The 57,242-nt window shown below is 63.4% G+C and carries 52 protein-coding genes, 1 tRNA gene and 1 pseudogene (1 of these 54 only partly in view); 35 read left to right on the top strand and 19 right to left on the bottom strand.

Going from position 1 to position 57,242, the window contains the following annotated elements; genetic code table 11:
* On the top strand, positions 1 to 771 hold the 3' portion of the coding sequence (locus FQ664_RS04800) for a LysR family transcriptional regulator (protein WP_144170626.1). Its footprint begins 135 nt before the window's first position; only the last 771 of its 906 coding nucleotides appear in the window; its start codon lies off the left edge, out of view; its stop codon occupies positions 769 to 771.
* A 47-nt stretch (positions 772 to 818) separates the two neighbouring features.
* Positions 819 to 1,089, top strand: a pseudogene (locus tag FQ664_RS04805) (VOC family protein); the annotation flags it as partial.
* 276 nt (positions 1,090 to 1,365) lie between these two features.
* Here the strand turns inward: FQ664_RS04805 and FQ664_RS04810 are convergent.
* A tRNA-Leu gene (locus FQ664_RS04810) sits at positions 1,366 to 1,450 on the bottom strand.
* Positions 1,451 to 1,557: 107 nt separating this feature from the next.
* On the opposite strand from FQ664_RS04810, the gene queA reads away from it, so the two are divergent.
* From queA to FQ664_RS04840, 6 genes are all read left to right on the top strand, one after another.
* The gene (gene queA / locus FQ664_RS04815) at positions 1,558 to 2,607 is read left to right on the top strand and encodes a tRNA preQ1(34) S-adenosylmethionine ribosyltransferase-isomerase QueA (protein WP_144170627.1); all 1,050 of its coding nucleotides are present in this window, start codon (positions 1,558 to 1,560) and stop codon (positions 2,605 to 2,607) included.
* A 14-nt stretch (positions 2,608 to 2,621) separates the two neighbouring features.
* Positions 2,622 to 3,737 carry a tRNA guanosine(34) transglycosylase Tgt gene (tgt, locus tag FQ664_RS04820; protein WP_161959640.1) on the top strand — a complete coding sequence of 372 codons (1,116 nt, stop codon included), beginning with the start codon at positions 2,622 to 2,624 and terminating at the stop codon, positions 3,735 to 3,737.
* Between the two features lie 42 nt (positions 3,738 to 3,779).
* On the top strand, positions 3,780 to 4,115 hold the full coding sequence (gene yajC, locus FQ664_RS04825; RefSeq protein WP_085623861.1) for a preprotein translocase subunit YajC: 336 nt from the start codon (positions 3,780 to 3,782) through the stop codon (positions 4,113 to 4,115).
* A gap of 63 nt (positions 4,116 to 4,178) precedes the next feature.
* Positions 4,179 to 6,041, top strand: a complete 1,863-nt coding sequence (gene secD, locus FQ664_RS04830) for a protein translocase subunit SecD (protein ID WP_144170628.1) — start codon at positions 4,179 to 4,181, stop codon at positions 6,039 to 6,041.
* Between the two features lie 10 nt (positions 6,042 to 6,051).
* A complete protein-coding gene (secF, locus tag FQ664_RS04835; RefSeq protein WP_144170629.1) occupies positions 6,052 to 6,960 on the top strand; it encodes a protein translocase subunit SecF in 909 nt (302 codons plus the stop codon).
* Between the two features lie 119 nt (positions 6,961 to 7,079).
* The gene (locus FQ664_RS04840; RefSeq protein ID WP_144170630.1) at positions 7,080 to 7,622 is read left to right on the top strand and encodes a glycine zipper 2TM domain-containing protein; all 543 of its coding nucleotides are present in this window, start codon (positions 7,080 to 7,082) and stop codon (positions 7,620 to 7,622) included.
* 183 nt (positions 7,623 to 7,805) lie between these two features.
* Here the strand turns inward: FQ664_RS04840 and suhB are convergent, their stop codons facing one another.
* Positions 7,806 to 8,624 carry a type III secretion system regulator SuhB gene (gene suhB / locus FQ664_RS04845; RefSeq protein ID WP_003257850.1) on the bottom strand — a complete coding sequence of 273 codons (819 nt, stop codon included), beginning with the start codon at positions 8,622 to 8,624 and terminating at the stop codon, positions 7,806 to 7,808.
* 151 nt (positions 8,625 to 8,775) lie between these two features.
* Here suhB and trmJ point away from each other — a divergent pair, with 151 nt between their 5' ends.
* The 21 genes from trmJ to FQ664_RS04950 all read left to right on the top strand — a co-directional run bounded on the left by trmJ (position 8,776) and on the right by FQ664_RS04950 (position 27,505).
* Entirely contained in the window at positions 8,776 to 9,531 is a 756-nt protein-coding gene (gene trmJ, locus FQ664_RS04850; RefSeq protein WP_144170631.1) for a tRNA (cytosine(32)/uridine(32)-2'-O)-methyltransferase TrmJ, read from the top strand.
* A 3-nt stretch (positions 9,532 to 9,534) separates the two neighbouring features.
* Positions 9,535 to 10,320, top strand: coding sequence for a serine O-acetyltransferase (cysE, locus tag FQ664_RS04855; protein WP_144170632.1), 786 nt, complete (start codon positions 9,535 to 9,537; stop codon positions 10,318 to 10,320).
* A gap of 179 nt (positions 10,321 to 10,499) precedes the next feature.
* Entirely contained in the window at positions 10,500 to 10,991 is a 492-nt protein-coding gene (gene iscR / locus FQ664_RS04860; protein ID WP_144170633.1) for a Fe-S cluster assembly transcriptional regulator IscR, read from the top strand.
* Positions 10,992 to 11,037: 46 nt separating this feature from the next.
* Complete coding sequence (locus FQ664_RS04865) at positions 11,038 to 12,252, top strand: IscS subfamily cysteine desulfurase (protein ID WP_144170634.1); 1,215 nt, start codon at positions 11,038 to 11,040, stop codon at positions 12,250 to 12,252.
* 46 nt (positions 12,253 to 12,298) lie between these two features.
* The gene (gene iscU, locus FQ664_RS04870; protein ID WP_003248539.1) at positions 12,299 to 12,685 is read left to right on the top strand and encodes a Fe-S cluster assembly scaffold IscU; all 387 of its coding nucleotides are present in this window, start codon (positions 12,299 to 12,301) and stop codon (positions 12,683 to 12,685) included.
* 28 nt (positions 12,686 to 12,713) lie between these two features.
* Entirely contained in the window at positions 12,714 to 13,037 is a 324-nt protein-coding gene (iscA, locus tag FQ664_RS04875) for an iron-sulfur cluster assembly protein IscA (RefSeq protein ID WP_003257854.1), read from the top strand.
* A gap of 8 nt (positions 13,038 to 13,045) precedes the next feature.
* Positions 13,046 to 13,567: a co-chaperone HscB gene (gene hscB / locus FQ664_RS04880; RefSeq protein WP_144170635.1), complete on the top strand. Its 522-nt coding sequence runs from the start codon at positions 13,046 to 13,048 to the stop codon at positions 13,565 to 13,567.
* 42 nt (positions 13,568 to 13,609) lie between these two features.
* Complete coding sequence (hscA, locus tag FQ664_RS04885; RefSeq protein WP_144170636.1) at positions 13,610 to 15,472, top strand: Fe-S protein assembly chaperone HscA; 1,863 nt, start codon at positions 13,610 to 13,612, stop codon at positions 15,470 to 15,472.
* Between the two features lie 3 nt (positions 15,473 to 15,475).
* Positions 15,476 to 15,817, top strand: coding sequence for an ISC system 2Fe-2S type ferredoxin (fdx, locus tag FQ664_RS04890; RefSeq protein WP_144170637.1), 342 nt, complete (start codon positions 15,476 to 15,478; stop codon positions 15,815 to 15,817).
* Positions 15,818 to 15,827: 10 nt separating this feature from the next.
* Positions 15,828 to 16,028, top strand: coding sequence for a Fe-S cluster assembly protein IscX (gene iscX / locus FQ664_RS04895; RefSeq protein WP_144170638.1), 201 nt, complete (start codon positions 15,828 to 15,830; stop codon positions 16,026 to 16,028).
* 89 nt (positions 16,029 to 16,117) lie between these two features.
* Positions 16,118 to 16,549, top strand: coding sequence for a nucleoside-diphosphate kinase (gene ndk, locus FQ664_RS04900; RefSeq protein WP_023382208.1), 432 nt, complete (start codon positions 16,118 to 16,120; stop codon positions 16,547 to 16,549).
* A gap of 24 nt (positions 16,550 to 16,573) precedes the next feature.
* Complete coding sequence (gene rlmN / locus FQ664_RS04905) at positions 16,574 to 17,719, top strand: dual-specificity RNA methyltransferase RlmN (protein WP_144170639.1); 1,146 nt, start codon at positions 16,574 to 16,576, stop codon at positions 17,717 to 17,719.
* A 14-nt stretch (positions 17,720 to 17,733) separates the two neighbouring features.
* Entirely contained in the window at positions 17,734 to 18,495 is a 762-nt protein-coding gene (gene pilW, locus FQ664_RS04910; protein WP_144170640.1) for a type IV pilus biogenesis/stability protein PilW, read from the top strand.
* Entirely contained in the window at positions 18,492 to 19,535 is a 1,044-nt protein-coding gene (locus FQ664_RS04915) for a RodZ domain-containing protein (protein WP_144170641.1), read from the top strand. Before pilW ends, FQ664_RS04915 begins: the two co-directional genes overlap by 4 nt.
* 3 nt (positions 19,536 to 19,538) lie before the next feature.
* Positions 19,539 to 20,648, top strand: coding sequence for a flavodoxin-dependent (E)-4-hydroxy-3-methylbut-2-enyl-diphosphate synthase (ispG, locus tag FQ664_RS04920; RefSeq protein WP_144170642.1), 1,110 nt, complete (start codon positions 19,539 to 19,541; stop codon positions 20,646 to 20,648).
* A gap of 25 nt (positions 20,649 to 20,673) precedes the next feature.
* A complete protein-coding gene (gene hisS, locus FQ664_RS04925) occupies positions 20,674 to 21,963 on the top strand; it encodes a histidine--tRNA ligase (protein ID WP_144170643.1) in 1,290 nt (429 codons plus the stop codon).
* A gap of 39 nt (positions 21,964 to 22,002) precedes the next feature.
* Positions 22,003 to 22,641 (top strand): tetratricopeptide repeat protein, encoded by a 639-nt coding sequence (locus tag FQ664_RS04930; protein ID WP_085623884.1) that lies wholly within the window; start codon positions 22,003 to 22,005, stop codon positions 22,639 to 22,641.
* The gene (gene bamB / locus FQ664_RS04935; protein WP_144170644.1) at positions 22,642 to 23,784 is read left to right on the top strand and encodes an outer membrane protein assembly factor BamB; all 1,143 of its coding nucleotides are present in this window, start codon (positions 22,642 to 22,644) and stop codon (positions 23,782 to 23,784) included.
* 117 nt (positions 23,785 to 23,901) lie between these two features.
* Positions 23,902 to 25,365: a ribosome biogenesis GTPase Der gene (gene der / locus FQ664_RS04940; protein WP_144170645.1), complete on the top strand. Its 1,464-nt coding sequence runs from the start codon at positions 23,902 to 23,904 to the stop codon at positions 25,363 to 25,365.
* Positions 25,366 to 25,577: 212 nt separating this feature from the next.
* Positions 25,578 to 26,726 (top strand): pyridoxal phosphate-dependent aminotransferase, encoded by a 1,149-nt coding sequence (locus tag FQ664_RS04945; RefSeq protein ID WP_144170646.1) that lies wholly within the window; start codon positions 25,578 to 25,580, stop codon positions 26,724 to 26,726.
* Positions 26,714 to 27,505, top strand: a complete 792-nt coding sequence (locus FQ664_RS04950; RefSeq protein WP_144170647.1) for an amidohydrolase — start codon at positions 26,714 to 26,716, stop codon at positions 27,503 to 27,505. The genes FQ664_RS04945 and FQ664_RS04950 overlap by 13 nt, the downstream gene beginning before the upstream one ends.
* 128 nt (positions 27,506 to 27,633) lie before the next feature.
* Here FQ664_RS04950 and FQ664_RS04955 read toward each other — a convergent pair whose 3' ends face one another.
* On the bottom strand, positions 27,634 to 30,189 hold the full coding sequence (locus FQ664_RS04955; RefSeq protein ID WP_144170648.1) for a PepSY domain-containing protein: 2,556 nt from the start codon (positions 30,187 to 30,189) through the stop codon (positions 27,634 to 27,636).
* 262 nt (positions 30,190 to 30,451) lie between these two features.
* On the bottom strand, positions 30,452 to 32,725 hold the full coding sequence (locus FQ664_RS04960) for a TonB-dependent receptor (RefSeq protein WP_144170649.1): 2,274 nt from the start codon (positions 32,723 to 32,725) through the stop codon (positions 30,452 to 30,454).
* Between the two features lie 221 nt (positions 32,726 to 32,946).
* On the opposite strand from FQ664_RS04960, the gene FQ664_RS04965 reads away from it, so the two are divergent.
* Together FQ664_RS04965 and FQ664_RS04970 are read left to right on the top strand one after the other, a co-directional pair.
* Positions 32,947 to 33,627, top strand: a complete 681-nt coding sequence (locus FQ664_RS04965; protein WP_144170650.1) for a Fe2+-dependent dioxygenase — start codon at positions 32,947 to 32,949, stop codon at positions 33,625 to 33,627.
* Positions 33,628 to 33,630: 3 nt separating this feature from the next.
* Positions 33,631 to 34,380, top strand: a complete 750-nt coding sequence (locus FQ664_RS04970) for a tetratricopeptide repeat protein (protein WP_144170651.1) — start codon at positions 33,631 to 33,633, stop codon at positions 34,378 to 34,380.
* Positions 34,381 to 34,535: 155 nt separating this feature from the next.
* Here the strand turns inward: FQ664_RS04970 and FQ664_RS04975 are convergent, their stop codons facing one another.
* Positions 34,536 to 35,699, bottom strand: coding sequence for a type III PLP-dependent enzyme (locus FQ664_RS04975; RefSeq protein WP_144170652.1), 1,164 nt, complete (start codon positions 35,697 to 35,699; stop codon positions 34,536 to 34,538).
* A 494-nt stretch (positions 35,700 to 36,193) separates the two neighbouring features.
* Between FQ664_RS04975 and FQ664_RS04985 the strand changes: the two genes are divergently transcribed.
* The 3 genes from FQ664_RS04985 (at position 36,194) to FQ664_RS04995 (ending at position 40,212) form a co-directional block, all read left to right on the top strand.
* Positions 36,194 to 36,691, top strand: a complete 498-nt coding sequence (locus tag FQ664_RS04985; RefSeq protein ID WP_144170653.1) for a sigma-70 family RNA polymerase sigma factor — start codon at positions 36,194 to 36,196, stop codon at positions 36,689 to 36,691.
* Between the two features lie 20 nt (positions 36,692 to 36,711).
* Positions 36,712 to 37,674, top strand: a complete 963-nt coding sequence (locus FQ664_RS04990) for a FecR family protein (RefSeq protein ID WP_144170654.1) — start codon at positions 36,712 to 36,714, stop codon at positions 37,672 to 37,674.
* A 108-nt stretch (positions 37,675 to 37,782) separates the two neighbouring features.
* Positions 37,783 to 40,212: a TonB-dependent siderophore receptor gene (locus FQ664_RS04995; RefSeq protein WP_144170655.1), complete on the top strand. Its 2,430-nt coding sequence runs from the start codon at positions 37,783 to 37,785 to the stop codon at positions 40,210 to 40,212.
* A 106-nt stretch (positions 40,213 to 40,318) separates the two neighbouring features.
* On the opposite strand, the gene FQ664_RS05000 is transcribed toward FQ664_RS04995, so the two are convergent.
* Genes FQ664_RS05000 through FQ664_RS05015 form a run of 4 tightly spaced genes read right to left on the bottom strand, consistent with a single transcriptional unit; the run spans position 40,319 to position 43,764 of the window.
* Positions 40,319 to 41,476, bottom strand: a complete 1,158-nt coding sequence (locus FQ664_RS05000; protein ID WP_144170656.1) for an osmoprotectant ABC transporter ATP-binding protein OsmV — start codon at positions 41,474 to 41,476, stop codon at positions 40,319 to 40,321.
* Positions 41,473 to 42,126: an ABC transporter permease gene (locus tag FQ664_RS05005; RefSeq protein ID WP_063911331.1), complete on the bottom strand. Its 654-nt coding sequence runs from the start codon at positions 42,124 to 42,126 to the stop codon at positions 41,473 to 41,475. Before FQ664_RS05005 ends, FQ664_RS05000 begins: the two co-directional genes overlap by 4 nt.
* Complete coding sequence (locus FQ664_RS05010) at positions 42,123 to 43,037, bottom strand: glycine betaine ABC transporter substrate-binding protein (protein WP_144170657.1); 915 nt, start codon at positions 43,035 to 43,037, stop codon at positions 42,123 to 42,125. Before FQ664_RS05010 ends, FQ664_RS05005 begins: the two co-directional genes overlap by 4 nt.
* 13 nt (positions 43,038 to 43,050) lie before the next feature.
* Positions 43,051 to 43,764, bottom strand: coding sequence for an ABC transporter permease (locus FQ664_RS05015; RefSeq protein ID WP_144170658.1), 714 nt, complete (start codon positions 43,762 to 43,764; stop codon positions 43,051 to 43,053).
* 557 nt (positions 43,765 to 44,321) lie between these two features.
* On the opposite strand from FQ664_RS05015, the gene FQ664_RS05025 reads away from it, so the two are divergent.
* A complete protein-coding gene (locus FQ664_RS05025; protein WP_003257876.1) occupies positions 44,322 to 45,905 on the top strand; it encodes a peptide chain release factor 3 in 1,584 nt (527 codons plus the stop codon).
* Between the two features lie 118 nt (positions 45,906 to 46,023).
* Here the strand turns inward: FQ664_RS05025 and FQ664_RS05030 are convergent, their stop codons facing one another.
* The 10 genes from FQ664_RS05030 to FQ664_RS05075 all read right to left on the bottom strand — a co-directional run bounded on the left by FQ664_RS05030 (position 46,024) and on the right by FQ664_RS05075 (position 57,235).
* Complete coding sequence (locus tag FQ664_RS05030; protein WP_144170659.1) at positions 46,024 to 47,103, bottom strand: polyamine ABC transporter substrate-binding protein; 1,080 nt, start codon at positions 47,101 to 47,103, stop codon at positions 46,024 to 46,026.
* A 52-nt stretch (positions 47,104 to 47,155) separates the two neighbouring features.
* Positions 47,156 to 47,497, bottom strand: a complete 342-nt coding sequence (locus FQ664_RS05035; RefSeq protein WP_063911335.1) for a cupin domain-containing protein — start codon at positions 47,495 to 47,497, stop codon at positions 47,156 to 47,158.
* Positions 47,498 to 47,529: 32 nt separating this feature from the next.
* The gene (locus tag FQ664_RS05040; protein WP_144170660.1) at positions 47,530 to 48,936 is read right to left on the bottom strand and encodes an NAD(P)/FAD-dependent oxidoreductase; all 1,407 of its coding nucleotides are present in this window, start codon (positions 48,934 to 48,936) and stop codon (positions 47,530 to 47,532) included.
* 63 nt (positions 48,937 to 48,999) lie between these two features.
* The gene (locus FQ664_RS05045) at positions 49,000 to 49,809 is read right to left on the bottom strand and encodes an AraC family transcriptional regulator (protein WP_144170661.1); all 810 of its coding nucleotides are present in this window, start codon (positions 49,807 to 49,809) and stop codon (positions 49,000 to 49,002) included.
* Positions 49,810 to 50,180: 371 nt separating this feature from the next.
* Positions 50,181 to 51,149, bottom strand: coding sequence for a peptide ABC transporter ATP-binding protein (locus FQ664_RS05050; RefSeq protein WP_024086321.1), 969 nt, complete (start codon positions 51,147 to 51,149; stop codon positions 50,181 to 50,183).
* Positions 51,149 to 52,117: an ABC transporter ATP-binding protein gene (locus FQ664_RS05055; RefSeq protein WP_144170662.1), complete on the bottom strand. Its 969-nt coding sequence runs from the start codon at positions 52,115 to 52,117 to the stop codon at positions 51,149 to 51,151. The genes FQ664_RS05050 and FQ664_RS05055 overlap by 1 nt, the downstream gene beginning before the upstream one ends.
* A 10-nt stretch (positions 52,118 to 52,127) precedes the next feature.
* The gene (locus tag FQ664_RS05060; RefSeq protein ID WP_087502522.1) at positions 52,128 to 53,054 is read right to left on the bottom strand and encodes an ABC transporter permease subunit; all 927 of its coding nucleotides are present in this window, start codon (positions 53,052 to 53,054) and stop codon (positions 52,128 to 52,130) included.
* A 10-nt stretch (positions 53,055 to 53,064) separates the two neighbouring features.
* Positions 53,065 to 54,075, bottom strand: a complete 1,011-nt coding sequence (locus FQ664_RS05065; RefSeq protein WP_144170663.1) for an ABC transporter permease subunit — start codon at positions 54,073 to 54,075, stop codon at positions 53,065 to 53,067.
* A 91-nt stretch (positions 54,076 to 54,166) separates the two neighbouring features.
* Complete coding sequence (locus FQ664_RS05070; RefSeq protein WP_178090948.1) at positions 54,167 to 55,777, bottom strand: ABC transporter substrate-binding protein; 1,611 nt, start codon at positions 55,775 to 55,777, stop codon at positions 54,167 to 54,169.
* 78 nt (positions 55,778 to 55,855) lie between these two features.
* Entirely contained in the window at positions 55,856 to 57,235 is a 1,380-nt protein-coding gene (locus FQ664_RS05075; protein WP_144170664.1) for an OprD family porin, read from the bottom strand.
* Positions 57,236 to 57,242: the final 7 nt, after the last annotated feature.

A 57,242-nucleotide genomic window follows, 5' to 3' on the forward strand; every position in this document is an offset into this window, starting at 1 on the left:
CCGTTGTTCCTGCGGGTGCGTGGCAAACTGCAGCCCACGCCTGAAGCGCTGGAGCTGGAGCGTGAGGTCGACAAGGTCACGGAGAGCCTGCAAGGGGTGCGCCGCCTGGCGCAAAGCCTGCGTCGCGCGCCGGGCCACAGCCTGCGGATCGGTGCGACCCCGGCGCTGGCCCTGTCGCTGCTGCCGCCGGCCATTCATGAGTGGGTGCAGCGTTATCCGGACATCGCCTGCGAGCTGTCCAGCGCCCACAGTCGCGAACTGGTGCAGAACCTGCTGATGCGGGAGATCGATGTCGCCCTGACCCTGCAACAGCCAGATCACCCTGCGCTCAAGGCTCAGGCGCTGGCCAGCGGGGTGTTGGTGGCATTGGCACCAGCAGGTTATTGGCCGCTGGAAGATGAAGGCAAGCCGCTGCCGTTGACGGCATTGGCAGGTGCGCCGTTGATCGGGCTGTCCAGCGCCGACCCGCTGTCGGTCCGCCTCGACAGCTACCTCAAGGCGGTCGAACCAGCGCCACAGGTGAGCATTGCGGTGCAGACCTATTCACTGGCCAGGGCGATGGTCGAATCCGGTGCAGGGCTGGCGGTAATCGACCCCTTCACCGCCCTTGGCGCGGCGCCTGGGGCGACCGCGATTCGGCCCTTGGCCCCGGCGCTGCCGATCACCCTATATGCGGTGACCCGCACTGCCGAACCGCCACCGCATACCCTGAGCGAGCTGCTGATGATTTTCAGTAGCCGCGCCCAGGGGCAACTGGATCGTTGGCGCTGATCGCAAATAAGCCCGGAAACGTTATTGCTATTCATGGAGGATTTTGGCTGGAGCAGGACTGGCAGAGTGAGTCACCCTGGCGGGTCGGCCCGTTGGAGGCGCCCTACGGTCGGGGGGATCAACCTGTCGATCGAATGCGCTGATGCAAGCGCAATGGTGGCGGCGCTGGAGGATGCGCGGCATACCATCAGAGACCCGATTGAGGAGCGTTGGTACCGCAAGGGGGGCATGCTGGTAGGGCAGCGTAATTTCCTGGTGCAGGACCCGGACGGGTACCTGCTTCGGTTTGCTGAAGATCTCGGCATGAAGAACGCCTGAGCGCTGAGCGGCAGTGCGGCGCCGGGCGGACTCTCATGGAGCTGTACATAACTGATTGAATTAGCGGGGGCACTGTGGGAGCGGCTTTAGCCGCGAACACCGGCGCAGCCGGTGCCATGCGCCGCATTGGATTCTTCGCGGCTAAACCCGCTCTTACAGGGTATGCGGACCGCTTGCGAACTCGGTTCTCTACGCGACAGCGCAGCTCAAAGGGCTGGGCGCGTGCAAATCGCAGGCGAAAAAAAACCGACCGTAAGGTCGGTTTTTTCCGGATTTTGGTGCCCCGAGGGAGACTCGAACTCCCACTCCTTTCGAAAACGGATTTTGAATCCGCCGCGTCTACCAATTCCGCCATCAGGGCATGTGGCGCGCAGTATAGAGAGGCTCCGCTGGTCGGTCAATCGGCTTTCATGGTCAATTTTCACACATTGGGCTAAACTTCCCGGCCCTGCCGAACCGAACATCATCATGCGCGTCGCCGATTTTTCCTTCGAACTCCCTGATTCCCTGATCGCCCGCCACCCGTTGGCTGAGCGCCATGGCAGCCGTCTGCTGGTGCTCGATGGGCCAACCGGCGCGCTGGCGCACCGGCAATTCCCCGACCTGCTCGAGTACCTGCGCCCCGGCGACCTGATGGTGTTCAACAACACCCGGGTCATCCCGGCGCGGCTGTTCGGCCAGAAAGCCTCCGGCGGCAAGCTGGAAGTACTGGTCGAGCGTGTGCTCGACAGCCACCGCGTGCTGGCGCATGTCCGTGCCAGCAAGGCGCCGAAAGAAGGCGCGGTGATCCTCATCGATGGCGGCGGCGAGGCTGAAATGGTTGCGCGCCATGACACGCTGTTCGAGCTGCGCTTCACCGAAGAGGTGCTGCCACTGCTCGACCGCGTCGGCCACATGCCGCTGCCACCCTATATCGACCGCCCGGATGAGGGCGCCGACCGTGAGCGCTACCAGACCGTGTACGCCGAACGTGCCGGTGCGGTCGCCGCGCCCACTGCTGGCCTGCACTTCGACGAGGCGCTGCTGGAGAAGATCGCAGCCAAGGGCGTTGAACGGGCGTTCGTCACCCTGCACGTGGGCGCCGGCACCTTCCAGCCGGTGCGGGTCGACAAGATCGAAGACCACCACATGCATAAAGAGTGGCTCGAAGTGGGCCAGGATGTGGTCGATGCCATCGAGGCCTGCCGTGCCCGTGGCGGCCGGGTGATCGCGGTCGGTACCACCAGCGTGCGTTCGCTGGAGAGCGCGGCGCGCGATGGCGTGCTCAAGGCCTTCAGCGGCGACACCGACATCTTCATCTACCCGGGCCGGCCGTTCCATGTGGTCGACGCCCTGGTCACCAACTTCCACCTGCCGGAGTCCACGCTGCTGATGCTGGTCTCGGCCTTCGCCGGCTACCCCGAGACCATGGCCGCCTATGCGGCGGCGGTCGAGCAGGGGTACCGCTTCTTCAGTTACGGTGATGCCATGTTCATCACCCGCAATCCGGCGCCACGCGGGCCCGAGGATCAAGCATGAGTCGCACCTGTCGAATGTCCTTCGAACTGCTGGCCACCGACGGCAAGGCCCGTCGTGGTCGCATCACCTTCCCACGTGGCACCGTGGAAACCCCGGCGTTCATGCCGGTGGGCACCTATGGCACGGTCAAGGGCATGCTGCCGCGCGATATCGAGGCCATCGGCGCCGAGATGATCCTCGGCAACACCTTCCACCTGTGGCTGCGCCCGGGTACCGAGGTGATCAAGAAGCACAACGGCCTGCACGACTTCATGCAGTGGAAAGGCCCGATCCTCACCGATTCCGGTGGTTTCCAGGTGTTCAGCCTGGGCGCCATGCGCAAGATCAAGGAAGAGGGCGTGACCTTCGCCTCGCCGGTTGACGGCGCCAAGGTGTTCATGGGGCCGGAAGAGTCGATGCAGGTGCAGCGTGACCTGGGCTCGGACGTGGTGATGATCTTCGACGAGTGCACCCCGTACCCGGCCGAGCACGATGTGGCGCGCGCGTCCATGGAGCTGTCGCTGCGCTGGGCCCAACGTTCGAAGAACGCCCACGCCGACAACACCGCGGCGCTGTTCGGTATCGTCCAGGGCGGCATGTACCAGGACCTGCGCATGCGCTCGCTGGAAGGCCTGGAAAACATCGGCTTCGACGGGCTGGCCATTGGTGGCCTGTCGGTGGGCGAGCCCAAGCACGAAATGATCAAGGTGCTGGATTACCTGCCGGGCCAGATGCCTGCTGACAAACCTCGTTACCTTATGGGGGTAGGCAAACCGGAAGATCTCGTTGAGGGTGTGCGCCGCGGCGTCGACATGTTCGACTGCGTGATGCCGACGCGTAACGCGCGCAACGGTCATCTGTTCGTCGATACAGGGGTGATCAAGATCCGCAATGCGTTCCATCGCCACGATGATTCGCCGCTGGATCCGACCTGTGACTGCTATACCTGCAGCAACTTCTCCCGCGCCTATCTCCATCACCTGGACAAGTGCGGCGAAATGCTGAGCAGCATGCTGAATACCATCCACAACTTGCGCCATTACCAGCGCTTGATGGCCGGTTTACGCGAGGCTATTCAACAGGGTAAATTGGCCGCCTTTGTCGACGCCTTCTACGCCAAGCGCGGGCTTCCAGTGCCGCCTTTGGACTGACTGTCCGCATCCATTATTAGAAAATTACATTAGGAGTGCCCAATGAGCTTCTTGATCCCCGCCGCATACGCGGACGCTGCAGCACCCGCCGCTGGCCCAGCCGGCACCGGCTTCGAGTGGATTTTCCTGGTCGGTTTCCTGGTCATCTTCTACCTGATGATCTGGCGCCCGCAGGCCAAGCGTGCAAAAGAGCAGAAGAACCTGCTGAGCAACTTGCAGAAGGGTGACGAAGTTGTCACCAACGGCGGCATCGCCGGCAAGATCGTCAAGGTTTCCGATGATTTCGTGGTACTGGAAGTTTCCGACAGCGTCGAGCTGAAGTTCCAGAAGGGTGCCATCGCGGCCACCCTGCCAAAAGGTACGCTCAAGGCTATCTGAGTTACCGGTTTTTCTTTCCAGTCGGGGCGCGCAACGCGCCCCGCGTCTTGAACGGGCGGCGTGATGCTGAACAAATACCCTCTGTGGAAATATGCACTGATCGTGCTGGTACTGGTGGTCGGTTTCATTTATTCCGCTCCCAACCTCTACCCGGATGATCCGGCGGTACAGATCAGTGGTGCCAGCTCGGCGCTGCAGGTGAACCAGGCCGACCTCGATCGCGTCAGCAAGGCGCTGGGCGATGCCAAGATCGCCATCAAGGGCGCGAGCCTGGGTGAGAAGGGCAGCGGGCTGATCCGCCTGACCAATCAGGAAGACCAACTGCCAGCCAAGGATGTAGTGCGCAAGGCACTGGGCGATGATTACGTCGTGGCCCTGAACCTGGCCCAGACTACCCCGCAATGGCTGCGCAGCCTGGGTGCAAGCCCGATGAAGCTGGGCCTGGACCTGTCCGGTGGTGTGCACTTCCTGCTGGAAGTGGACATGGACAAGGCCATGAACGCCCGCATGAAAGTCTACGAAGGCGAGGTCAAGACCTTGCTGCGCAAAGAGCGCGTCCGCTACCGCAGCCTGCCTCAGCAGGATGGCGGCATCATGCTGGGCTTCGCTGACGATGCCACCCGCGAACAGGCTCGTGCCCTGATCCGCAAGAATTTCAATGACTTCGACCTGACCACTACCGAGCGCAACGAGCTCGCCGTGCTGCGTCTGGCGCTGACCCAGGCGAAAGTCGCCGAGATCCGCGAATACTCGATCAAGCAGAACCTCACCACCGTCCGCAACCGGGTCAACGAGCTGGGCGTGGCCGAGCCGCTGGTACAGCGCCAGGGCGCCAACCGCATCGTGGTCGAGCTGCCAGGCGTGCAGGACACTGCCGAAGCCAAGCGCATCCTTGGCAAAACCGCCAACCTGGAGTTCCGCTTCGGTGCCGAGCCGGGTGCGTCCAAGGCCACCACCGAAGTGTTCGAGTTCCGGGAAGGCGGCCGTTCCGCTGCGGTGGAGCGCGGCCTGATCATCACCGGTGACCAGGTGACCGACGCCCAGGCCAGCTTCGACGAGCAAGGTCGCCCGCAGGTGAACATCCGCCTGGATGGCCACGGTGGCGAGCTGATGAGCCGCGCTACCCGCAGCAACGTCGGCCGCAGCATGGCGGTGATCTTCATCGAGCAGAAGCCGGTCACTCGCTACGTCAAGCAGATCGTCGACGGCGTCGAGAAGGACGTTGCCGTACAGAGCTTCCAGGAAGAGAAAAAGATCATCAGCCTGGCGACCATCCAGTCGCCGCTGGGCAGCCAGTTCCGCATCACCGGCCTGAACGGCCAGGGTGAATCGTCCGAACTGGCCCTGCTGCTGCGCGCCGGTGGCCTGGCCGCGCCGATGTACTTCGCTGAAGAACGTACCATCGGCCCAAGCCTGGGTGCCGACAACATCACCAAGGGGATCGATGCATCGCTGTGGGGCATGCTGTTCGTTTCGCTGTTCATCATCGCCATCTACCGTGGCTTCGGCGTGCTGGCCACCATCGCCCTGGCCGGCAACATGGTGTTGCTGCTGGCGCTGATGTCTCTGCTTGGGGCAACCCTGACCCTGCCGGGTATCGCCGGTATCGTGTTGACCATGGGTATGGCGGTGGACGCCAACGTGCTGATCTTCTCGCGTATCCGTGAAGAGTTGGCGGCAGGCATGTCCGTGCAGCGGGCCATCCATGAAGGCTTCAATCGGGCCTATTCGGCAATCGTCGATGCCAACCTGACCACCTTGCTTGTAGGCGGCATCCTGTTCGCCATGGGTACCGGTCCGGTCAAGGGCTTTGCGGTCACCATGTCCCTCGGGATTTTCACATCGATGTTCACCGCCGTGATGGTGACCCGTGCGTTGGTCAACCTGACCTGTGGCGGGCGTGACATCAAGAAGCTGTGGGTTTGAGGGAGCTGCGATGAAAACCATCAATTTCATGGGCGTGCGCAAGGTTGCGTTCGCCGTTACCGTGCTCCTCACCGTGCTGGCGCTGTTCAGCTGGTGGCAGAAGGGCCTGAACTTCGGCCTGGACTTCACCGGCGGTACGCTGATCGAGCTGACCTACGAGCGCCCGGCCGACCTCAAGGCGGTGCGTGCCGAGCTGGTCAATTCCGGCTTCCACGAGGCTGTGGTGCAGAGCTTCGGCGCCACCACCGACCTGCTGGTGCGCATGCCGGGCGATGACCCGCAGCTGGGCAACAAGGTAGCTGAAGCCCTGCAGAAGGCCGGCGGCGACAACCCGGCCAAGGTCAAGCGTGTCGAGTTCGTTGGCCCGCAGGTGGGTGAAGAACTGCGCGACCAGGGTGGCATGGGCATGCTCCTGGCCTTGGGCGGCATCCTCATCTACCTGGCCTTCCGCTTCCAGTGGAAGTTCGCTGTGGGCGCGATCGTCTCGCTGATCCATGACGTGGTGGTGACCCTGGGTATCCTGTCGTTCTTCCAGATCACCTTCGACCTGACGGTGCTGGCGGCGGTGCTGGCGATCATCGGCTACTCGCTGAACGACACCATCGTCGTGTTCGACCGGGTGCGTGAGAACTTCCGCGTCATGCGCAAGGCCTCGCTGATCGAGAACATCAACGTTTCCACCACCCAGACCCTGCTGCGGACCATCGCTACCTCGGTTTCGACCTTGCTGGCCATTGCCGCGCTGCTGTTCTTCGGTGGCGACAACCTGTTCGGCTTCTCGCTGGCCCTGTTCATCGGCGTCATGGCCGGTACCTATTCGTCGATCTATATCGCCAACGTGGTACTGATCTGGCTGAACCTGAGCAGTGAAGACCTGATCCCGCCGGCCAAGACCGACGGTGTGGACGACCGTCCGTAAGGCGTGCTCCACGCCGTTTGGCGGCCCAAAAGGCGCGAGTGTTGAACTCGCGCCTTTTTTTTTACTCCAAGGCTGGGAGAAGGCGGGTTGGACCCGCGGGTGATGATCAGGAGGTTCATGTGAACAAATCAATGCTTGTGGGTGCGGTACTGGGTGCTGTCGGTGTGACCGCCGGAGGTGCTGTCGCGACCTACAGCTTGGTCAACAAGGGGCCTGAGTATGCACAGGTCACTGACGTGCAGCCGATCAAACAACAGGTAAAAACCCCCCGTGAGGTCTGCAAGGACGTCGCCGTGACGCGGCAGGCGCCGGTCAAGGACCAACACCAGATCGCAGGTACCGTGGTGGGTGCCATTGCCGGTGGCCTGCTGGGCAACCAGATCGGTGGTGGTAGCGGCAAGAAGATCGCCACCGTGGCTGGTGCGGTTGGTGGTGGTTATGCCGGTAACAAGGTGCAGGAGGGCATGCAGGAGCGTGATACCTACACCACCACGCAAACCCGCTGCAATACGGTCAATGACATCAGCGAGAAGGTGGTGGGGTACAACGTGACCTATTCCATCGGTGACCAGGTGGGCAAGGTCAAGATGGACCATGAGCCAGGCTCGACCATACCGCTGGACAAGAATGGCAAGCTGATCCTCAGCGAAGCCGGGCAGTGATCTTGTTACCTGCGCTGGCCTCATCGCCGGCAAGCCCCCCACAGGAGGGCATCAGGTCCAAGGCCTGTGGATAACCTTGTGGGAGCTGGCTTGCCGGCGAAGAGGCCGGTTCAGGCAATGCAAAACCATCAGGCACAAAAAAAGCACCCCTCGGGGTGCTTTTTTCGTACCGGCAATCCGCGCTTAGCGCTTCATGTTCTCTGGCAGGTGCGGCTGGATAGCAGTCAGCACGGCCTTGAAGCACTTGATGTTGCCCGCAACGATATGACCCTTCTCGAGGAAGTCATGGCCACCGTTGAAGTCGCTCACCAGGCCGCCCGCTTCCTGGATCAGCAGCACGCCGGCCGCCATGTCCCACTCGGACAGGCCCGACTCCCAGAAGGCGTCGAAACGGCCGGCGGCCACGTAGGCCAGGTCCAGGCTGGCAGAGCCGGCGCGGCGGATGCCGGCGGTCTGGCCAGTCAGGGCGCGGAACATGCCCAGGTAGTTGTCCAGGTCGGCCATCTGGCTGTCACGGAACGGGAAGCCGGTGCCCAGCAGGGCGCCTTCCAGGCTGGTGCGCGAGCTGACGCGCAGGCGGCGGCCATTGAGCTGGGCGCCACGGCCACGGCTGGCGGTGAATTCTTCCTGGCGAACCGGGTCGACGATCACGGCGTGCTCAAGGCGGCCACGGTATTTGCAGGCGATGCTGACCGCGAAGTGCGGGATGCCACGCAGGAAGTTGGTGGTGCCGTCCAGCGGGTCGATGATCCACAGGTAATCCTTGCCTTCTTCGCCGCTGCCCGCGTGCAGGCCGGTTTCCTCGCCCTGGATGGAGTGGTTCGGGTAGGCCTTGCGCAGGGCGTTGACGATGCTCTGCTCGGCGGCGCGATCGACTTCGGAAACGTAGTCCTTGGCCTCTTTCTCATCGACCTTGATGCTATCCAGGCGTTCGATGGAGCGGAAAATCAGTTCACTGGCGCTGCGAGCGGCGCGCAGGGCGATATTCAGCATAGGCTGCATGGGCGGGTCACCTGGAGATGTTAAAGAAGAAAGCCGATCATTCTAACAGAAAACTTTGGCGGCAGAAGTGTCACATTTGCTTTCATGGCGTTACGTCTGTCGGTTCTGTAAGATCGATGGCCCTGATTCCTGCATCTGTGAGCACAACACCTTGCTGCAAAATATTCGTGTTGTTCTGGTCAATACCAGCCACCCCGGCAACATCGGCGGCGCTGCACGTGCCATGAAAAACATGGGCTTGTCGCGCCTGGTGCTGGTGCAGCCGAAAGAGTTCCCCGCCGTGGATGCCAGTGCCCGAGCCTCGGGGGCCGACGATGTGCTGGACAGCGCCCTGGTGGTCGACAGCCTCGAGCAGGCGTTGGTCGGCTGCAACCTGGTGATGGGCACCAGCGCCCGTGAGCGGAGCATCCCCTGGCCGCTGATCGGCCCGCGCGAGTGCGGCGCCAAGGCGGTGGAGCATGCCAGCGGTGGCGAGGAAATCGCCCTGGTGTTCGGGCGCGAACACGCCGGCCTGACCAACGAAGAACTGCAGCGATGTCACTTCCACGTGCACATTCCCTCCAACCCCGACTTCAGCTCGCTGAACCTGGCCGCCGCTGTCCAGGTGCTCTCTTACGAGGTGCGCATGGCCTGGCTGGCTGCCGGTGCGGCGCCGGGCAAGGTCGAGAAAGTTGACGCCAGCGAGCTGGCGACCATGGACGAAATGGAGCTGTTCTACGACCACCTGGAAAAAACCCTGGTCGGCATCGGCTTCCTTGACCCCGACAAGCCCAAGTACCTGATGCCGCGCCTGCGCCGGTTGTATGGGCGGGTCGCGGTCGAACGTTCGGAAATGAGCATTTTGCGTGGCATCCTCACCGAGACCCAGAAAGTGGTCCGGGGCGAGCCGCATAAACGGAAGGACTGACAGATGTTCGAACGCCTGCGTGAAGATATTCAAAGCGTATTCCATCGTGACCCGGCTGCGCGCAACGCCTTCGAGGTGCTGACCTGCTACCCGGGCATGCATGCCATCTGGCTGCACCGCCTGGGCAATGCTCTGTGGAAGCGTGATTTCAAGTGGCTGGCCCGCCTGGTGTCCAACTTCGGCCGCTGGCTGACCGGCATCGAGATCCACCCCGGCGCCACCATCGGCCGGCGCTTCTTCATCGACCATGGCATGGGCATCGTCATCGGTGAAACCGCCGAGATCGGCGACGATGTCACCCTTTACCAAGGCGTGACTCTGGGGGGCACCAGCTGGAACAAAGGCAAGCGCCACCCGACCCTGGAAAACGGTGTGGTGGTGGGGGCGGGAGCCAAGGTGTTGGGCCCGTTCACCGTTGGTGCCGGGGCCAAGATCGGTTCCAATGCGGTGGTGACCAAGGCAGTGCCGGCCGGCGCCACGGCGGTCGGTATCCCGGGGCGAATCATCGTCAAGAGCGAAGACAACGAGGTCGAGGCCAAGCGCAAGGCCATGGCCGAGAAGATCGGCTTCGATGCCTATGGCGTCAGTGGCGACATGCCGGACCCGGTGGCCCGTGCCATCGGCCAGATGCTCGACCACCTGCAGGCAGTCGACGAACGGCTGGAGGGTATGTGCGGTGCCCTGACCAAGATGGGGAGCGACTACTGCGCCAAGGAACTGCCAGCCCTGCCGGAAGATGACTTCAAGGAAGTTGCCCAGGTGGCCCAGCGCGACACTCAGGCACATTGATTGCGCCGTGCTGAAATCACGGTGACATACGGGGCGTGTGCTCACGCCCCCTGTCTGCTACAATCGCGCCCGCCTCCCCAATGCAAACCCGACTAAAGCACTAGGTCTAATAGTTGACTTGAATGCTCGGGAATCGCATACTCGCTCACATCCTGTAACTCCCGTGGTACCCAATAGCCATGCGACTGACTACCAAAGGCCGATACGCCGTGACCGCCATGCTCGACCTGGCGTTGCACGCGCAGCATGGGCCGGTGTCTTTGGCCGACATTTCCGAGCGCCAGGGCATTTCCCTCTCTTATCTGGAACAGCTGTTCGCCAAGCTGCGCCGCAGCAGCCTGGTCTCCAGCGTACGTGGTCCAGGCGGTGGCTACCAGCTGTCGCGGGGCATGGAAACCATCCGGGTGGCCCAGGTTATCGATGCGGTCAACGAATCGGTCGATGCCACCCGTTGCCAGGGTCTCGGGGACTGCCATGCCGGTGATACCTGTCTGACCCACCACCTGTGGTGTGACCTCAGCCAGCAGATCCATGAATTCCTCAGCGGTATCAGCCTGGCCGACCTCGTCATGCGCCGTGAGGTGCAGGAAGTCGCCCAGCGCCAGGACCTGCGGCGTGTCGCAGGCCGAACCGCCCAGCTGGACAAGATTGAGACGTCCGCCGTCGATTGATCCCACTGGGACGACGAGCGACGCCACCGCCTGATAGGAGAGACAAATGAAGTTGCCGATCTACCTCGATTACTCCGCGACCACCCCGGTCGACCCACGCGTGGCCCAGAAGATGGCCGATTGCCTGCTGGTTGACGGGAACTTCGGTAACCCGGCTTCGCGCTCCCACGTCTTTGGCTGGAAAGCCGAGGAAGCGGTCGAGAACGGTCGTCGCCAGGTTGCCGAGCTGATCAACGCCGATCCGCGCGAAATTGTCTGGACCAGCGGCGCCACCGAGTCCGACAACCTCGCGCTCAAGGGTGTCGCGCACTTCTATCAGACCAAGGGCAAGCACATCATCACCTCCAAGATCGAGCACAAGGCGGTCCTGGATACCGCTCGCCAGCTGGAGCGTGAAGGTTTCGAAGTCACCTACCTCGAGCCAGGCGAAGACGGCATCGTCACCCCGGCCATGGTCGAAGCGGTGCTGCGCGACGACACCATTCTGGTTTCGCTGATGCACGTGAACAACGAAGTCGGCTCGATCAACGATATCGCCGCCATCGGTGAACTGACCCGCTCGCGCGGTGTGCTGTTCCACGTTGACGCGGCGCAGTCGGCCGGCAAGGTCGAAATCGACCTGCAAAAGCTGAAGGTCGACCTGATGTCGTTCTCGGCGCACAAGGTCTACGGCCCGAAAGGCATCGGCGCGCTGTACGTCAGCCGCAAGCCGCGTGTACGCCTGGAGGCCATTATTCACGGCGGTGGCCATGAGCGCGGCATGCGTTCGGGTACCCTGCCGACCCACCAGATCGTCGGCATGGGCGAAGCCTTCGCCATCGCCAAGCAGGAAATGGCCGCGGAAAACGTGCGCATCAAGGCCCTGAGCGACCGCTTCTTCAAGCAGGTCTCGGACCTCGAAGAGCTGTACGTCAACGGCAGCAAGACTGCCCGCGTACCACACAACCTGAACCTGAGCTTCAACTACGTCGAAGGCGAATCGCTGCTGATGTCGCTGAAGGACATCGCCGTATCGTCCGGTTCGGCCTGCACCTCCGCGTCGCTCGAGCCGTCCTACGTATTGCGCGCCCTGGGCCGCAACGACGAGCTGGCGCACAGCTCGATCCGCTTCTCCTTCGGCCGTTTCACCACCGAAGAAGAAGTCGACTACGCCGCGCAGAAAGTCTGCGAGGCCGTAAACAAACTGCGTGAGCTGTCGCCGCTGTGGGACATGTACAAAGACGGCGTTGACATCTCCAAGATCGAGTGGGCCGCCCACTAAGCAGTCGCCGGCAAGAGCGGCTCCCTGATGAGGAAGGAATTGCACCATGGCATACAGTGAAAAGGTCATCGACCACTACGAAAACCCGCGCAACGTCGGCAAGATGAACGCCGAGGACCCGGACGTCGGTACCGGCATGGTCGGCGCTCCGGCCTGCGGTGACGTGATGCGCCTGCAGATCAAGGTCAACGAGCAGGGCGTGATCGAAGACGCCAAGTTCAAGACCTACGGCTGCGGTTCGGCCATCGCTTCCAGCTCCCTCGCCACCGAGTGGATGAAGGGCAAGACCCTGGACGAAGCCGAAACCATCAAGAACACCCAGCTGGCCGAGGAACTGGCGTTGCCGCCGGTCAAGATCCACTGCTCGGTACTCGCCGAAGATGCCATCAAGGCAGCCGTACGCGATTACAAGCAGAAAAAAGGCTTGATCTAAGTCGCCTGTTGCGAGGTAAGGAGTCCTGATGGCTATCAGCATGACAGAAGCCGCCGCCAACCACGTGCGGCGTTCCCTGGAAGGGCGCGGCAAGGGCGAAGGCATTCGCCTGGGCGTGCGCACCACCGGTTGCTCGGGCCTGGCCTACGTGCTGGAGTTCGTCGACGAGCTGGCGGACGAAGACCAGGTGTTCGAGAACCATGGCGTCAAGGTGATCATTGATCCCAAGAGCCTGGTGTACCTCGATGGCACCGAACTGGACTTCGTCAAGGAAGGGTTGAACGAAGGCTTCAAGTTCAACAACCCCAACGTGCGCGGTGAGTGTGGCTGCGGCGAAAGCTTCAACGTTTGAGGCTGGCTGTGGGTACTCCTTGTCATTTCGCATTGTTTGACCTCCAGCCAAGCTTCCGCCTGGATCTCGACAAGCTGGCCACTCGCTATCGCGAGCTGGCCCGCGAAGTCCATCCCGATCGCTTTGCCGACGCCTCCGAGCGCGAGCAGCGCGTGGCGCTGGAGAAGTCTGCAGCCCTCAACGACGCCTACCAGACCCTGCGCAGTGCGCCGCGTCGGGCCCGCTACCTGCTGGCCATCGGCGGCCATGAAGTGCCCCAGGAGGTCACGGTCCATGACCCGGACTTCCTGTTGCAGCAGATGCAGTGGCGCGAAGAGCTCGAAGAGCTGCAGGACGAAGCCGACCTCGCTGGCGTGGCCGTGTTCAAGAAGCGCCTGAAGGTCGCCCAGGACACGCTGAACGAGGACTTTGCCGCCTGCTGGGACGCCCCCGGCGAGCGCGACAAGGCCGAACGCCTGATGCGCCGCATGCAGTTCCTCGACAAGCTCGCCCAAGAAGTGCGCCAACTGGAAGAGCGCCTCGACGATTAACCCGGTGCTGCCCGTGATGGCACCTAAGGTATTCAGATAAGCATGGCCCTACTGCAGATTGCCGAACCCGGTCAAAGCCCTCAGCCGCACCAGCGCCGCCTGGCGGTGGGGATCGACCTGGGTACCACCAACTCCCTGGTCGCCGCACTACGCAGCGGCCGTAGCGAGCCCCTGCCCGACGCGCAGGGCAATGTCATTCTGCCGTCCGCGGTGCGCTACCTCGAAGGGCGCAACGAAGTGGGGCAGGCTGCACGCGATGCCGCTTCCAGCGACCCGCTGAACACCGTGCTGTCGGTCAAGCGCCTGATGGGGCGCGGCCTGGCCGACGTCAAGCAGCTGGGCGAGCAGCTGCCGTACCGCTTCGTTGGCGGTGAGTCGCACATGCCGTTCATCGACACCGTGCAGGGGCCGAAAAGCCCGGTGGAAGTGTCCGCCGATATCCTCAAGGTGCTGCGCGAGCGTGCCGAAGCCACCCTCGGCGGTGAGCTGGTGGGGGCGGTGATCACCGTGCCGGCCTATTTCGACGATGCCCAGCGCCAGGCCACCAAGGACGCTGCGCGCCTGGCCGGCCTGAACGTGTTGCGCCTGCTCAACGAGCCGACTGCCGCTGCCGTGGCCTATGGCCTGGACCAGAACGCCGAAGGCGTGGTGGCCATCTATGACCTGGGTGGCGGTACTTTCGACATTTCCATCCTGCGCCTGACTGCCGGCGTATTCGAAGTGCTGGCCACCGGTGGCGATACGGCCCTGGGCGGTGATGACTTCGACCACGCCATTGCCGGCTGGATCATCGAACAGGCCGGTCTGTCGTCCGACCTGGACCCGGCCACCCAGCGCGCGCTGTTGCAAACCGCCTGCGCCGCCAAGGAAGCCCTGACCGACGCCGACGTGGTCCGTGTCAGCCATGGCACCTGGCAGGGCGAGCTGAGCCGCGCCGGCTTCGAAGCCATGATCGAGCCCATGGTTGCCCGCAGCCTCAAAGCCTGCCGCCGCGCCGTGCGTGACAGCGGTATCGAGCTGGAAGAGGTCAGCGCCGTGGTCATGGTCGGTGGTTCGACCCGCGTCCCGCGTGTGCGTGAAGCCGTCGGTGCGCTGTTCGGGCGCACCCCGCTGACCTCGATCGACCCCGACCAGGTGGTGGCCATCGGTGCTGCCATCCAGGCCGATACCTTGGCCGGCAACCGCCGCGAAGGTGGCGAGCTGCTGCTGTTGGATGTCATCCCGCTGTCGCTTGGTCTTGAGACCATGGGCGGGCTGATGGAGAAGGTGATCCCGCGCAACACCACGATCCCGGTGGCGCGTGCCCAGGAGTTCACCACCTATAAAGATGGCCAGACGGCCATGATGATCCACGTCCTGCAGGGCGAGCGCGAGCTGATCAGCGACTGCCGCTCGCTGGCGCGCTTCGAGTTGCGTGGCATCCCGGCCATGGTCGCCGGTGCGGCGAAAATCCGCGTCACCTTCCAGGTCGACGCCGACGGCCTGCTCGGCGTCGCCGCCCGCGAGCTGGGCTCGGGCGTGGAAGCCAGCATCCAGGTCAAGCCGTCCTACGGCCTGACCGACGGCGAAATCGCCCGCATGCTCAAGGACTCCTTCGAACACGCAGGTTCCGACAAGCAGGCCCGCCAGTTGCGCGAGCACCAGGTGGACGGCGAGCGCCTGCTCGAAGCGGTACAGGGCGCCCTGGACGCCGACGGTGAGCGCCTGCTCAGCAGTGACGAGCGCGCCGCCATCGAATTCCAGATGCAAGAACTACGTGATTTGCTGGCCGGCACCGATGGCGCAGCCATCGAGCAACAGACCAAGCGTCTGTCGCAGGTGACCGACGCATTTGCCGCCCGTCGCCTTGATTCGACGGTCAAAGCCGCACTGGCCGGGCGCAACCTGAATGAGATCGAGGAGTAACCGATGCCGCTGGTGACATTCCTGCCGCACGAGAAGTTCTGCCCCGAAGGGCTGACCGTGGAAGTCGAGCCCGGGACCAACGTCCTGGAACTGGCCCACGACCATCACATCGAGATGGAAAGCGCCTGCGGCGGCGTCAAGGCCTGTACCACCTGCCACTGCATCATCCGCAAGGGTTTCGACTCGCTGGAAGAAGCCGACGAGCTGGAAGAGGACATGCTGGACAAGGCCTGGGGCCTGGAGGCTCAATCGCGCCTCGGCTGCCAGGTGGTTGTCGCTGACCAGGACCTGGTCATCGAGATCCCCAAGTATTCGCTCAACCACGCCGCCGAAGCGCCGCACTGAGGTTTGCCCCATGAGCCTGAAATGGATTGATGTACCTGAGATCGCCATCCAGCTTGCAGAAAGCCAGCCGGACGTCGATCCTCGTTATGTGAATTTCGTCGATCTGCACCGCTGGGTGCTGGCCTTGCCAGAATTCAGCGACGATCCATCACGCGGCGGTGAGAAAGTGCTCGAGGCCATCCAGGCGGCCTGGATCGAAGAAGCCGACTGAACGCGTCCTGCAGGTTAGGCAATCCCCTGGAACCCGCGTATAATTCGCGGGTTTAATTTTTCGCAACACTCATTTTTCTGGAGTTTTCCATGGCTGTTCAACGTACTTTCTCCATCATCAAGCCTGACGCCGTTGCCAAGAACGTCATCGGCGAGATCACCACTCGTTTCGAGAAAGCCGGCCTGCGCGTCGTCGCTTCGAAAATGAAGCAACTGTCCAAAGCCGAAGCCGAAGGCTTCTACGCCGAGCACAAAGAGCGCGGCTTCTTCGCTGACCTGGTTGCCTTCATGACTTCCGGTCCGGTCATCGTTCAGGTTCTGGAAGGCGAAAACGCCGTTCTGGCCAACCGCGAGCTGATGGGCGCCACCAACCCGAAAGAAGCTGCTGCCGGCACCATCCGTGCTGACTTCGCCGTTTCCATCGACGAAAACGCTGTTCACGGTTCCGACTCGGAAGCTTCGGCTGCCCGCGAAATCGCTTACTTCTTCTCCGCTACCGAGCTGTGCGACCGCATTCGCTAAGCGAAGCAGGTCTTGGGTGATTCCATGAGTGACATGACTGGCAAGATCAACCTGTTGGGCCTGACCCTGCAGGAAATGGAAAAATTCTTCGAGTCGATCGGAGAGAAGCGTTTTCGTGCCGGTCAGGTCATGAAATGGATTCACCACTATGGCGTCGACGATTTCGCCGCCATGACCAATGTCGGCAAGGCCTTGCGCGAAAAGCTCGAGGCCGTTGCCGAGATTCGGGGCCCGGAAGTGGTCAGTGAAGACATTTCCGCCGACGGTACCCGCAAGTGGGTGGTCCGCGTTGCCTCCGGCAGCTGCGTCGAAACCGTCTACATCCCCACCGACGATCGCGGCACCCTGTGCGTGTCGTCGCAAGCCGGCTGTGCCCTGGACTGCAGCTTCTGCTCCACCGGCAAGCAAGGCTTCAACAGCAACCTCACCGCCGCCGAAGTGATCGGCCAGGTGTGGCTTGCCAACAAATCCTTCGGGACCGTCCCGGCCAAGATCGACCGCGCCATTACCAACGTGGTCATGATGGGCATGGGCGAACCCCTGCTGAATTTCGACAATGTCATCGCCGCCATGAAGATCATGATGGAAGATCTGGGCTATGGCATTTCCAAGCGTCGCGTCACCCTGTCCACCTCGGGCGTGGTGCCGATGATCGACGAGCTGGCCAAGCACATCGACGTGTCGCTGGCGCTGTCGCTGCACGCACCGAACGACGAACTGCGCAACAAGCTGGTACCGATCAACAAGAAGTACCCGCTGAAGATGCTGCTGGAATCGTGCATGGGCTACATGGCCACCTTGGGTGGCAAGCGCGTGCTGACCATCGAGTACACCCTGCTCAAGGACGTCAACGACCAGCCTGAGCATGCGGCGCAAATGATTGAGCTGCTGCGCGACGTGCCGTGCAAGATCAACCTGATCCCGTTCAACCCGTTCCCGCACTCGGGCTACGAGCGGCCGAGCAACAACGCCATTCGCCGCTTCCAGGACCTGTTGCACCACGGTGGCTTCAATGTCACCACCCGCACCACCCGTGGTGATGACATCGACGCCGCCTGTGGCCAGTTGGTCGGCCAGGTCAACGACCGCACCCGCCGCAGCGAGCGCTACATCGCCGTACGCCAGCTGTCTGCGGACGTCGAGCTGCAAGACAGCCCCGCCAGCCACTGACCGGGACCTTGCCCATGAGCCTGCGCGCCGCGCTGTCGATCCTTGCGCTTTCGCTGCTGGCCGGCTGCGTGTCGGGCGGCACGGGCGACCCCCTGGCCAGCCGCCAGGGCAGGGCAGAGGCGGGGCGGGCCTATGTGCAGCTTGGGCTGGGTTATTTGCAACAAGGTTTGACCGAGCAGGCCAAGGCGGCGCTGGGCAAGGCCATGGCCCTGGATGGCGCTGATCCCGATGCGCACGCTGCCCTGGCGCTGGTATTCCAGGCCGAAGGCGAGCCGGCGCTGGCCGAAGCGCACTTTCGCAAGGCGCTGCAGGCACGCACGGGCGACACGCGAATTCGCAACAATTACGGCAGTTTCCTTTATGCTCAGGGGCGATTTGCCGAGGCCGAGCAGATGTTTCGCCTGGCCAGCGCCGATACCCTGTATCCTGAGCGCTCACGCGTGTACGAGAATCTGGGCCTGACCGCCCTGAAGCTCGAGCGCCGCGACCAGGCGCAGGCGTATCTGCTGAAAGCTTTGCAACTCAACCAGCGGCAACCGAAAGCGTTGCTGGAAATGGCTGAGTTGTCCTACGAAAACAGGCATTATGTGCCGGCCCGGGACTACTACGATCGTTTCAGCCAGTTGAGCGATCATGATGCCCGTAGCCTGCTGCTGGGTAGCCGCCTTGCCCGGGTATTCGACGAGCAGGGCACACTGGCCGAGCTGGGCCAGCAATTACAACGACTTTATCCCGGTACGCCGGAATATCAGCAATACCTGTCGGAGCAACGATGAAAGCCGCGCATCCCGAAGTAGCAGTAGCGCCTGGCCAGAACCCCGGTGAGCTTTTGCGCCAGGCCCGTGAGAACCGGGACTGGTCACAAGCCGAGGTGGCCTGCAAGCTCAACCTCACTGTCAGTTCGTTGAACCACGTGGAAACCGGCGCCTTCGACAAGCTGCCGGGGCATACCTTCGCCCGTGGTTATATCCGCGCCTATGCCAAGCTGATGGATCTGGACCAGGCAGCCCTGGTGGAGGCCTTCGACCGTTATACCGGCACTCACGCCCAAGGCAGCGACGTGCACTCGCTGGGCCGTATCGAAGAGCCGGTGCGCCTGTCGCACAATATCCTGCGCGGCGTCAGCCTGCTGCTGCTGGTGGCGGTGGTCGGTGGCGGCTTCGTCTGGTGGCAGGACCAGGGCAGCCTGCGTGGCAAGGACCTGGCCAAGATTGCCCTGGAGCACGTCGAAGTCGAAAGCGCCGACGGTACCACCCAGATTCACCCGCTCGATGAGCCTGAAGACCAGGCTGTTTCCGCTGGCCAGCAGCCCGAGAGCGCGCCGCTGCCGCTGGAGCAGGGCGCTGCCGGGCAGCCAGCCGCCGCCGAACAGGCAGCGGCAAGCCCGGCACCTGCCGCCACCGCAGTGCCAGCGCCGGCCCCGCAGGCGCCTGTGCCACCGGTTGCCAGCGCCCCTGCTGTCGCGCCTGCGCCGGTAGCCCCGGTAGCCCCGGCCCCGGCGGCCGTTGCACCCGCTACGCCTGCAGCGGCCGTGGCCGCCGCCGAGCCTGTCGCGCCAGCCGCAGTGCCGGCTGGTAGCGCCAAGGTCGCCATCCAGTTCGTCGCCGATTGCTGGACCCAGGTCACCGACGGCAACGGCAAGGTGCTGTTCAGCGCCATCAAGCGCAAGGGGGACAACCTCGAGCTGACCGGCAAGCCGCCGTTCTCGGTACGCCTGGGCTTTGCCCGTGGTGCCCAGGTCAGCTACAACGGCCAGGCCGTCGATGTTGCCCCGTTCACCAGTGGCGAGACCGCTCGCCTGAAGTTGGGACAGTAAGTCATGCACGGTGAATCTCCGATCAAACGTCGCGAATCCCGCAAAATCTGGGTCGGCAATGTGCCGGTGGGTGGTGATGCCCCCATCGCGGTGCAGAGCATGACCAACACCGACACCAACGATGTGGCCGCCACCGTGGCGCAAATCCAGCGCCTGGTCGATGCCGGCGTGGACATCGTGCGTGTCTCGGTGCCGGACATGGACGCCGCCGAGGCCTTCGGCCGCATCAAGCAGCAGGTCAGCGTGCCGCTGGTTGCCGACATCCACTTCGACTACAAGATCGCCCTGCGCGTGGCCGAACTGGGCGTCGACTGCCTGCGGATCAACCCGGGCAACATCGGCCGTGAAGACCGTGTGCGCGCGGTGGTCGATGCCGCCCGCGACCGCGGCATCCCGATCCGTATCGGCGTCAACGCCGGTTCCCTGGAAAAGGACCTGCAGAAAAAGTACGGCGAGCCTACCCCGGCGGCGCTGGTCGAGTCGGCCCTGCGCCACGTCGAGCACCTCGACCGCCTGGACTTCCAGGACTTCAAGGTCAGCGTCAAGGCCTCCGATGTGTTCATGGCCGTCGAAGCCTACCGCCTGCTGGCCAGGCAGATCGTGCAGCCGCTGCACCTGGGCATCACCGAAGCCGGTGGCCTGCGGTCGGGGACGGTGAAATCCGCTGTCGGCCTCGGTATGCTGCTGGCCGAAGGCATTGGCGATACCATCCGTATCTCGCTGGCGGCCGACCCGGTCGAAGAAGTGAAAGTCGGCTACGACATCCTCAAGTCGCTGCACCTGCGCTCGCGCGGCATCAACTTCATCGCCTGCCCGAGCTGCTCGCGGCAGAACTTCGATGTGGTCAAGACCATGAACGAGCTGGAAGGGCGCCTGGAAGACCTGCTGGTGCCGCTGGACGTAGCGGTGATCGGTTGCGTGGTCAACGGCCCGGGTGAAGCCAAGGAGGCTCATGTCGGCCTGACTGGCGGTACGCCGAACCTGATCTACATCGACGGCAAGCCGGCGCAGAAGCTGACCAATGACAACCTGGTCGATGAGCTGGAAAAACTCATCCGCCAGAAAGCGGCCGAAAAGGCCGAAGCCGACGCGGCGCTGATCGTCCGTGGCTGACACACAGAATTCGTAAGGACTTTTCGTGAGCAAATCGCTGCAAGCCATTCGTGGCATGAACGACATCCTGCCAGAACAGTCGCCGCTGTGGCGCTACTTCGAAGGCACCGTGGCCGGCCTGCTGGACACCTACGGGTACAGCCAGATCCGCACGCCGATCGTCGAGTTCACCGAGCTGTTCAAGCGCTCCATCGGTGAAGTGACCGATATCGTCGAAAAAGAGATGTACACCTTCGAGGACCGCAACGGCGATTCGCTGACCCTGCGCCCCGAAGGCACCGCCGCCTGCGTGCGTGCCGTGCTCGAGCATGGCATCACCGGCAACGGCCAGGTGCAGAAACTGTGGTACATCGGCCAGATGTTCCGCCACGAGCGCCCGCAGAAGGGCCGCTACCGGCAGTTCCACCAGATTGGCGTGGAAGTGTTCAACCTGGACGGCCCGGACATCGACGCCGAGCTGATCATGCTGACCTGGCGCCTGTGGGGCCTGCTGGGCATCCAGGACGCGGTCAAGCTGGAACTCAACAGCCTGGGCACCAGCGAAGCCCGTGCTCGCTACCGTGACGCGCTGGTCGAGTTCCTCTCGGCGCGCCTGGAGCAACTGGACGAAGACAGCCAGCGCCGCCTGAAGAGCAACCCGCTGCGCATCCTCGACAGCAAGGACCAGAACACCCAGGCGGTGCTGGTCGGTGCGCCGAAGCTGGAAGACTACCTGGACGAAGAATCGCGCGTGCACTTCGAGGGCCTCAAGGCCCGCCTGGACGCTGCCGGCATCCCGTTCGTGATCAACACCAAGCTGGTGCGTGGCCTGGACTACTACAGCAAGACCGTGTTCGAGTGGGTCACCGACCAGCTCGGCGCCCAGGGCACTGTCTGCGCCGGTGGCCGCTACGACGGCCTGGTCGAGCAGATGGGCGGCAAGCCGACCCCGGGCGTCGGTTTCGCCATGGGCATCGAGCGCCTGATCCTGCTGCTGGAAACCCTGGGCAAGGTGCCCGAGTCCATCAGCCGCCAGATCGACGTCTACCTGTGCGCTTTTGGCGACCAGGCGGAACTGGCCGGCCTGCGCCTGTCCGAAGGCCTGCGCGACCGCCTGCCGGGCCTGCGCCTGGCTGTCAACGCCGGTGGTGGCAGCTTCAAGAGCCAGTTCAAGAAAGCCGACAAGAGCGGCGCGTTGTTCGCCCTGATCCTCGGCGACGACGAACTGGCCAGGCAAGAGATCGGCTTCAAGCCCCTGCGTGGTCAGGGCGAACAACAGAACATTGCCTGGGATGCTCTGGCTGAGCACCTGGAAACCGCGATCGCGCAGGCGTAACGCGGTTCAACAAGCGAATAGGCGAAAAGGAGTATTGGGGTGTCGAGTACCGATGATGAACTGGCAGGGGTCAAGGACTGGTGGAACCGCAACGGCAAGCCGCTGCTGACCGGTGCCCTGCTGGCTGGCGTGGTGGTGTTGGGCTGGAATACCTGGCACAAGTACCAGAACAATCAGTCGCAAGGTGCCTCGCAGCTGTATCAGGCCTTGCTGGAGACCAGCCTGACGCCGACTGGCCAGCCTGACGCGACCAAGGTCGCGGAACTGGCCGGCAAGCTCAAGAGCGAGTTCGGCGGTACCGCCTACGCCCAGTACGGCAGCCTGTTCGTGGCCAAGGTTGCAGTCGAGAGCGGCAAGCTCGACGACGCTGCTGCCGAGCTGAAGGGCGTGCTGGACAAACCGGCCGATGCCACCCTGGGCGAAATTTCGCGGCAGCGCCTGGCGCGTGTTCTGGCCGCCCAGAACAAGGCCGAGGATGCCCTCAAGCTGCTCGACGGCGATGCCGACAAAGCCTTCCTGGCCAGCCGTGAAGAGTTGAAAGGCGACCTGTTGGTGCAACTGGGGCGCGCCGACGACGCGCACAGCGCTTACGAGAAAGCCAAGGCTGCGCTGTCCGATGAGGCGGCGGTCGGTGGCCTGCAATTGAAGCTGGATGACTTGGCCAAAGGGGACGCGTAAGTGATCGGTTGGAAACATGCAGCAGTGCTGACCCTGGCCGTACTGGCCGCAGGTTGCAGCAGCAACAGCAAGAAGGAACTGCCCCCGGCCGAGCTGACCAAGTTCACCGAGGAAGTGGTGCTGAAGAAGCAGTGGAGCCGTTCGATCGGTGACGGCCAGGGTGAGACCTACAACACCCTGGTACCGGCCATCGAGAACGACCGTATCTACGCCTCCGACGTCAACGGCGAAGTCTTTGCCCTCGACCGCATCACCGGCGACGTGGTGTGGAAGCAGGACCTCGAACTGCCGGTGTCCGGCGCTGTCGGCGTGGGCTACGGCCTGGTCATGATCGGCACCCTCAAGGGTGAAGTCATCGCCCTGGACTCCAGCACCGGTGAGGAGCGCTGGCGCTCCCGCGTGACCAGCGAAGTGCTGGCCCCGCCTGCCAACAACGGTGATGTGGTGGTGGTGCAGACCCAGGACGATCGCCTGATCGGCCTGGATGCCGCCACTGGTGACCGCCGCTGGATCTACGAAAACACCCCGGCCGTGCTGACGCTGCGTGGTACCGGTGCGCCGATCGCCACCAACCGCCTGGCCGTCGCTGGCCTGTCCACCGGCAAGGTAGTGGCGGTGGACATCAACAACGGTGTTCCTGTGTGGGAAAGCCGTGTGGCGATTCCGCAGGGGCGTTCCGAGCTGGACCGTGTGGTCGATATCGACGGCGGCCTGCTGCTGTCTGGTGGTACCCTGTACGTCAGCACTTACCAGGGCCGTGTCGCGGGCCTGGACCTGGAAAGCGGCCGCGTGCTGTGGCAGCGTGATGCCTCCAGCTACGTGGGTGTCGCCCAGGGCTTCGGCAACGTCTACGTCAGCGAAGCTTCGGGTACTGTCGAAAGCGTCGACGAGCGCTCGTCCAGCGCCCTGTGGACCAACGACACCATGGCTCGCCGCCAGTTGACTGCGCCTGAGGTGTTCTCCAGCTACGTGGCGGTGGGTGACTTCGAGGGCTATCTGCACCTGCTGAGCCAGGTCGATGGCCGCTTCGTTGGCCGTGAACGTATCGACAGCGATGGCCTGCGTGCCCGCCCACTTGTGGTCGGCGACACCATCTACGTCTTTGGCAACAGCGGCAAGCTCGAGGCACTGACCATCCGCTGAAGCTATGCTTGAAGCCTTGGCGGGCTTCAAGCCGCGGCGTAGGACACGCCGCCCGAACTCCGGCCGCTGCCTTGCAGCGGCCTTTGCATTTTCAAGAATTCAAGAGTGGAGAGCCGAATGGTTCCCGTAATCGCCCTGGTGGGCCGCCCGAACGTCGGCAAATCCACCATGTTCAACCGCCTGACCAAGACCCGCGATGCCATCGTCGGTGACCTCTCGGGCCTGACCCGTGATCGCCAGTACGGTGATGCCAGCTGGCAGGGTCGTTCCTTCATCCTGATCGACACCGGGGGTATCACCGGTGACGAAGTGGGCATGGACGAGAAAATGGCCGAGCAGTCGCTCATGGCCATCGAAGAAGCCGACTATGTGCTGTTCCTGGTCGATGCCCGTGCCGGCATGACCGCCGCCGACCAGATGATCGCCGAGCACCTGCGCAAGCGGAACAAGGAAGCGATCCTGGTTGCCAACAAGATCGACAACATCGACGCCGACGTCGCCCGCGCCGAGTTCTCGCCGCTGGGCATGGGCAACGCCATCCCGGTGGCCGGCTCCCAGGGCCGCGGCATCAATGCGCTGATGGAGGCCGTGCTCGGCCACCTGCCGCGCGACCAGGTCGAGGAAGCGCTGGATGCCGAAGTCGCCGAAGGCGAAGAAGCGGTGCGCATCCCGGGCCCGAGCGAGAAGGATGGCATCAAGATCGCCATCATCGGCCGCCCCAACGTCGGCAAGTCGACCCTGGTCAACCGCATGCTCGGCGAAGAGCGCGTGGTGGTGTACGACCAGCCGGGCACTACCCGCGACAGTATCTACATCCCGTTCGAGCGCGATGACGAGAAGTACACCTTCATCGACACCGCCGGCGTGCGCAAGCGCGGCAAGATCCACGAGGAAGTCGAGAAGTTCTCGGTGGTGAAGACGCTGCAGGCGATCAAGGACGCCAACGTGGTGATCTTCGTCATGGACGCCCGCGAAGGTGTGGTGGACCACGACCTGAACCTGCTGGGCTTCGCCCTGGAAGCCGGCCGCGCCATCGTCATCGCCCTGAACAAGTGGGACGGCATGGCGCCGGGCGAGCGTGACTACGTGAAGACCGAGCTGGAGCGCCGGCTGTTCTTCGTCGATTTTGCCGACATCCACTTCATCTCCGCCCTGCACGGCACCGGCGTGGGCCACCTGTACAAGTCGGTACAGGCCGCGTTCAAGTCGGCGGTCACCCGCTGGCCGACCAGCCGCCTGACGCAGATCCTCGAAGATGCCGTGAGCGAGCACCAGCCACCGCTGGTCAACGGCCGCCGCATCAAGCTGCGCTATGCCCACCTCGGCGGTGCCAACCCGCCGCTGATCGTGATCCACGGCAACCAGACCGACAAGATTCCGAAGTCGTACTCGCGTTACCTGGAGAACACCTACCGCCGCGTCCTCAAGCTGGTCGGTACGCCGATCCGCATCGAGTACAAGGGCGGTGAGAACCCGTACGAGGGCAAGAAGAACACCCTCACCGACCGCCAGGTCAACAAGAAGCGCCGCCTGATGTCGCACCACAAGAAGGCCGAGAAGAAGCGCCGCGACAAGCGCTGATTCCGCATCAGCTTCTTCGCGGGTAAACCCGCTCCCACAGGTCCCACACAGTTTTCGAATGCTGTGCAGTACCTGTGGGAGCGGGTTTACCCGCGAACAGGCCCTTTGATCCAGCGCAAATCCCCCTATTGTTTCAACCTTTTTCCTGACCGCTCGATCCGCTATGCTCGGACTCCACCCCGTGCCGGATACACCCCAGGAAAGAGGGCTCCATGATTCGCAGCAAACTGCCGAATGTCGGCACGACCATCTTTACCACCATGTCCCAGCTAGCCGTGCAGACTGGCGCGCTCAACCTGTCGCAAGGTTTCCCCGACTTCAACGGCCCGCAGGCGCTGCTCGATGCAGTAGGCCGGCATGTGGCCGCCGGGCATAACCAGTATTCGCCGATGACCGGCCTGCCGGCCCTGCGTCAGCAGGTGGCGGCCAAGGTTGCGCGGCTGTATGGCGCACAGGTGGATGCCGATCAGGAAGTGACCATCACCCCAGGTGCCACCGAGGCGATATTCTGTGCCATTCAGGCGGTGGTGCATGCCGGTGACGAGGTAATTGTCTTCGACCCGTGCTACGACAGCTACGAGCCGTCCGTGGAGCTGGCCGGTGGCCGCTGCGTGCATGTGCAGTTGAGCGACGGCGATTTCCGCATCGACTGGCAGAAATTCAGCGATGCCCTCGGCCCGCGCACGCGCATGGTCATCCTCAATTCGCCGCACAACCCCAGCGGTGCGCTGATTACCCGCGAAGACCTCGAGCAGTTGGCCGCGCTTATCGCCGATCGCGATATCTACCTGGTCAGCGATGAAGTCTACGAACACCTGGTTTACGACGGCGTGCGCCACGCCAGCGTGCTGGCTCACGAGCAGCTGTACCAACGTGCCTTCGTGGTCAGCTCGTTCGGTAAGACTTACCACGTCACCGGCTGGAAGACCGGCTACGTGATTGCCCCGCCGGCGCTGAGCGCCGAGCTGCGCAAGGTGCACCAGTACGTCAACTTCTGCGGCGTGACCCCGCTACAGTGCGCCCTGGCCGATTTCATGGCCGAGCACCCCGAGCATATCGATGAACTACCGGCTTTCTACCAGGCCAAGCGTGACTTGTTCTGCGGCTTGCTGGAGGGCTCACGATTCCGTTTCAACCGCACGGCGGGTACCTATTTCCAGCTGGTGGACTATTCGCAGATCCGCCCGGACCTGAACGATGTCGACATGTCGCTGTGGCTGACCCGTGAGCACGGGGTGGCGAGCATCCCGGTGTCGGTGTTCTACCAGCAACCCATCCCCAAGCAACGCCTGGTCCGCCTGTGCTTTGCCAAACGAGAGGAGACGCTGCGTCAGGCAGCGGAAAGACTATGCGCGATCTGAGTGAACTGCCGAACCTGAAAGTCGCCCTGGTGCAGACCACCCTGGCCTGGCACGACCGCGAAGCCAACTATGCGCACTTCGAAGTGCTGCTGGAGCAGGTGGGCGCAGTGGACCTGGTGATTTTGCCGGAAATGTTCACCACCGGCTTCTCGATGCAGTCCGAGAGCCTGGCCGAGCCAGAGAATGGCCCGACCTACAAATGGCTGAAGGCCCAGGCGAAGAAGTACAACACGGTAATTACTGGCAGCGTGATCATCCAGGCCGCCGATGGCAGCCACCGCAACCGCCTGCTGTGGGCGCGGCCGGATGGCGAGATCCTGCACTACGACAAGCGCCACCTGTTCCGCATGGCCGGTGAGCACAAGCATTACACCCCGGGTGAGCGCCAGGTGCAGTTCGAGCTCAACGGCTGGCGGATTCGCCCGTTGATCTGCTACGACCTGCGCTTCCCGGTGTGGAGCCGCGATGCCCAGGACACCGACCTGTTGCTGTACACCGCCAACTGGCCGGCTGCGCGCCGCCAGCACTGGAACCGCCTGTTGCCGGCGCGGGGTATCGAGAACCTGTGCTATGTGGCGGCGGTGAACCGGGTGGGCACCGACGGCAAGGGCTTTGCCTATTCCGGCGACAGCCAGGTGCTGGACTTCCAGGGCGAGAGCCTGCTCAGCGCCGGGGAGGCGGACGGGGTGTTCACCGCGGTGTTGAGCGCGGCGGAGCTGGCGGCATACCGGGCCAAGTTCCCGGCCAACCTGGATGCCGATACCTTCGAGTTGCACTGACAGCCTGTACCGGCCTCTTCGCGGGTAAACCCGCTCCCACAGGTACTGCACAGTATCAAAATCTGTGAGGACCCTGTGGGAGCGGGTTTACCCGCGAAGAGGCCGGTGCTGGTTACATCAGTTTCCGATCAGTACACATCCCGCCGATACCGCCCGTCCTCGATCAGCTGCTGTACTTCCGCTTCCCCGAGGATGCCGTTGAGCGCCGCATCCACCCCGGCAGCCATCCCTTGCAGGCTGCCGCAGACATACACACAGGCGCCATCCGCGACCCAGCGCTTGAGCTCTTGAGCTTGCTGCTGCAACACATCCTGCACATACACCTTGTCGGCCTGATCCCGCGAAAACGCCAGGTCCAGGCGTGCCAGGTCGCCGCTGTCCAGCCAGCCTTGCAGTTCCTCACCACACAGCAGGTCATGTGCGCGGTTACGCTCGCCGAACAGCAGCCAGTTACGCTGCTCGCCTGCACTGACCCGCGCGCGAAGCAGGCTGCGCAGGCCGGCCAGGCCGGTGCCGTTGCCGATCAGTACCAGTGGTGCAGCGCTTTCCGGCAGGTGGAAGCTGCTGTTGCGCCGCAAGCGCAGGCTCAGCGTACCGTTCAGCGGCAGGTACTCGGTCAGCCAGCCGGAACCCAGGCCCAGGTTGCCATCGGCGTGGCGTTCCTGGCGCACGATCAGCTCCAGTACGCCATCGCTGGCGATGGAGGCGATCGAGTACTCGCGGCTGCCGATCGGCACCAGTGCGTCGACCAGCGCTTGCGGCTGCAAGCCGATCAGGTGATCGCGACGGGTCGGCAACTGCCGGCCAACCAGGGCCTGGGCGAGGGTTTCGCCCAGGCCATTCACGTGCACCTTGGCCCCGGCGTCCAGCGCCATGCCATCGAGGAAGGCGTCGATCCTTGGCGGGCCGTTGAGCGGCAGGATCTCCACCAGGTCGCCAGCTTCCCAGCTGGCGGGCTCTTGCGGTCGCAGGCCGAGCAGGTACACCGGCTGGCCCTGGCTGCCCGGGTTGAGCAGTTCGCGGCGCACCAGCGACCAGTTGCCGAAACTCGGCGGCTGCCAGGCGGCCACTGGCTGGGCGCCAGTCAGTTGCGCCAGTTCCTGCTGCCACTGCTGCAGTGCAGCCTGGTCGGCGTTGTCCACTTCCACCGGGCTGAACGCGCTGCTGGCTCCGCGTTCACCCAGCCATGCCTGCAAGCGGCGGGCGAAGCCGCAGAAGTGCGGGTACTGGCGGTCACCGAGGGCGAGCAGGGCATAGCTGAGGTTGTGCAGCGCCCAAGGCTGGCCGAGCACCTTGCGCTCGAAGGCGCGGGCGCTGTCGGGGGCTTCGCCGTCGCCGAAGGTGCTGACCACGAACAGCGCACGGCGGGCCTGGCGCAGGTCGTGTTCACCCAGTTCGGCCAGGGCACGTACCTGCACCGGCAGGCCGGCCGCCTGCAACTGGCCGGCGCTCTGCCAGGCCAGTTGTTCGGCAAGGCCGCTCTGGCTGGCAAAGCCGATCAGCCAGCCGTCGCTGCTGGCAGTGTTGCCGGTGACGTTGCCACGGGCGGCGCGCACCTGGCGCTTCTTGCGGCGGCGGTCGAGGTACAGCAGCCAGCCGGTGACGAAGAACAGCGGCATGCTCAGGCTGGCGATGGTGACGATGATGCGCCCCGGCAGGCCGAAGTATTCGCCGACGTGCAGGGCATAGACGCTCTGCAGCAGTTGGGCCTTGAAGGATTTGTCGGTGTAGCGGTCATGTTTTTTCACCTGGCCGCTGGCCGGGTCCAGCATCAGGGTGTTGAAGGCACGTGGGTGGTCGGCGTTGTCCAGCAGGTAGAACAACCTGGCCGGCTGGCCGCCCGCCGGTGGCAGTCGCAGGTTGTACATGGTCAGGCCCGGGCCGGCGGCGTCCTTGAGGTTGGCCCAGATTGCGTCGTAATCGACCACCAGCGGCGGGGCGTTCTTGTCGATTTTCTGCGGCCCGTGGCGGCCACGGCCTTCGCCGCGCTTTTGCTGCTGGCCAGCGGCCGGTGCGTCGGCCAGCAGTTTGTTCAGGCCCTCGCGGTACCACTCGTAGGACCAGAACAGCCCGGTCAGGGCGAACAGCAGGTAGAACAGCAGGCACCAGGTGCCGGCCACGGCATGCAGGTCCCAGTTGAAAGCGCGGCCTTTCCTGGCCCAGTCGAAGGTCAGCCAGGTGCGCCAGTCCAGCGCCTTGCGCGGCCAGCGCAGGTACAGGCCGGAGAGGCAGAAAAACACCAGCATCAGGGTGCAGGCACCGGTTATCTGCCGGCCGCTGTCGCCCATGGCCAGGAAGCGGTGCAGGTTGAGCATGAGGTTGAAGAAGCCTTGCCCGGTCACTTCACCCTTTAGCTCGCCGGTATACGGGTCGGCAAAGCGCAGCTGGCCGCGGCGCTCGCCCGGTGGCGGGGTGAAGGAGATTCGTGCGGCGTTGCCTTCGTGCACGTCGACCCACAGCATCGCCACCTTGTCGTGCTGCTGGGCCTCGACCCGACGTACCAGCTCGGCCGGCGGCAGTACGCCTTCGGCGCGGACTTCTACCTTGAGCACATCGGCATTGAACGCGCGCAGCAGTTCTTCCTGAAACGAGTACAGGGCCCCGGTGATACCCATCAAGGCCAGCACCAGGCCAGCAGTGATGCCAAAGAACCAGTGCAATTGGAACAGCGTCTTCTTCACCACATGATCACCTTGTGTTTCTACCGCACACTGCGCGGTGTGCATTATGCCCTGATACGCAAAAGCCCCGCTCACGGGAATGAACGGGGCAGGGTGGGCTAGTCAGTCAGGCTTGTGATGTCTGTACCGGCCTCTTCGCGGGTGAACCCGCTCCCACAGAGATATCACTGGACCTGAGGCCAGTGGAGTACCTGTGGGAGCGGGTTCACCCGCGAAAGGGCCGGCACAGGCGCAGCCCATTCAACAGATCAACCCCATCCCTACATCAGAAGTGGAAGCTGGTGGTCAACAGTGCAGTCCGCCCGGCGGCCTGGTTGGCATAGTGCCCACTGTAGGCCTTGTCGTAATAGACCTCATTGGTGAGGTTCTGCACGTTCAGTTGCAGGTCGACGTGCTTGGTCAGCTTGTAGCTGGCCATGGCGTCGTAGCGCCAGTACGAGTCGACCATCACGCTGTTGGTGGTGTTGCCGAACACTTCATCGACGTAGAAGGCACCACCACCAAGGGTCAGCTTCGGCGTGACGTTGTAGGTGGTCCACAGGGTCAGGCTGTGGTTCGGTGTGTTTGGCAACTGGTTGCCATCGTTGTAACCATCGATGAACACCGTGCCGACCCGCTGCGCGCCGCCGTCGACGAGCTTGGCATCCAGGTAGCTGTAGCCGGCGAATACTTGCCAGGCGTCAGTCAGCTTGCCGCTGGCGCTGAGCTCCAGGCCATCGACACGGGTCTTGCCGATGTTCTGGTAGGTGTTGTTATCCACCAGTACACGAGCGTCTTCCTTCTCGGTGCGGAAAATGGCTGCGGTCAACGCCAGGCGCTCGTCGAGCAGATCCCACTTGGTACCGATTTCGTAGTTGGTGGTCTGTTCTGGTTTCAGCTCGCTGGTAGTGGTGGCCGTGACCAGCGCGTTGCCGTCGGAGCCTTCGCCGAGCGCGTAACCAGGCGGGGTGGCGGAGGTGGCATAGGACACATAGATGCTGCCGTTCTCGGCAGGCTTCCAGGTCAGGCCCAGTTGGCCAGTGACAAACTCACTGGTGTCCTGGGTCTTGAAGCTGGTCGAGCCGTTGGCCGCTTTGGTCTTGGCCTTGGTGTCGAAGTGGTCGTAACGCAGGCCCATGGTCAGCAACCAGGCCGGGTCGAGCTCCAGCGTGTCGGTGAAGTAGATGGCGCGCGTGTTGCCAGCAGTATCGGCACCGGCTTCGGTGCGGCTGATGGTGCCATCCCACTGTTCATGCGGATTGGGGTTCGGGAACGAGGTGCAGACACCGGAGATCTGGCCTGTTGCACTCGAGCAGTTGCCAGCGCCGAAACCGGTGACGTCATAGCCCGATTTCACCGATGTTTCCCGGCTGAGTTCGATACCGCTGGAGAAGCTGTTCTTCAGGCCACCAACGTAGAAATCACCATACAGGTCGGTCTGGTTGGTGGTCGTGCGGGTATTGGCTACGCGATTGTTCGGGCGACGCCAGACTTCACCGTTGAGGATGTTGCCCTTGCTGTCGTCTGGCTGGCTGTAGATGTAGTCCTGCAGCGTATTGCCATGGCGCAAGGTGTTCTTGATGGTCAGCGCGTCGCTCAGGTCATGCTCGATGCTGATGGTCGAAATATCTGCGCGGCTCTTGGAAAAGTCGCGGCCGACTAGGCCGTAGTAATTGCTGCTGCCACCACCACCGTGGGTCGGCTTGTCCGGGTTGGCCGAGGTGCGAGCGGCCGAGCTGCCGGAGCGCAGGCTATAGGGAATACCCGAATCCGGCAGGTCGTCGCTTTCCATGTGGTAGTAGTCAAGGCTCACGCGGGTATCGGTGCCCAGACCGAACACCAGCGAAGGTGCCACGCCCCAGCGGTCGTAGTTGACCTCATCGCGGCCGGCGACGTTGCTTTTATGGGTCATCAGGTTCAGGCGGCCGGCGACGCTGTCGCTGAACTGATAGTTGCCATCCAGGGTGTAGCGCTGGGTCTGATCGCTGCCCCAGGTCCAGGCACCGTCGAGCGAATTGCCCAGGTGCGCACGCTTGCTGACCATGTTGATGGTGCCACCGGCAGCGCCACGGCCAGCGATCGAGGAATTCGGGCCCTTGGCCACTTCCACCGATTCGATGGCGAAGATTTCGCGGGTTTGCGAACCGGTATCGCGCACGCCGTCCAGGTACATCGAGCCTTGGCTGTCGAAGCCACGGATGAATGGGCGATCGCCGGACGGGTTGCCACCTTCGCCGGCACCCATGGTGATGCCCGGCACGGTGCGCAGGGCGTCCTGCAGGGTCAGGGCGCTGGTGTCCTTGATCACTTGCTGCGGGATTACGGTGACCGAGCGCGGGGTGTCTACCAGCGGCGCGGTGTACTTCTGCGAGGAGGCCTTGTCGACCTTGTAATCGGTGCTGGCCTGTTCAGCCTTGCCGTTGACGCTGGTGGCGTCGAGGGTGATCGCGCTGCTGGCGGCCGGGTCGGCGGCGTAGGCCGATGAGGCGCTGAGGGCGACACCGATGGCTGACACGATCAGGCGTGGTGAACTCACTGCAGATGGTACGTACTGGCGCATTGCTTAGGACCTTCCCCAAGGTGTTAAGGCCGCGGATCTTAATGCAAGCTATTTTGACTCACAATTGAGATGCATTACCATTCGCGAAGAATTTACATTCTTTACAATTTGCCTTTACGGTTTCATCACGCTGAAACGTCTTAAGCGGCGAATGGGGCTTGTGAAGCGCAAAAGGGAATCAATATCATTGGCGCCTTACATTTTCTGACGGTGCTGCCGCCATGCTGCTTCACATCCCCGGCCTGTTCGACGCCGATGAACTGGCCCGTATCCGCGAGGCGCTGGAGCAGGCCGACTGGGCCGACGGCAAGATCACCGCCGGCTACCAGTCGGCCAGGGCCAAGCACAACCTGCAGCTGCCGGAAGGGCACCCGCTGGCCAAGGAGATCGGCAGTGCGCTGATCGACCGTTTGTGGCAGAACCCGCGCTTCATGTCCGCAGCCTTGCCGCACAAGGTGTTCCCGCCGCTGATCAACTGCTACCGCGAAGGGGGCAATTTCGGCTTCCACATCGACAACGCCCTGCGCCAGCCCAAGGGCAGCCCGGAGCGGGTGCGTACCGACCTGTCCTCCACGCTGTTCCTCAGCGAGCCGGACAGCTACGACGGCGGCGAATTGGTGATCCAGGACACCTATGGCGTGCAGCAGGTCAAGCTGGCCGCTGGTGACCTGGTGCTGTACCCAGGCACCAGCCTGCACAAGGTCAACCCGGTAACCCGTGGCCAGCGTTACGCCGCGTTCTTCTGGACCCAGAGCCTGGTGCGCGAGGACAGCCAGCGGGCGTTGCTGTTCGAAATGGACAATGCCATCCAGCAACTGACTGCCGATGTGCCGGACCATCCATCATTGCTACAGCTGACCGGCACCTACCACAACCTGCTGCGCCGCTGGGCCGAGGTCTGAGCCGTGTCCTATCAGTTGCGGCGTGAGGAAGTGGTGGATGTGGCCGGTTTGCAGGCCATGCTGGAAGAAAGCCCCGGCAAGGCTGCCCAGGCGATCCTGGCGGCGGCAGGGCAGGGCGCGGTCGAGGCACAGTTGCTGCTGGGGCAGATCCTGCTCGACGGGCGTGGTATTCAGGCGGATGCCGCCGTGGCCAGGCGCTGGTTCGGCATTGCCGCACAGGGCGGCAGTGCCATGGCGCACAACATGCTGGGGCGTTGCCTGGAGCATGGCTGGGGCGGTGAGCCAAGCCCGGCGCAGGCGGCCGTTCACTATGCGCGTGCGGCCGATGCCGGGCTGGACTGGGGGCTGTACAACCTGGGCAACCTGCTGGCCACCGGGCGCGGCGTACCGGCCAACCAGGCGCAGGCGCTGATGTGCTACGAGAAAGCGGCGCACATGGGGCATGCCAAGTCGATGAACCTGTACGGGCGTTACCTGGAGCAAGGCATCGCCACGGCGCCCAACCCGACACGGGCGGTGCGCTGGTATCGGCGTTCGGCCGAGGCGGGGGACTTTCGCGGCATGTTCAGCCTGGGGCTGGTGCTGGTCGAGCGTGGGCAGGTGGCGGAAGCCGGGCCTTGGCTGGAGCGGGCGCGGGTCGAGGGGAACATGAATTTCCTGCGCAGTGCGCTGGTGAGCTTGCAGGGGGCGGGGCCGGTATTGATGGCCTTTGCGGCGCGGTATGCCGAGGAGATCGAGCGGCGCGAAGCCTGATGTCGCCTGTGCTGGCCCTATCGCCGGCAAGCCAGCTCCCACAGGGTCTGGACAAGGCTTGAGGCTGCGCTGTACCTGTGGGAGCGGGCGTGCCCGCGAAGAGGCCGGTACAGCAAAGCACAAATGAAAACGGGGCCTTGCGGCCCCGTTGTGCATTACAGGTAGTAAGCCTTCAGCGGCGGGAAGCCGTTGAATTCCACTGCGCTGTAGCTGGTGGTGTAGGCACCGGTCGACAGCCAGTACAGGCGGTCGCCGATGGCCAGGTTCAGCGGCAGGCCGTACTTGTAGTTTTCGTACATGATGTCGGCGCTGTCGCAGGTCGGGCCGGCGATGACCACTTCTTCGGCCTCGCCTTTCTTCTCGGTCCAGATCGGGAACTTGATGGCTTCGTCCATGGTTTCGATCAGGCCGGAGAACTTGCCCACGTCGGTGTAGATCCAGCGCTCGACAGCGGTGCGCGACTTGCGTGCAACCAGTACCACTTCGCTGACCAGGATACCGGCGTTGGCAATCAGCGAACGGCCCGGCTCGAGGATGATTTCCGGCAGGTCGTCACCGAAGTCTTCCTTCAGGAAGCGGATGATCTCTTCGGCGTAGGTTTCCAGGCTGTTGGTCCGGGTGATGTAGTTGGCCGGGAAGCCGCCACCCATGTTGATCAGCTTCAGCTCGATGCCGTCTTCGTCCTTCAGGCGCTCGAAGATCACCTTGACCTTGGCGATGGCGGCGTCCCATACGCTGATGTCGCGCTGCTGCGAGCCAACATGGAAGGAAATGCCGTAAGGCACCAGGCCCAGGTCGCGGGCGAGGATCAGCAGGTCCATGGCCATGTCGGTCTGGCAGCCGAATTTGCGCGACAGCGGCCAGTCGGCAGTGGTCGAGCCTTCGGTGAGGATACGCACGTACACTTTCGAGCCCGGCGCGGCCTTGGCGATGTTGCGCAGGTCGGCTTCCGAGTCGGTGGCATACAGGCGCACGCCCTTCTCGTAGAAGTAGCGGATGTCCTTGGACTTCTTGATGGTGTTGCCGTAGCTGATGCGGTCGGCGGTTACACCGCGGCCCAGCACCTTGTCCAGCTCGTAGATCGAGGCGATGTCGAAGCTCGAACCTTTTTCCTTGAGCAGGTCGATGATCTCGACGGCCGGGTTGGCCTTGACCGCGTAGTACACCTTGGCGAATTCGAAACCAGCACGCAGGTCGTCATAGGCCTGGCTGATCATCTGGGTATCGATGAGTACGAACGGGGTTTCCTGCTTGTCGGCGAACGCCTTCATTTTCTGGAAGGTGTCACGCGCGAAATAGTCTTCGACCTGGATCGACATGCTCAGGGACTCCATGGGCAAACTGAAAGATTAAGTGGCTGCAAACTGAACGTCCTCCGTATCCCCACTTTGGTTCGCCTACTCAGTACTTGAGCCGGATGGATCGTTTCCAGCATGGACGTTCGGCGCGCACTTTAGGGCGTGAAGAATGCAGAATCAACAGGCAATCCGGGCGTGATCGACGTGGATCGACGACCAGCCATTTGAATAACCGACTCGTGTGACCGGTTGATGTTCCCCAGCGTGTTTCAAGCGTAAAAAATAGTGGAATGGACCGCGTTGGCCCCTTCGCGGGCACGCCCGCTCCCACAGGCATCTCGCCACTCCTGTGGGAGCGGGCGTGCCCGCGAAGGGGCCTCAGGTGTTCATATTTATGGCCACATTTCCCTGGCACTGCCGTCCATGAAAAAGACAATAAATTTTTTGTTACCGACTGGCGGAATTGCCGGTTTTGATGAGAAACATTACTATTCGCACCCTTGTCCGCCTCCCTGATGACCCCGACCGTGTCCGGACCCAAAGGCTTCCTCGACCACTACCACGAGCTGATCGGCACCTGGACGCGCAAGTTGCGCAGTCGACCGCAGGCCGAGGACCTCACCCACGATGCCTTTGTCCGGGTACTGGAAAACCCGCGCGAGCAGGTTGAGCAGCCCCGCGCCTACCTGCACCAGACCGCGCGCAACATTGCCGTGGACGGTTTCCGTCGCGAGGACCGCCGCCAGGCCCTGGAGCTGGAAGCCTTCGATGAAGGCGTGGCCGGTAATGGCGACCCCGAGGCCTACGTGCATGCGCTGGAGCTGGCCGACAGGGTCGAGCGGGCGCTGGCCGAACTGCCGCTCAATTGCCGGCAGGTGTTCATCTGGCAGAAGCTCGAAGGCCTGACCCAGGCCGAGATCGCCGAGCGCATGGGGTTGAGCAAGAACATGGTCGAAAAGTATATGATCCGCACGCTCCGGCATCTGCGTGAGCACCTGGATGTGTCGGCATGATGAGTCAGGAGACCTTTTCGATGAAACAGCACGGTACCGGTACCGTCCGCGAGCAGGCGGCCGCATGGTTTGCCCGCGTGCAGGATGCGCCTCGCGATGCCGTGCTGCAGGCGCAACTGCACGCCTGGCTGGAAGGTGATGCACGGCACCGTGAAGAGTACCAGCAGCTCGCCCGCCTGTGGCAGGCCGCCGACTTCATCCCCCGCCAGCGCCTGGAAGCGCTGTGCCAGCCAGCCCCGGTACGTCAGTTGCCACGTCGACGCTTTGTGCGCCAGGCCTTGGCCGCCAGTGTGGCTGCACTGGCGTTGGGGCTGGGCTGGGGTGGCTGGCACTACCAGCAACTGAATCACCAGGGCAGTTTGCAGACAGCCTTCAACGAACGCCGCCAGGTTGACCTGCCGGATGGTTCGCACCTTGAACTCAACGGCAGTACGCAAGTGCAGGTCGCCTTCAGCGCCGGCCAGCGGCATGTCCGGCTGATGGCGGGTGAAGTGATGTTCACCGTCGCCCATGACAGTGGCAGGCCGTTCGTGGTCGACACCGCCCAGGGGAGCGTGACTGTCACCGGTACCCGTTTCGATGTCCGGCTGGACCCGGCCAGCACGCGCGTGGCGGTGGAGCAGGGCTCGGTGCGTGTGCAGGGCAAGGGCGCCTCGCTGGCGCAGCTCACGGCTGGCCAGGGCTCGCATATCGATGCACAAGGCCAGGTGGCCGCACCCTATGCGGTGAATACCGATGCCCTGACGGCCTGGCGCCAAGGCCGGCTGGTGTTCGACAACGCCACCCTGGCCGAGGTGGTGGCAGAAGCTTCGCGTTACCGCAGCCAGCCGCTGCGGGTCGCCCCCGGCAAAGTCGCCCAACTGCGGCTGTCCAGCACCTTCAGCACCGACGACACCGACGCGCTGCTGCGCGCCTTGCCGAGCATCCTGCCGGTGGCCATCAAGGCCCATGAAGATGGCTCGCGCGAAATAATCGCGAAATAGATTCAGGTTTTTTTTCGCTCGTTCGTCTTCCCCGCCAGCTGCAACTGCCAAGCATTTCCATTTGCATGCGGTTGGCGTTTATTCCGTATTCCAGGAAGTTTCGACGACGTGAACAACAACAAGCCCTTTCCACGCTTCCGCGCTCTGGCGCTGGCCCTGGCGGTCAGTGCCGTGGCCGTCAACGGCCAGGCCGCAGAGGCCGGCAGCACCATCCAGATCCAGGCCCAACCCTTGGCTTCGGCGCTGAACCAGCTGGGCCAGCAGACCAACCTGCAGCTGTTCTTCAGCCCCGAACTGGTGGCCGGCAAGCAAGCCCCGGCGGTGTCCGGCCAGCTGGCGCCCGAGCAGGCGCTGCAGCAGCTGCTGCAAGGCAGCGGCCTGACCTACGAGATGTCCCAGGGCACCGTGGTGGTCAAGCCGGCGCAGGCCGATGGCACCCTCACCACTGGCAGCCTGGAACTGGCGCCCACCGACATCAAGGTGGTGGGTGACTGGCTGGGCGATGCCCAGCAGAGCGTGGTGCAGAACCACCCCGGCGCGCGCACGGTGGTGCGCCGCGAGGCGATGGTGGAGAAGGGCGCAATGAACGTGCGCGATGTGCTGCGCGGCATCCCGGGCGTGCAGGTGCAGGACTCCAACGGCACCGGCGGCAGCGACCTGTCGCTGAACGTGGGCGTTCGCGGCCTGACTTCACGCCTGTCGCCACGCTCCACGGTACTGATCGACGGTATCCCGGCCGCTTTCGCGCCCTATGGGCAGCCGCAGTTGTCGATGGCGCCGATTTCCTCGGGCAACCTCGACAGCATCGACGTGGTACGTGGCGCCGGTTCCGTGCGTTATGGCCCGCAGAACGTCGGCGGGGTGATCAACTTCGTTACCCGGGCGATCCCGGAGAAGGCCTCGGCGGAGCTGTCCACCACCCTGGAAACCTCCCGGCATGGTGGCTGGAAGCATACCGAATCGGCCTTCGTCGGCGGCACGGCGGACAACGGCATGGGTGTGGCGCTGCTCTACACCGGGGTGAATGGCAACGGCTACCGTGAAAGCAACAACGGCAACGACATCGATGACGTCATCCTCAAGACCCACTGGGCGCCGACTGACGTCGACGAGTTCTGGCTCAACTTCCACTATTACGATGGCCGTGCCGACATGCCCGGCGGCCTGACCCAGGCCCAGTACGACAGCAACCCGTACCAGTCGCTGCGCGACTACGACTACTTCGCCGGCCGGCGCAAGGATGTGTCGTTCAAGTGGCAGCGGCAGCTCGACGACGCCACCCAGTTCGAAGTGCTGACCTACTACACCGACAGCTTCCGCGGCAGCGCCATTGCCTCGCGCGACATGAAGACCCTGTCGTCGTACCCGCGCAACTACCACACCTTCGCCATCGAACCACGGCTGTCGCGGATCTTCTTCGCCGGCCCGACCACCCAGGAAGTCAGCGTGGGTTACCGCTACCTGAAGGAAGCGATGCGTGAGCAGTCGACCCGCCTGGCGCTGATCGACAATGTGCCGACGCCAACCCCGACCTCCGACGGCCATGTGTTCCAGGACCGCAGTGGCGGTACCGAGGCCAGCGCCTACTACATCGACGACAAGATCGACGTGGGTAACTGGACCATCACCCCGGGCATCCGCTTCGAGCACATCAACACCGACTGGCGCGACCGCCCGGTGCTCGGTGCCAACGGCCAGCCGGTGCCAGAGAAGAAACGCAGCATCACCAGCAACGAGCCGCTGCCGGCGCTGAGCGTGATGTACCACCTCTCCGATGCGTGGAAGTTGTTCGCCAACTACGAGACCTCGTTTGGCAGCCTGCAGTACTTCCAGCTGGGCCAGGGCGGTACTGGCAACAGCACGGCCAATGGCCTGGAACCGGAAAAGGCCAAGACCTACGAAATCGGTACCCGCTATGACAATGGCGCCTTTGCCGGTGAGCTGACGGCGTTCTACATCGACTTCGACGACGAACTGCAGTACATCAGCAACGACGTGGGTTGGACCAACCTCGGCGCGACCAAGCACCAGGGTATCGAGGCTTCGGTGCGCTATGACCTGGCGGGGCTTGACCCGCGCCTGGAAGGGCTGTCGGTGAGCGGTGGCTACACCTATACCCGCGCTACTTATGAAGGGGACATTCCTGGCTTCAAGGGCCGTGACCTGCCGTTCTATTCACGCCAGGTGGCCACTGCCGGGGTGCGCTACGCGGTCAACCACTGGACCTGGAACCTGGATGCCTACGCCCAATCCAAACAGCGTGCACCGGGTACGGGGATCAATGCCGATGGCAGCTTCAACGGCGACTACATCACCGAGCCGAGTGCGGACGGGCAGTTCGGCGACATTCCGGGTTACGTGACCTGGCATGCGCGTGGCGGCTATGAGTTCGGACCGGAAATGTCCAACCTGAAGTTGGCGGCGGGGGTGAAGAACCTGTTCGACAAGCAGTACTTCACCCGCTCCAGCGACAACAATGCCGGCATCTATGTGGGTGAGCCACGGACCTTCTATGTGCAGGCCAGCGTAGGGTTCTGACACCGCGTCGCCTGCTTCGCGGGTGAACCCGCTCCCACAGGTATCGCGCAGGTCTTTAGCCTTGCGCCGACCCTGTGGGAGCGGGTTTACCCGCGAAGAGGCCGGTTCAGGAAATCACCGCCTCGGCCGGCGAAACGATGCTGGTCTTGGCCCCCCGCGATCGCCCCGAGCTCAGGTAAGCCGCAATCGACTCCTGGGTCACTTCACCCAGGAACACCTGCTCGGCATCCAGCACCGGCAGCCACGCCCGGTTGAATTCGTACATCCGCGACAACAGGATGCGCAAATGCTCATCATGCGCCGCGGTGGCATTGAACGGCCGCAGGAAGTCGCCACAGGTCCCTTGCTGGCGATGCATATCACGCCGGCGCACGTAGCCCAGTGCCTTGTTCTGCGCATCGGTCACCACCACGTAACGGCGGTCGTGCTCGTCCAGCAGCTCCAGCGCATCGCTCACCGGCGTCTGCGGGCTCACCGATGGCGCGTTGTCTGCCGCATCCTCGGCACGCACCAGCAGCAGGCGCTTGAGGGTGCTGTCCTGGCCGACGAAGTTGCTGACGAACTCATCCGCCGGATGCGCCAGCAGGGTGTCCGGGTGGTCCAGCTGCAACAGCTTGCCGGCACGGAAAATGGCGATCTTGTCGCCCAGCTTGATCGCTTCGTCGATGTCGTGGCTGACCATGATCACCGTCTTGTTCAGCGCCCGCTGCATCTCGAAGAACTCGTTCTGGATCATCTCGCGGTTGATCGGGTCGACCGCGCCGAACGGCTCGTCCATCAGCAGCACCGGCGCTTCCGCCGCCAAGGCGCGGATCACGCCGATACGCTGCTGCTGGCCACCGGACAGCTCGCGCGGGTAGCGTTGCAGGTACTGCTTGGGCTCCAGCTTGATCATGTGCATCAGCTCGCGGGCGCGTTCATGGCACTTCTGTTTGTCCCAGCCGAGCAGGCGCGGCACCACGGTGATGTTCTCCTCGATGGTCATGTTGGGGAACAGACCGATCTGCTGGATCACGTAGCCGATGTGCCGGCGCAGGGTGACTTCGTCCAGCCCGGTGGTGTCTTCGCCATTGATGAACACCTGGCCGGAAGTGGGGGTGATCAGGCGGTTGATCATTTTCAGGGTAGTGCTCTTGCCGCAGCCCGAGGGGCCGAGGAACACGCAGATTTCCCCTTCGTTGACGGTGAGGCTTACCGCGTCGACGGCTTTGACGTCCTTGCCGTTGACGTTGAAGGTTTTGCTGAGGTTCTTCAGTTCGATCATGAGCGCAGTCCTTCTGGAGTCAGGGCACGTTGCAGGGTTTGCAGCAGCAGGTCGGCGATGATCGCCAGCAGGCTGACCAGCACGGCGCCGACCAGCAGCATCGACATGTCGCTGCGGCTGATGGAGGTAAGGATGAGTACGCCGAGGCCGCCGGCGCCGATGGTGGCGGCGATGGTCATGACGCCGATGTTCATCACCACGGCGGTGCGCACGCCGGCGAGAATCACCGGCACGGCGATGGGCAGTTCGACCATGCGCAGGCGCTGGCCGAAGGTCATGCCGATGCCGCGCGCGGCTTCACGGATGCCTGGCTCGACGTTGGTCAGGGCCAGGTAGGTGTTACGCAGGATCGGCAGCAGTGAATAGAGGAACACCGCAGTGATCGCCGGCAGCGGCCCGAGGCCCTGGCCGAACCTGGAGTAGAACGGCAGCAGCAGGCCGAACAGGGCGATGGACGGGATGGTCAGCAGCACCGTGGCACTGGCCTGCAATGGGCCGGCGACGGCCGGGAAGCGGGTCATCAGGATGCCCAGCGGTACGCCGACGATGATCGCCAGGCCCACGGCGACGCCGACCAGCATGATGTGTTGCCAGGTCAGATGCAGCACCTGGGCCCAGTCCAGATGGTTGAAGGTATCGATCAGGTTCATGGCTGGCCCTCGCTGTTCAGTGGATGCTCACGCAGGAAAGCGGCAGCCACGGCGGTCGGGTTCTGGTGCTCGACATCGACCTTGGCGTTGAGCTGGCGCATGGTTGCGTCATCCAGTTGCTCGGCCAGTGGCTTGAGCAGGCCGGCCAGCTGCGGGTTGGCGTCGAGCACGGCTTTTCGCACCACCGGCGCGGCGGTGTAGTCGGGGAAGTAGTGCTTGTCGTCTTCCAGCAGCTTGAGGTTGAACGCGTTCAGGCGGCCATCGGTGGTGTACACCAGGCCGGCGAACACCTGGTTGTTGTGCATGGCGGTGTAGACCAGGCCGGCATCCATCTGGCGGATGTTGGCGCGGCCCACTTGCAAGTCGTACATCGCCTTCAGGCCGACCAGGCCGTCCGGGCGGTTGGCGAACTCGGTGTCCAGCGCCACCAGGTGGTTGCGTCGGCTTTCGTCACGCAGCACCTGGTTGAGGTCGCTGATCGAGTTGATCTGTGGATAAGCCTCGGCGACCTGCTTGGGCAGGCCCAGCGCGTAGGTGTTGCTGAACTTCGACGGGGTCAGCCAGATCAAGCCTTTCTTCGCGTCCAGTGCCTTGACCTTGGCGTAGGTGGCCTCGGCACTGGGCATGCGCTCATCGATATGGTTGTACGACACCAGTGACACGCCGGTGTATTCCCACATCAGGTCGAGCTGGCCGGTTTCCTGGGCCTGGCGCGCGATGCTGCTGCCAAGGCCGCTGGTGACGCGCACGTCAAAACCGTTGGCGCGCAGGTATTGCGCGGTGATTTCGGCGAGCACGGTCTGTTCGGTGAACACCCGCGCGCCGATGCGGATCAGCGGTTTTTCCGCTGCCTGGGCAAATCCTGCGAACAGCAGGGCCGCGCCCAGCAGCAAGGCGATTTTCTTGTTCATACGTTCCCTCTTGTTATCCAGCCAGGCCACGTTCCAGCCAGCGCTTGCTGGAGAAACTCACCGCCGCGTCCAGCACTAGCGCCAGCAGCGCGGTGCAGGCGGCACCCAGCAGCAGCTGTGGCTGGTTGTTCAGGGCGATGCCGGGGAAGATCAGGCTGCCCAGGCTGTTGGCGCCGATCAGGAAGGCCAGCGGTGCGGTGCCCACGTTCAGCGCCAGGGCCACGCGCACGCCGCCGACGATGATCGGCACGGCGTTGGGCAACTCAACCTGCCAGAGTTGCTGGCGCGGGGTCATGCCGATGCCGGTGGCGGCTTCCTTGAGCGAGGCGGGGACGTTTTTCAGGCCCTCGTAGGTGTTGCGCACGATGGGCAGGAGGGAGGCGAGGAACAGGGCGAAGATTGCAGGCCCGGCGCCGATGCCCAGGATACTCAGGGCGATGGCCAGAACGGCCAGGGGAGGGATGGTGTTGCCAACGTTGAACAACTGCATGAAGCGCTCGGCTTTGTCGACCCGCTGCGGTCGACTTAACGCAATGCCGGCGGGGATGCCCACGGCCAGCGCCGCCGCCATCGAAGCCAGCACCAGGACCAGGTGCGCTTGCAGGTAGAACCCAAGATCGTCGCGATAACGCGCGATCGTGTCGATGCCGATCCAGTGGACCAGCAGGGCCAGGATGACGAGCACGGCGGCCCATCCCAACAGCCCTTTTCCGTAGCGTTTTGCCACAGGCGGACTCCTTGTGTAGTCGGCGAGCACACTTCTTGGTTGCCGGCCAGTCCTGGCGGCGGGTGGTGTGTTCGCGAGTAGCAGCATGACGCACGCCGAAGGCTGCGATCAGGCCATGAGCCGAACCCCGTCGGGCCCGAAAATGCTGATGAAAACAGCTCCCCAACCGAAGCGGGTTGCAGGGGAGTGGACGTCTCCGTGGGCGTAAAGGTTCCCATCTGGGGCGGCATTTGGCCAGTGCTAATCACTGGGTGTATCGAAATATGGCGAGAAAAAACAGCGTATTAATTCGCTACAAGCGTTGAAATAACTGACCTGTGGCCATTTATCGTGATAAAGCGATTGCCTGTGGAATCGGCTTTGCCTGTGCCGGCCTCTTCGCGGGTAAACCCGCTCCCACAGGGACTGCACCGCACCTGGACGCTGTGCAGTCCCTGTGGGAGCGGGTTTACCCGCGAAGAGGCCGGCACAGCACCACTCATTCCTCAGGTTTTGGTCCCGGCCCAACTTCAGGTATGATATCGCCCCTTTTAAATCCCCCAGTCAGGCGATTTCCCATGACCAACCAGGCCGCCGAAGTCGCGAAGCGCCGCACTTTCGCAATCATTTCCCACCCCGACGCCGGTAAGACCACCATCACCGAGAAGCTGCTGCTGATGGGCAAGGCCATTGCCGTCGCCGGTACCGTGAAGTCGCGCAAGTCCGACCGCCACGCCACCTCCGACTGGATGGAAATGGAGAAGCAGCGCGGCATCTCCATCACCACCTCGGTGATGCAGTTCCCGTACCGCGAGCACATGATCAACCTGCTCGACACCCCCGGTCACGAAGACTTCTCGGAAGATACCTACCGCACCCTGACCGCGGTGGACTCGGCGCTGATGGTGCTTGATGGCGGTAAAGGTGTAGAGCCACGCACCATCGCCCTGATGGACGTGTGCCGCCTGCGCGACACGCCGATCGTCAGCTTCATCAACAAACTCGACCGTGACATCCGCGACCCGATCGAACTGCTCGACGAGATCGAAGCGGTACTGAAGATCAAGGCGGCACCGATCACCTGGCCGATCGGTTGCTACCGCGACTTCAAGGGCGTGTACCACCTGACCGGTGACTACATCGTGGTGTACACCCCGGGCCACGGCCACGAGCGCACCGAAGCCAAGATCATTCAGAAGCTGGATTCGGACGAGGCCCGCGCCCATCTGGGCGACCAGTACGACTCGTTCGTCGAGCAGCTGGAGCTGGTGCAGGGTGCCTGCCACGAGTTCAACCAGGAAGAGTTCATCAACGGCCAGCTGACCCCGGTGTTCTTCGGTACTGCATTGGGCAACTTCGGTGTCGACCACGTGCTCGACGCAGTCGTCGACTGGGCGCCGCGCCCGCTGGGCCGTGTTGCCCACGAGCGTACCGTCGAGCCTGTGGAAGAGAAGTTCACCGGCTTCGTGTTCAAGATCCAGGCGAACATGGACCCGAAACACCGCGACCGCATCGCCTTCATGCGCATTTGCTCGGGCAAGTACGAGAAAGGCATGAAGATGCGCCACGTGCGGATCAACAAGGACCTGCGTATCGGCGATGCGCTGACCTTCTTCTCCTCCGAGCGTGAGCAACTGGAAGAGGCCTATGCCGGCGACATCATTGGCCTGCACAACCACGGCACCATCCAGATCGGCGACACCTTCACCGAAGGCGAGGCGCTGGGCTTCACCGGTATCCCGCACTTCGCCCCGGAACTGTTCCGCCGCGTACGCCTGAAGGACCCGCTGAAATCCAAGCAGCTGCGTCAGGGCCTGCAGCAGCTGGCCGAAGAGGGCGCGACCCAGGTGTTCTTCCCGGAGCGCAGCAACGACATCATCCTCGGTGCGGTCGGTGTGCTGCAGTTCGACGTGGTCGCCAGCCGCCTGAAGGAAGAGTACAAGGTCGAGTGCGCCTACGAGCCGATCACCGTCTGGTCGGCGCGCTGGATCGGCTGCGACGACAAGAAGAAGCTCGAGGAATTCCAGAACAAGGCCATGGAAAACCTGGCCATCGACGGTGGCGGGCACCTGACCTACCTGGCGCCGACCCGGGTCAACCTGTCGCTGATGGAAGAGCGCTGGCCGGACATCAAGTTCCGCGCTACCCGCGAGCACCACTGATTTTCGAGAGCCTGCCAACTGACCCTGTGGGAGCGGGTTCACCCGCGAATGCGTCGGTGAATTCAATATCGCATTCGCGGGTGAACCCGCTCCCACAGGGACCGTGTACAGACCGAAATTAATTCCCGGCCTTGATACTGGTCCAGATCCGGGTTCTGATACGGTCGATCTTCGCCGGCATTGCCTCCAGCGCATACAGCTTGCCCATCACTTCCTCGCTCGGGTAAACCATCGTGTTGCCCTTCATCGCCGGTTCCACGAGCCCGTCCGCTTCGAGGTTGCCGTTGGCGTACTGCACATGGTTGCTGATGTTGGCCATCACCTGCGGCTGCAGCAGGTAGTTCATGTAGGCATACCCGGCCTTTTCATCCGGCGCATCGGCCGGCATGGCGACCATGTCGAACCACATCGGCGCGCCTTCCTTCGGGATCGAGTACCCCACGTTCACTCCGTTCTTCGCTTCTTCGGCGCGATTCTTCGCCTGCAGCACATCCCCCGAGAAACCCACCACCACGCAGATATCGCCATTGGCCAGGTCGCCGGTGTACTTCGATGAGTGGAAGTAGCTGATGTACGGCCGCACCTGCATCAACAGCGCCTTGGCCTTGTCGTAGTCCGCCGGGTTCTGGCTGTGGTGCGGCAGGCCCAGGTAGTGCAGGGCGATCGGCAACAGTTCGGGGCCGTTGTCCAGCACGGCGACGCCGCAGGTTTTCAGCTTGCTCATGTATTCGGGCTTGAAGATCAGGTCCCATGAGTCCAGTGGCGCGTTGTCCCCGAGCACCGCCTTGACCTTGTCGATGTTGTAGCCGATACCGGTGCTGCCCCACAGGTAGGGGAAGCCGTACTGGTTGCCCGGGTCGTTCACCTCCAGCGCCTTGAGCAGCACCGGGTTGAGGTTGTGCCAGTTGGGCAGTTGCGACTTGTCCAGGCGCTTGAGGGCCTTGCCCTGGATCTGCCGGGCCATGAAATGGTTGGACGGAAACACCACGTCGTAGCCGGAGTTGCCGGTCATCAGCTTGCCGTCGAGGGTTTCGTTGCTGTCGTAAACATCGTAGGTGGGCACGATACCGCTGGCTTGCTGGAAGTTCTTCAGTGTGTCGGGGGCGACGTAGCTGGACCAGTTGTAGATCTTCACCGTTTCGGCGGCGCCGGCCACGCTGGCGGCCAGCATCAGGGGGGCGAGAAGGAGCGTGCGCATGTCGGGGTTACCTTGCTTTGTCTGTTGTTGTCGAAGGCAGGCGATCAGCGGATCAGAAAATAAGGACGTAGGTCTTGCGCACGGTCTCCTGGATGTCCCAGGTGCCGGTGCTGTTGGCCGGTAGCATCAGTGCGTCTCCGGCTTCTATGAGCAGCGGCTTGCCACCGTCGGGGGTGAAGGTGCAGCGGCCCTTGATGAAATGGCAGAACTCCTGTTGCACGATCTGCCGCCGCCAGCGCCCGGGGGTGCACTCCCAGATGCCGGTTTCGACGCCGTCGCTGCGTTCCACGCAGGTGACCGAGGTCACCGCCACGGGCTCGCCGAGTGGTACCGCAACGGGGTTGGAGCTATCGAGCACGGCGCTGTCGCTGTTCTTGAACTGGGTGATGTTCATGACCGGTGAATCCTGTGTCGGGGAAAGGGAAGTCAGTGCATGAAACCTTCCATGAAGTCCGCAAGACTGCTGGCCAGGCGCCGCCTCCACGACGCGCAGGCGGGATTGGCGAGGGTCCGGTCCTCGTGGACGAAACTCTGGATGATTGCGTTGTAGCCCAGCCAGCGGCAGGGCTCGGGTGGCCAGCTGGCCAGGCTTGAAAGCGGGCGGTTGTCGAGCACCCAGGGTTGCGCGGTCAGTTCGTTGTGCTGGTTGAGGATCAGCGCCGCCAGGGTGCGCCCGCCCAGGTTGGTGGCGCCGACACCCTCGCCGCCGTAGCCGCCGGCCAGGGCGATGCCGCGCTGGCGGTCGCAGAGCATGTGCGGGCGGAAGCGCCGTGCCATGCCCAGGTTGCCGCCCCACGAATGGGTGATGCGCACGTGCTTCAGCTGCGGGAACAGTTCGCTGAACAGATAGCGGCGCAGCTCGATTTCCTGTTCAGTGAGGTTGAAGTTTTCGCGCAGGCGGCCACCGAAGCGGTAGCCGCCACGGGCGCCGAATACCAGGCGGTTGTCGGCGGTACGCTGGCCATAGGTGACCTGGCGGCTGCTTTCGCTGAACGCCTGGCCCTGGTTCAGGCCGATCTGTTCCCAGGTGGCCTCCGGCAATGGCTCGGTGGCCACCAACAGGCTCTGTACCGGCAGCTGATGTTTGCCCAGTGGCGGCAGGCTGGCGGCGTAGCCCTCCACGGCGGGTACCATCCATTGGCAGCGAATGCGCGCCAACGGGGTACGCACCTCACCGGGCTGCCAGTCGATGGCCGGGGTGTTTTCGTAGATGGGTACGCCCAGCGCTTCTACCGCTCGGGCCAGGCCACGCGCCAGCTTGGCGGGTTGGATAGTTGCGGTGTGCGGGCTGTAGATGGCCCCATAGGCATTGCTGACCCGCAACTGGGCGTCCAGCTGTTCGGGGCGCAGCCAGCGGTAGTCGTCCTCGGTCATGCCCTGACGATAAAGGTCGTCGAGGTAGGCGCGCAGGCTACGCTCCTGTTCCGGGTAGCGTGCGGCGCAGTACAGCACGCCGCCTTTGCGGTAATCGCAGTCAATGCCCTCGCGTTGCAGCACGCGGTGTACTTCATCAGGAATGCCATGCAGCAGGTCGATGCTGGTGCGCCGCTGTTGCGGCGACAGGGTCGCGAGCAGGCGGCTTTCGCCGAGCAGGTTGCCCATCAGCCAGCCGCCGTTGCGCCCCGAGGCGCCAAAGCCGGCGATGTTGGCATCGATCACGGCGATGTTCAGCTGTGGCGCCTGACGCTTGAGGTAATAGGCGGTCCACAGGCCGGTGTAGCCAGCGCCGATGATGCACACATCCGCTTCCAGGTCGTCGCGCAGGGCCGGGCGGGCGCACAGCGGCTCGTCAAGCTGGTCCATCCACAGGCTGAGCGTGCGCAGGGGTTGCATCGGGTTCGGCTCCACATTCGTCAAGGTCTGTGGCGATCCTAGTGGTGTCGGCGGTCGGCTGTCCTACGTGCGTGCACGCAGGGAAATTTGCTTCAGGTAGGCCTTGGGCGTAAGCCCGGTGTGTTCGCGGAAACACTTGTAGAACGCCGACAGCGAGTTGAAACCGGCATTGAACGCCAGCTCGTCGATCGTCGCCTCGACGCTGTCGTCATCGAGGCTGGCCATCAGGTGCTGCAGGCGGGCCTGGTTGACGTAGCGGTAGAAGCTTTGCCCGAGCACCTGGTTGAGCAGGTAGGAGATCTGGTTGCGGCTGTAACCGCTGGCGTCGGCCACCTGTTGCAGGTCCAGCTCCGGGTCCAGGTAGGGGCGCTGACGCTGGAAGTAGTGTTCCAGGTCCTGAGCCATGGTCGACAGTTGGCGGGGGGACAGGCCAAGGCGGCTGGTGGCTGGGCGCGGGCCGCTGCTGGTGTGGCCGCTGCCGTTCTGGCGGACCAGCGTGGCGTACTCGTTGACTTGCCAGATCAGGCCGTCCTTGACGGTGATCGCCTCGCTGGACTGGAACGCTACCAGGCCATCGCCGCCCTGGACCGTGACCTGGTACTGGATGAACGCGGTGCAGCCGTCGACGCGGATGCGGTCGCTGTGGACGATGTCTTCGCCGGCTTCATGGGGCAGGCAGGCGCGCACGTAGTCACGCAGTTCCTGGTAGCCGAGCACGCGGTTCTGGAAGAAGTCGTGGTACTGGATGTCGGGGTGGTAGAGCGCAATGACGCCGTCGAGGTCGCGGTGCTTCCAGCACAGGTGGTAGCGCAGCACGGTGTCGGCGGTGAGCGGGGTCTGCTCGGGGCCGTCGGGGAGGGTAGTGGCGGTCATGAGCCTGATAGTGCATTGCAGAACACCCAGCTGCAAGGGTGCGGATCCGGCATATTGCACGGTTTCGCCAAGCGGCTTGGGGAGTAAGCCGTTGATTCGGTTGAGTGTGATTTTTTGACAGGGATGGCATGGCGAGTGCACCGGTCTGTTCAACATCGAACAAGGAGAAAGACCATGCGCTCGATACTGCTCTGGATGATTGGGGTGCCGATTCCGGTGATTATCCTGATCTGGTTCTTCATGCATTGAGATCCCCGGGGCCGCTTTGCGGCCCTTCGCGGATAAACCCGCTCCCACAGGGACCGCACAGATTTCGAATGCTGTGAAACACCTGTGGGAGCGGGTTTACCCGCGAAGAAGGTCATACCGATCTAGAGGAACTGCTCCGCATAGTGGCAGGCCACCTGCCGCGTACTCACCTGCCGCAACGCCGGCACCTCCTTGGCACACCGCTCGGTCGCATACGGGCAGCGCTTGTGAAACGCACAGCCATCCGGCGGGTTCAGCGGGTTGGGCAACTCCCCGGCAATACGAATCTTCGGCTTCAACGGGTCCGGGTGAATCGCCGGCGTGGCTGACAGCAACGCCTGGGTATACGGGTGCAACGGCCTTTCGTAGATATCCTCTTTCGGCCCCATCTCCGCCGGCCGCCCCAAGTACATCACCAGCACCTGATCGGCCACATGCCGCACCACCGCCAGGTTGTGCGAGATGAACACATAGGCGGTGTTGAACTCCTTCTGCAAATCCATGAACAGGTTCAGCACCTGGGCCTGGATCGACACGTCCAGCGCCGAGGTCGGCTCGTCCGCCACCAGCACCTTGGGCTGCAGCATCATCGCCCGCGCCAGGGCGATACGCTGGCGCTGGCCGCCGGAGAACATGTGCGGGTAGCGCTGGTAATGCTCGGGGCGCAGGCCGACCTGTTCCATCATCTTCTGCACCTTTTCTCGCCGCTCGGCCTTGCTCAGCGAGGTGTTGATCAGCAGCGGCTCGGCCAGCTGGTCACCAATCTTCTGCCGAGGGTTGAGCGAGGCGTAGGGGCTCTGGAACACCATCTGCACGTCGCGGCGCAGTTGCTTGCGTTCGCTCTTGCTGGCGCCTTTCACTTCGGTGCCGGCAATTTGCAGCGAGCCGGACGACGGCTCTTCGATCAGGGTCAGGGCGCGGGCCAGGGTCGACTTGCCGCAGCCGGACTCGCCGACCACGGCCAGGGTCTTGCCGGCCTCCAGTTCGAACGACACGCCATTCAGCGCGCGGACCAGGGCGTGGCCCTTGAACAGCCCGCGAGAGACTTCGTAATGCCGGGTCAGCTCCCGGGCGGATAGAACGACGGCCATCACGCCACCTCCTGGTTCAGCGGGTAGAAGCAACGCACCAGGCCATGGGCCTGGGGATCGAGGGGCGGGCGCTGGCGCCGGCAGTTGTCCTGCACGTACGGGCAGCGCGGTGACAGCAGGCAACCCTCGGGGCGGTCGTAGCGGCCGGGGACGATACCGGGCAGGGTGGCCAGGCGCTCGGCGCCGATGCTGTGCTCGGGAATCGCCGCCAGCAGTGCTTCGCTGTAGGGGTGGGCAGGCACGTCGAACAGCTCCGGCACCTGGCCCACTTCCACGGCCTGGCCGGCGTACATCACGCATACGCGCCTGGCCGTTTCGGCGACCACGGCGAGGTCGTGGGTGATCAGGATGAGCGCCATGTTGCGCTCTTTCTGCAGGTTGACCAGCAGCTCCATGATCTGCGCCTGGATGGTCACGTCCAGTGCAGTGGTGGGTTCGTCGGCGATCAGCAGCTTGGGTTCGCCGGCAATCGCCATGGCAATCGCCACGCGCTGGCTCATGCCGCCGGACAGTTGGTGCGGGTAGGCGTCCAGGCGGCTCTCGGCCGCCGGGATCTCGACCTTTTTCAGCAGCTCCAGGGCACGCTGGCGCGCGGCCTTGCCCTTCAGGCCCAGGTGCTGGCGCAGCACTTCCTCGATCTGGTAACCCACGGTGTAGCTGGGGTTGAGCGCGGTCATCGGGTCCTGGAAGACCATGGCGATGTCCTTGCCCACCACCTTGCGCCGCTGGCGGCCGCTGAGCTTGAGCATGTCGGTGCCGTCGAAGTTGAGCGCGTCGGCAGTGATGCGCCCCGGGGCATCGATCAGGCCCATCAGGGCCATCATGGTCACGGACTTGCCGGAGCCCGATTCGCCGACGATGGCCAGGATCTCGCCGGCCTCCACCGTCAGGTCCAGGCCATCGACCACCGGTACCGCAGTGGCGTCGCCGAAGCGCACGTTCAGGTTGTTGATCTGCAACAGTGACATGGCGTTCTCCTCAGGCGGCGTTCTTGAGTTTCGGGTCCAGCGCATCGCGCAGGCCGTCGCCCATCAGGTTGATTGCCAGCACACTGAGCAGAATGGTCAGGCCGGGCAGGCTCACCACCCACCAGGCGCGCTCGATGTAGTCACGGGCCGAAGCCAGCATGGTGCCCCACTCCGGGGTCGGCGGCTGCACGCCAAGGCCGAGGAAGCCCAGGGCGGCAGCGTCGAGGATGGCCGAGGAGAAGCTGAGGGTGGCCTGCACGATCAGCGGTGCCATGCAGTTGGGCAGCACGGTGACGAACATCAGCCGTGGCAGCCCGGCACCGGCCAGGCGTGCGGCGGTGACGTAATCGCGGTTCAGCTCGCCCATCACGGCGGCGCGGGTCAGGCGCACATAGGATGGCAACGATACGATGGCGATGGCGATCACGGTGTTGATCAGGCCTGGGCCGAGGATGGCGACGATGGCCACCGCCAGCAGCAGCGAGGGCAGCGCCAGCATCACGTCCATCAGGCGCATGATCGACGGGCCGAGCAGTTGCGGGAAGAAACCGGCCAGCAGGCCGAGCAGGATGCCCGGGATCAGCGACATCACTACCGACGACAGGCCGATCAGCAGCGACAGCCGCGCGCCCTGGATCAGCCGCGAAAGCAGGTCGCGGCCCAGCTCGTCGGTGCCGAGGATGAACTGCCAGCTGCCACCTTCGAGCCACACCGGCGGGGTCAGCAGGAAGTCACGGTACTGCTCGCTCGGGTCGTGCGGGGCGACCCATGGCGCGAACAGTGCGCAGAACACCACCAGGCACATGAAGGCCAGGCCCATCACCGCGCCTTTGTTGCGCGCGAAGGCTTGCCAGAATTCTTTGTATGGTGAGGGGTAGAGCAGGCTCTGGTCCACCGGGCTGGCCGGCGACACGGATTTCGGAATCGGGCTAGTCATGGCGAGGGCCTCAGCGCTGATGACGGATGCGTGGGTTGGCCAGGCCGTAGAGGATATCCACGACGAAGTTGACCAGGATCACCAGGCAGGCGATCAACAGGATGCCGTTCTGGACCACGGGGTAGTCACGGGCACCGATGGCTTCGATCAGCCATTTGCCGATGCCCGGCCAGGAGAAGATGGTTTCGGTCAGCACCGCACCGGCCAGCAGCGTGCCGACCTGCAGGCCGAATACGGTCAGTACCGGGATCAGTGCGTTGCGCAGGCCGTGCACGAACACCACGCGGGCCGGCGACAGGCCTTTGGCACGGGCGGTGCGGATGTAGTCCTCGCGCAGCACTTCGAGCATCGACGAGCGGGTCATGCGGGCGATCACCGCCAGCGGGATGGTGCCGAGCACGATGGCCGGCAGGATCAGGTGCATCACCGCGTCTTTGAACGCGCCTTCCTCGTCGCTGAGCAGGGTGTCGATGAGCATGAAGCCGGTCTTCGGCTCGATGTCGAAGAGCAGGTCGATACGCCCGGACACCGGGGTCCAGCCCAGGCTTACCGAGAAGAACATGATCAGGATCAGGCCCCACCAGAAGATCGGCATCGAATAACCGGCCAGGGAAATGCCCATCACCCCGTGGTCGAACAGCGAACCGCGCTTGAGCGCGGCGATCACCCCGGCCAGCAGGCCGACGATGCCGGCGAACAGCAGGGCGGCGAAGGCCAGTTCGAGGGTGGCCGGGAACAGGGTCAGGAACTCGCGCCACACGCTCTCGCGGGTGCGCAGCGATTCACCGAGGTCGCCCTGGGCCAGCTTGCCGACGTAGTCCAGGTACTGGACCGGCAGCGGCTTGTTCAGCCCCAGGCGCTCCATGGCCTGGGCATGCATTTCGGGGTCGACCCTGCGCTCGCCCATCATCACTTCCACCGGGTCGCCGGGGATCAGGCGTATGAGCGCGAAGGTCAGCAAGGTGATACCGAAAAAGGTCGGTATCAGCAGGCCAAGGCGTCGGGCAATAAAGCTCAACATTGTCGGGGTTACCTCATCAGGCCGTGGGGCGATCAGCCCGCTACGGTGGTGCCGCCGGTTCCCGTGTGGGTTGCCGGCGGTCGTTGTTGTTCTACTTCACCTTGGTGGTGGCGAAGTTGTTGTTGGTCAGAGGGTTGATCACGTAGCCCTCCACGTTGTCACGCATGGCGGTGAACATCTTTGGATGGGCCATGCTGATCCAGGGTTGGTCGTCATCGTACACTTTCAATGCCTGGTTATAGAGCCTTGCGCGCTCGTCGTTGTCGATCACTTCGCGGGCGCGGCTGATCAGTTCCTGGAACTTAGGGTTACACCAGCGCGCATAGTTCTCGCCGCTTTTGGCGGCATCGCAACTGAGCAGCGGGCTGAGGAAGTTGTCCGGGTCGCCGTTGTCACCGCCCCAGCCGGTGGACACCAGGTCGGCCTCGCCTTTCTTGGCGCGGCGCAGCATCTCGGCCCACTCCATTACGCGGATATCCAGCTTGAGGCCGATCTGTTTGAGGTCGGCCTGCAGCATCTCGGCGGACAGGCGCGGGTTGGGGTTGGTCGGGCCGCCGCCATTGCGCGTGAACAGTGTGATGACCGTGCCTTCGGGCACGCCAGCTTCCTTGAGCAGTTCGCGCGCCCTGGCCAGGTCGCGGGGCGGGTTCTTGTTCTCACTGTTGTAGCCGATCATGGTCGGCGGGTACGGGTTGACGCCGACCAGCGCGTTACCTTTGCCGAACAGCTGGTCGACGTGAGTCTGGCGATCGAAGGCCATGTTGATGGCTTTGCGCACGCGCACGTCGCTCAGGTATTTATGTTCGGTGTTCATCGAGATGTAACCGGTAACCAGGGCCTCGATCTCTTCGACCTTGAGTTTCGGGTCTTGCTTGATCGACGGCACATCATCGGGCTTGGGATAGAGCGCCACCTGGCACTCGTTGGCGCGCAGTTTCTGCAGGCGCACATTGCTGTCGGTAGCGATGGCGAAGACCAGTGCATCGGCCGGTGGCTTGCCGCGGAAATAGTCCGGGTTGGGCTTGAAGCGGACCTGGGCGTCCTTGTTGTAGCGTTGGAAGATGAACGGGCCGGTGCCGATCGGCTTGCTGTTGAGCTCGGCGGTCTTGCCGGCCTTGAGCAACTGGTCGCCGTATTCGGCGGAGTAGATTGAGGTGAAGGCCATGGCCATGTCGCGCAGGAACGGTGCTTCCGGTCGGGTGAGGGTAATCACCACGGTGTGCTCGTCGGCCTTGCTGACCGACTTGAGCAGGTCCTTGAACCCCATGCTCTCGAAGTACGGGTAGCCGACGCTGGTCTTGTCATGCCATGGATGGTCCGGGTCGAGCTGGCGATTGAGGCTCCACAGCACGTCATCGGCGTTGAAGTCGCGGGTGGGCTTGAAGTAGTCGGTAGTGTGGAACTTCACTCCCTGGCGCAGGTGGAAGGTGTAGGTCAGACCATCGGCTGAAATGTTCCAGCGCTCGGCCAGGGCCGGCTGGATTTCGGTGGTACCAGGCTTGAAGTCGACCAGGCGGTTGAACACCGTCTCGGCCGAGGCATCGGCGGTGACCGCCGTGGTGTACTGGACAACGTCGAACCCTTCCGGGCTGGCTTCGGTGCACACCACCAACGGCTTGGCCGCCAGCTGCGTGGCGCTGCCCAGCACCAGCGCTGCCAGGGCAAGGCGCAGCGGTAGCGATTTCATGAAAGCTTTCTGCATGGGGTGAAGACTCCCTGCTTGCATTGATTCCAGCGTAGCCGCCACGGCCCGCAAGGCAGCGGGCCGTGGCGCCGACGGTCAGAGAATGTTGAATGGAATGGTGGTGACCACGCGGAACTCGTCCAGGCTGCCATCGCCCTGGTTCTTGCTGGCGCGGTGCGTGGTGTAGGTGGCGCGGATGCTGGTGTCTTTCAGCGGCCCGCTCTGCACCGCGTAGCTGGTACCGATGCCCCACTCGTAGTGGTTTTCGCCATCCAGGCCGTTCACGTCGTAGGCGGTGCCGCGGTAATGGGTACCGTCGATGCCCCAGCCGCGGGCGTTGTACAGGTTGAACTTCAGGCCCGGCACGCCGTACGGCGCCATGTTCAGCACGTAGGAAATCTGCAGCGATTTCTCGTTGGGGCCGTTGAAGTCCGACAGCAGCGAGTTGGCCAGGTAGATGCCGTTGGTTTCGTGCAGGTAGTCGAAGTACTCGTTGCCGTTGACCTGCTGCCAGGAAGCGCTGAGGGTGTGGGCCTGGTGGGTCAGGCCGAACGACAGGCTGTAGGTGTCGTTGTCGATCTTGCCCATCTTCTGGCTGCCGGCGTCGACGGTCTTGTAGTAGTTCAGGCCGGTGCTCAGGCTGAGTACCGCGCTGTCGCCGAGCACGTGGTTGGCGCCGAAGTAGTACTGGTTCCAGAAGTCGTCGACCTTGGTGGCGTACAGGCTGGTGTTCAGGCTCTTGAACGGCTGGTAGTTGACGCCGGCGGTGCTGGCGCGGTCGGTTTCCACGCCGGTGGCGCTGTATTCGCTGCGGAACTTGCTGAGGCTTTGTTCGGTACGTGGCGAGACGCGGTCGAAGGTGCCCAGGTCGAAGCTCAGGTTGTCGAATTCGGCGCTGTGCAGGAACGCACCCTGGAAGCTCGAAGGCAGGGCGCGGTTACCGATGTAGGCGATCATCGGCGTGTCCACGGACTGGCGGCCGACGGTGAGGGTGGTGTTGGACACGCGCGCCTTGACGTTGGCCAGGCCCATCTTGCTCCACTGGCCGATCGGGTCGCCATCACTGTGGGTCAGTGTGCGGTTGTTGGGGCCGGCGACGTCCTCGCGGTTCTGTTGCAGGGCGATGGCATTGTAGCCGGCGGCTTCGACGGCAAAACCGACGGTGCCCTGGGTGAAGCCCGAGCTGTAGTTGAGGATGGTGCCCTGCACCCAGTTCTCGCGGCTGTGAGTGGGGTGGCGGGTGCCGTCGCTCTTGTAGTACTTCCACAGCGGAGCACGCGCGGCGCGTTCGCGGGCGTACCAGTTGCGGGTGCTGCCTGACAGGCTCTGGCCGTCAATGAAACCGCTGGCTTGTTCCTGTTCGCTGCTGCTTTTGAGGGTGACGGGGACGAAGTCCTGGCTTTGTGGGTCGGCCTGGGCCACGGTGGATAAGGCACTGATGGATAACGCCAGTGCGGTCAAGGTGAATACTCTCAAGGTTAAA

It is taken from the genome of Pseudomonas persica, from assembly GCF_900291015.1.
In the GTDB taxonomy this organism is placed as follows: Bacteria; Pseudomonadota; Gammaproteobacteria; order Pseudomonadales; family Pseudomonadaceae; genus Aquipseudomonas.

Bases quoted from the DNA above. Each gene is read 5' to 3' on its own strand.
- iscA (WP_003257854.1), top strand. From the start codon at position 12,714: ATGGCTATCAGCATGACAGAAGCCGCCGCCAACCACGTGCGGCGTTCC.
- secF (WP_144170629.1), top strand. From the start codon at position 6,052: ATGAAAACCATCAATTTCATGGGCGTGCGCAAGGTTGCGTTCGCCGTT.
- FQ664_RS04985 (WP_144170653.1), top strand. From the start codon at position 36,194: ATGACCCCGACCGTGTCCGGACCCAAAGGCTTCCTCGACCACTACCAC.
- FQ664_RS05010 (WP_144170657.1), bottom strand. From the start codon at position 43,037: ATGAACAAGAAAATCGCCTTGCTGCTGGGCGCGGCCCTGCTGTTCGCA.
- FQ664_RS05060 (WP_087502522.1), bottom strand. From the start codon at position 53,054: ATGACTAGCCCGATTCCGAAATCCGTGTCGCCGGCCAGCCCGGTGGAC.
- secD (WP_144170628.1), top strand. From the start codon at position 4,179: ATGCTGAACAAATACCCTCTGTGGAAATATGCACTGATCGTGCTGGTA.
- suhB (WP_003257850.1), bottom strand. From the start codon at position 8,624: ATGCAGCCTATGCTGAATATCGCCCTGCGCGCCGCTCGCAGCGCCAGT.
- hscA (WP_144170636.1), top strand. From the start codon at position 13,610: ATGGCCCTACTGCAGATTGCCGAACCCGGTCAAAGCCCTCAGCCGCAC.
- FQ664_RS05000 (WP_144170656.1), bottom strand. From the start codon at position 41,476: ATGATCGAACTGAAGAACCTCAGCAAAACCTTCAACGTCAACGGCAAG.
- tgt (WP_161959640.1), top strand. From the start codon at position 2,622: ATGTCCTTCGAACTGCTGGCCACCGACGGCAAGGCCCGTCGTGGTCGC.
- FQ664_RS04990 (WP_144170654.1), top strand. From the start codon at position 36,712: ATGAAACAGCACGGTACCGGTACCGTCCGCGAGCAGGCGGCCGCATGG.
- yajC (WP_085623861.1), top strand. From the start codon at position 3,780: ATGAGCTTCTTGATCCCCGCCGCATACGCGGACGCTGCAGCACCCGCC.
- fdx (WP_144170637.1), top strand. From the start codon at position 15,476: ATGCCGCTGGTGACATTCCTGCCGCACGAGAAGTTCTGCCCCGAAGGG.
- FQ664_RS05050 (WP_024086321.1), bottom strand. From the start codon at position 51,149: ATGGCCGTCGTTCTATCCGCCCGGGAGCTGACCCGGCATTACGAAGTC.
- rlmN (WP_144170639.1), top strand. From the start codon at position 16,574: ATGAGTGACATGACTGGCAAGATCAACCTGTTGGGCCTGACCCTGCAG.
- iscX (WP_144170638.1), top strand. From the start codon at position 15,828: ATGAGCCTGAAATGGATTGATGTACCTGAGATCGCCATCCAGCTTGCA.
- FQ664_RS04975 (WP_144170652.1), bottom strand. From the start codon at position 35,699: ATGTCGATCCAGGTCGAAGACTATTTCGCGCGTGACACCTTCCAGAAA.
- FQ664_RS05035 (WP_063911335.1), bottom strand. From the start codon at position 47,497: ATGAACATCACCCAGTTCAAGAACAGCGACAGCGCCGTGCTCGATAGC.
- FQ664_RS05055 (WP_144170662.1), bottom strand. From the start codon at position 52,117: ATGTCACTGTTGCAGATCAACAACCTGAACGTGCGCTTCGGCGACGCC.
- FQ664_RS05070 (WP_178090948.1), bottom strand. From the start codon at position 55,777: ATGCAGAAAGCTTTCATGAAATCGCTACCGCTGCGCCTTGCCCTGGCA.
- FQ664_RS04865 (WP_144170634.1), top strand. From the start codon at position 11,038: ATGAAGTTGCCGATCTACCTCGATTACTCCGCGACCACCCCGGTCGAC.
- FQ664_RS05065 (WP_144170663.1), bottom strand. From the start codon at position 54,075: ATGTTGAGCTTTATTGCCCGACGCCTTGGCCTGCTGATACCGACCTTT.
- pilW (WP_144170640.1), top strand. From the start codon at position 17,734: ATGAGCCTGCGCGCCGCGCTGTCGATCCTTGCGCTTTCGCTGCTGGCC.
- FQ664_RS05040 (WP_144170660.1), bottom strand. From the start codon at position 48,936: ATGCAACCCCTGCGCACGCTCAGCCTGTGGATGGACCAGCTTGACGAG.
- FQ664_RS05005 (WP_063911331.1), bottom strand. From the start codon at position 42,126: ATGAACCTGATCGATACCTTCAACCATCTGGACTGGGCCCAGGTGCTG.
- cysE (WP_144170632.1), top strand. From the start codon at position 9,535: ATGTTCGAACGCCTGCGTGAAGATATTCAAAGCGTATTCCATCGTGAC.
- FQ664_RS04965 (WP_144170650.1), top strand. From the start codon at position 32,947: ATGCTGCTTCACATCCCCGGCCTGTTCGACGCCGATGAACTGGCCCGT.
- iscU (WP_003248539.1), top strand. From the start codon at position 12,299: ATGGCATACAGTGAAAAGGTCATCGACCACTACGAAAACCCGCGCAAC.
- FQ664_RS05030 (WP_144170659.1), bottom strand. From the start codon at position 47,103: ATGCGCACGCTCCTTCTCGCCCCCCTGATGCTGGCCGCCAGCGTGGCC.
- FQ664_RS05025 (WP_003257876.1), top strand. From the start codon at position 44,322: ATGACCAACCAGGCCGCCGAAGTCGCGAAGCGCCGCACTTTCGCAATC.
- iscR (WP_144170633.1), top strand. From the start codon at position 10,500: ATGCGACTGACTACCAAAGGCCGATACGCCGTGACCGCCATGCTCGAC.
- der (WP_144170645.1), top strand. From the start codon at position 23,902: ATGGTTCCCGTAATCGCCCTGGTGGGCCGCCCGAACGTCGGCAAATCC.
- queA (WP_144170627.1), top strand. From the start codon at position 1,558: ATGCGCGTCGCCGATTTTTCCTTCGAACTCCCTGATTCCCTGATCGCC.
- FQ664_RS05045 (WP_144170661.1), bottom strand. From the start codon at position 49,809: ATGACCGCCACTACCCTCCCCGACGGCCCCGAGCAGACCCCGCTCACC.
- FQ664_RS04915 (WP_144170641.1), top strand. From the start codon at position 18,492: ATGAAAGCCGCGCATCCCGAAGTAGCAGTAGCGCCTGGCCAGAACCCC.
- ndk (WP_023382208.1), top strand. From the start codon at position 16,118: ATGGCTGTTCAACGTACTTTCTCCATCATCAAGCCTGACGCCGTTGCC.
- ispG (WP_144170642.1), top strand. From the start codon at position 19,539: ATGCACGGTGAATCTCCGATCAAACGTCGCGAATCCCGCAAAATCTGG.
- FQ664_RS04950 (WP_144170647.1), top strand. From the start codon at position 26,714: ATGCGCGATCTGAGTGAACTGCCGAACCTGAAAGTCGCCCTGGTGCAG.
- FQ664_RS04960 (WP_144170649.1), bottom strand. From the start codon at position 32,725: ATGCGCCAGTACGTACCATCTGCAGTGAGTTCACCACGCCTGATCGTG.
- FQ664_RS04945 (WP_144170646.1), top strand. From the start codon at position 25,578: ATGATTCGCAGCAAACTGCCGAATGTCGGCACGACCATCTTTACCACC.